Source organism: Paracidovorax cattleyae (assembly GCF_900104515.1).
In the GTDB taxonomy this organism is placed as follows: Bacteria; Pseudomonadota; Gammaproteobacteria; order Burkholderiales; family Burkholderiaceae_C; genus Paracidovorax; species Paracidovorax cattleyae.
The window spans coordinates 1-53,911 of record NZ_FNJL01000028.1; the positions used below are offsets into that span (position 1 = coordinate 1).

At 68.3% G+C, this 53,911-nt stretch carries 59 protein-coding genes and 1 pseudogene (1 of these 60 cut by a window edge); 35 read left to right on the forward strand and 25 right to left on the reverse strand.

Features of this window, described 5'->3' with window-relative positions; genetic code table 11:
* From BLR05_RS19535 to gntR, 3 genes and pseudogenes are all read right to left on the reverse strand, one after another.
* On the reverse strand, positions 1–293 hold a 293-nt coding region (locus BLR05_RS19535; RefSeq protein WP_167361160.1), incomplete at its 3' end, for a transposase.
* 70 nt (positions 294–363) lie between these two features.
* Positions 364–625: pseudogene (locus BLR05_RS19540) on the reverse strand (transposase); the annotation flags it as partial.
* 149 nt (positions 626–774) lie between these two features.
* Entirely contained in the window at positions 775–1,815 is a 1,041-nt protein-coding gene (gene gntR / locus BLR05_RS19545) for an HTH-type transcriptional regulator GntR (protein WP_092837679.1), read from the reverse strand.
* 145 nt (positions 1,816–1,960) lie between these two features.
* Here gntR and BLR05_RS19550 point away from each other — a divergent pair, with 145 nt between their 5' ends.
* The 7 genes from BLR05_RS19550 to BLR05_RS19580 all read left to right on the forward strand — a co-directional run bounded on the left by BLR05_RS19550 (position 1,961) and on the right by BLR05_RS19580 (position 8,412).
* On the forward strand, positions 1,961–2,581 hold the full coding sequence (locus tag BLR05_RS19550) for a gluconokinase (protein ID WP_092837682.1): 621 nt from the start codon (positions 1,961–1,963) through the stop codon (positions 2,579–2,581).
* Positions 2,578–3,099 carry a TRAP transporter small permease gene (locus BLR05_RS19555; protein ID WP_092837685.1) on the forward strand — a complete coding sequence of 174 codons (522 nt, stop codon included), beginning with the start codon at positions 2,578–2,580 and terminating at the stop codon, positions 3,097–3,099. The genes BLR05_RS19550 and BLR05_RS19555 overlap by 4 nt, the downstream gene beginning before the upstream one ends.
* Positions 3,100–3,111: 12 nt before the next feature.
* Entirely contained in the window at positions 3,112–4,392 is a 1,281-nt protein-coding gene (locus tag BLR05_RS19560; protein WP_092837688.1) for a TRAP transporter large permease, read from the forward strand.
* 42 nt (positions 4,393–4,434) lie between these two features.
* A complete protein-coding gene (locus BLR05_RS19565; protein WP_092837691.1) occupies positions 4,435–5,451 on the forward strand; it encodes a TRAP transporter substrate-binding protein in 1,017 nt (338 codons plus the stop codon).
* 200 nt (positions 5,452–5,651) lie between these two features.
* Entirely contained in the window at positions 5,652–7,505 is a 1,854-nt protein-coding gene (gene edd / locus BLR05_RS19570) for a phosphogluconate dehydratase (RefSeq protein ID WP_092837694.1), read from the forward strand.
* Entirely contained in the window at positions 7,496–8,149 is a 654-nt protein-coding gene (eda, locus tag BLR05_RS19575) for a bifunctional 4-hydroxy-2-oxoglutarate aldolase/2-dehydro-3-deoxy-phosphogluconate aldolase (protein ID WP_092837697.1), read from the forward strand. Before edd ends, eda begins: the two co-directional genes overlap by 10 nt.
* Before the next feature lie 50 nt (positions 8,150–8,199).
* On the forward strand, positions 8,200–8,412 hold the full coding sequence (locus BLR05_RS19580; RefSeq protein WP_092837863.1) for a hypothetical protein: 213 nt from the start codon (positions 8,200–8,202) through the stop codon (positions 8,410–8,412).
* 28 nt (positions 8,413–8,440) lie between these two features.
* Here the strand turns inward: BLR05_RS19580 and gloA are convergent, their stop codons facing one another.
* From gloA to BLR05_RS19595, 3 genes are read right to left on the reverse strand one after another with little or no spacing between them, the layout of a single operon-like run.
* Positions 8,441–8,857, reverse strand: a complete 417-nt coding sequence (gene gloA / locus BLR05_RS19585) for a lactoylglutathione lyase (protein ID WP_092837700.1) — start codon at positions 8,855–8,857, stop codon at positions 8,441–8,443.
* 35 nt (positions 8,858–8,892) lie between these two features.
* A complete protein-coding gene (locus BLR05_RS19590) occupies positions 8,893–9,702 on the reverse strand; it encodes an SDR family NAD(P)-dependent oxidoreductase (RefSeq protein ID WP_225978868.1) in 810 nt (269 codons plus the stop codon).
* An 18-nt stretch (positions 9,703–9,720) separates the two neighbouring features.
* Entirely contained in the window at positions 9,721–11,130 is a 1,410-nt protein-coding gene (locus BLR05_RS19595) for a short-chain fatty acyl-CoA regulator family protein (protein WP_092837706.1), read from the reverse strand.
* Positions 11,131–11,239: 109 nt separating this feature from the next.
* Here BLR05_RS19595 and BLR05_RS19600 point away from each other — a divergent pair, with 109 nt between their 5' ends.
* From BLR05_RS19600 to BLR05_RS19620, 5 genes are read left to right on the forward strand one after another with little or no spacing between them, the layout of a single operon-like run.
* Positions 11,240–11,638: an acyl-CoA thioesterase gene (locus BLR05_RS19600; RefSeq protein WP_092837709.1), complete on the forward strand. Its 399-nt coding sequence runs from the start codon at positions 11,240–11,242 to the stop codon at positions 11,636–11,638.
* The gene (gene prpC, locus BLR05_RS19605) at positions 11,635–12,804 is read left to right on the forward strand and encodes a bifunctional 2-methylcitrate synthase/citrate synthase (RefSeq protein ID WP_092837712.1); all 1,170 of its coding nucleotides are present in this window, start codon (positions 11,635–11,637) and stop codon (positions 12,802–12,804) included. The genes BLR05_RS19600 and prpC overlap by 4 nt, the downstream gene beginning before the upstream one ends.
* Positions 12,805–12,850: 46 nt before the next feature.
* Positions 12,851–15,481, forward strand: a complete 2,631-nt coding sequence (acnD, locus tag BLR05_RS19610) for a Fe/S-dependent 2-methylisocitrate dehydratase AcnD (protein WP_092837866.1) — start codon at positions 12,851–12,853, stop codon at positions 15,479–15,481.
* Positions 15,482–16,678, forward strand: a complete 1,197-nt coding sequence (gene prpF, locus BLR05_RS19615) for a 2-methylaconitate cis-trans isomerase PrpF (protein ID WP_092837715.1) — start codon at positions 15,482–15,484, stop codon at positions 16,676–16,678.
* Positions 16,679–16,697: 19 nt separating this feature from the next.
* A complete protein-coding gene (locus tag BLR05_RS19620) occupies positions 16,698–17,558 on the forward strand; it encodes an isocitrate lyase/PEP mutase family protein (RefSeq protein ID WP_092837718.1) in 861 nt (286 codons plus the stop codon).
* Here the strand turns inward: BLR05_RS19620 and BLR05_RS19625 are convergent.
* Complete coding sequence (locus BLR05_RS19625; RefSeq protein WP_092837721.1) at positions 17,549–18,442, reverse strand: LysR family transcriptional regulator; 894 nt, start codon at positions 18,440–18,442, stop codon at positions 17,549–17,551. The two genes, BLR05_RS19620 and BLR05_RS19625, sit on opposite strands and share 10 nt — an antisense overlap.
* 101 nt (positions 18,443–18,543) lie before the next feature.
* On the opposite strand from BLR05_RS19625, the gene msuE reads away from it, so the two are divergent.
* The 3 genes from msuE to BLR05_RS19640 are packed head-to-tail and all read left to right on the forward strand — an operon-like array spanning position 18,544 to position 21,230.
* Entirely contained in the window at positions 18,544–19,125 is a 582-nt protein-coding gene (gene msuE / locus BLR05_RS19630; protein WP_092837724.1) for an FMN reductase, read from the forward strand.
* 46 nt (positions 19,126–19,171) lie between these two features.
* A complete protein-coding gene (locus tag BLR05_RS19635; protein ID WP_092837726.1) occupies positions 19,172–20,155 on the forward strand; it encodes a DUF1852 domain-containing protein in 984 nt (327 codons plus the stop codon).
* A gap of 49 nt (positions 20,156–20,204) precedes the next feature.
* The gene (locus BLR05_RS19640; protein WP_092837729.1) at positions 20,205–21,230 is read left to right on the forward strand and encodes a methionine synthase; all 1,026 of its coding nucleotides are present in this window, start codon (positions 20,205–20,207) and stop codon (positions 21,228–21,230) included.
* Between the two features lie 10 nt (positions 21,231–21,240).
* On the opposite strand, the gene BLR05_RS19645 is transcribed toward BLR05_RS19640, so the two are convergent.
* Positions 21,241–21,927 carry a phosphohydrolase gene (locus tag BLR05_RS19645; RefSeq protein WP_092837732.1) on the reverse strand — a complete coding sequence of 229 codons (687 nt, stop codon included), beginning with the start codon at positions 21,925–21,927 and terminating at the stop codon, positions 21,241–21,243.
* A 22-nt stretch (positions 21,928–21,949) separates the two neighbouring features.
* Positions 21,950–23,032 carry a site-specific integrase gene (locus BLR05_RS19650; RefSeq protein WP_092837735.1) on the reverse strand — a complete coding sequence of 361 codons (1,083 nt, stop codon included), beginning with the start codon at positions 23,030–23,032 and terminating at the stop codon, positions 21,950–21,952.
* Between the two features lie 126 nt (positions 23,033–23,158).
* On the opposite strand from BLR05_RS19650, the gene BLR05_RS19655 reads away from it, so the two are divergent.
* Positions 23,159–24,145, forward strand: coding sequence for a DNA-binding protein (locus tag BLR05_RS19655; protein WP_092837738.1), 987 nt, complete (start codon positions 23,159–23,161; stop codon positions 24,143–24,145).
* Positions 24,146–24,319: 174 nt separating this feature from the next.
* A complete protein-coding gene (locus BLR05_RS19660) occupies positions 24,320–24,700 on the forward strand; it encodes a hypothetical protein (RefSeq protein ID WP_092837741.1) in 381 nt (126 codons plus the stop codon).
* Positions 24,701–24,767: 67 nt separating this feature from the next.
* Here BLR05_RS19660 and BLR05_RS26630 read toward each other — a convergent pair whose 3' ends face one another.
* The 10 genes from BLR05_RS26630 to BLR05_RS19700 form a co-directional block, all read right to left on the reverse strand.
* Positions 24,768–24,923: a hypothetical protein gene (locus BLR05_RS26630; RefSeq protein WP_167361303.1), complete on the reverse strand. Its 156-nt coding sequence runs from the start codon at positions 24,921–24,923 to the stop codon at positions 24,768–24,770.
* Positions 24,920–25,087: a hypothetical protein gene (locus tag BLR05_RS26635; protein WP_167361304.1), complete on the reverse strand. Its 168-nt coding sequence runs from the start codon at positions 25,085–25,087 to the stop codon at positions 24,920–24,922. Before BLR05_RS26635 ends, BLR05_RS26630 begins: the two co-directional genes overlap by 4 nt.
* The gene (locus BLR05_RS19665; protein WP_092837744.1) at positions 25,084–25,275 is read right to left on the reverse strand and encodes a hypothetical protein; all 192 of its coding nucleotides are present in this window, start codon (positions 25,273–25,275) and stop codon (positions 25,084–25,086) included. The genes BLR05_RS26635 and BLR05_RS19665 overlap by 4 nt, the downstream gene beginning before the upstream one ends.
* A gap of 442 nt (positions 25,276–25,717) precedes the next feature.
* Complete coding sequence (locus BLR05_RS19670; RefSeq protein WP_092837747.1) at positions 25,718–26,227, reverse strand: hypothetical protein; 510 nt, start codon at positions 26,225–26,227, stop codon at positions 25,718–25,720.
* A complete protein-coding gene (locus tag BLR05_RS19675) occupies positions 26,227–26,622 on the reverse strand; it encodes a hypothetical protein (RefSeq protein ID WP_107204784.1) in 396 nt (131 codons plus the stop codon). The genes BLR05_RS19670 and BLR05_RS19675 overlap by 1 nt, the downstream gene beginning before the upstream one ends.
* Positions 26,619–27,293 carry a glycoside hydrolase family 24 protein gene (locus tag BLR05_RS27665; RefSeq protein ID WP_353615684.1) on the reverse strand — a complete coding sequence of 225 codons (675 nt, stop codon included), beginning with the start codon at positions 27,291–27,293 and terminating at the stop codon, positions 26,619–26,621. Before BLR05_RS27665 ends, BLR05_RS19675 begins: the two co-directional genes overlap by 4 nt.
* On the reverse strand, positions 27,290–27,571 hold the full coding sequence (locus tag BLR05_RS19685; RefSeq protein ID WP_092837753.1) for a hypothetical protein: 282 nt from the start codon (positions 27,569–27,571) through the stop codon (positions 27,290–27,292). Before BLR05_RS19685 ends, BLR05_RS27665 begins: the two co-directional genes overlap by 4 nt.
* Positions 27,572–27,613: 42 nt before the next feature.
* On the reverse strand, positions 27,614–28,243 hold the full coding sequence (locus tag BLR05_RS19690) for a hypothetical protein (protein WP_092837756.1): 630 nt from the start codon (positions 28,241–28,243) through the stop codon (positions 27,614–27,616).
* Positions 28,240–28,842 carry a hypothetical protein gene (locus BLR05_RS19695; protein ID WP_143015961.1) on the reverse strand — a complete coding sequence of 201 codons (603 nt, stop codon included), beginning with the start codon at positions 28,840–28,842 and terminating at the stop codon, positions 28,240–28,242. The genes BLR05_RS19690 and BLR05_RS19695 overlap by 4 nt, the downstream gene beginning before the upstream one ends.
* Positions 28,832–29,137 (reverse strand): hypothetical protein, encoded by a 306-nt coding sequence (locus BLR05_RS19700; protein WP_092837762.1) that lies wholly within the window; start codon positions 29,135–29,137, stop codon positions 28,832–28,834. The genes BLR05_RS19695 and BLR05_RS19700 overlap by 11 nt, the downstream gene beginning before the upstream one ends.
* Between BLR05_RS19700 and BLR05_RS26065 the strand changes: the two genes are divergently transcribed.
* Complete coding sequence (locus BLR05_RS26065) at positions 29,132–29,425, forward strand: hypothetical protein (protein WP_143015962.1); 294 nt, start codon at positions 29,132–29,134, stop codon at positions 29,423–29,425. The genes BLR05_RS19700 and BLR05_RS26065 overlap by 6 nt on opposite strands.
* Before the next feature lie 105 nt (positions 29,426–29,530).
* Here the strand turns inward: BLR05_RS26065 and BLR05_RS19705 are convergent, their stop codons facing one another.
* Positions 29,531–30,658, reverse strand: coding sequence for a porin (locus BLR05_RS19705; RefSeq protein ID WP_225978869.1), 1,128 nt, complete (start codon positions 30,656–30,658; stop codon positions 29,531–29,533).
* Between the two features lie 226 nt (positions 30,659–30,884).
* On the opposite strand from BLR05_RS19705, the gene BLR05_RS19710 reads away from it, so the two are divergent.
* From BLR05_RS19710 to BLR05_RS19735, 6 genes are read left to right on the forward strand one after another with little or no spacing between them, the layout of a single operon-like run.
* Complete coding sequence (locus BLR05_RS19710) at positions 30,885–31,790, forward strand: proline iminopeptidase-family hydrolase (RefSeq protein WP_092837768.1); 906 nt, start codon at positions 30,885–30,887, stop codon at positions 31,788–31,790.
* Positions 31,791–31,803: 13 nt separating this feature from the next.
* Positions 31,804–32,679: a carbon-nitrogen hydrolase family protein gene (locus BLR05_RS19715; protein ID WP_092837771.1), complete on the forward strand. Its 876-nt coding sequence runs from the start codon at positions 31,804–31,806 to the stop codon at positions 32,677–32,679.
* Positions 32,676–33,599: an ABC transporter permease gene (locus BLR05_RS19720; protein WP_092837774.1), complete on the forward strand. Its 924-nt coding sequence runs from the start codon at positions 32,676–32,678 to the stop codon at positions 33,597–33,599. Before BLR05_RS19715 ends, BLR05_RS19720 begins: the two co-directional genes overlap by 4 nt.
* A complete protein-coding gene (locus tag BLR05_RS19725; RefSeq protein ID WP_092837777.1) occupies positions 33,596–34,468 on the forward strand; it encodes an ABC transporter permease in 873 nt (290 codons plus the stop codon). Before BLR05_RS19720 ends, BLR05_RS19725 begins: the two co-directional genes overlap by 4 nt.
* A 6-nt stretch (positions 34,469–34,474) precedes the next feature.
* Positions 34,475–36,094, forward strand: a complete 1,620-nt coding sequence (locus tag BLR05_RS19730) for an ABC transporter substrate-binding protein (protein WP_092837780.1) — start codon at positions 34,475–34,477, stop codon at positions 36,092–36,094.
* Positions 36,091–37,713, forward strand: coding sequence for a dipeptide ABC transporter ATP-binding protein (locus tag BLR05_RS19735; RefSeq protein ID WP_092837783.1), 1,623 nt, complete (start codon positions 36,091–36,093; stop codon positions 37,711–37,713). Before BLR05_RS19730 ends, BLR05_RS19735 begins: the two co-directional genes overlap by 4 nt.
* A 17-nt stretch (positions 37,714–37,730) precedes the next feature.
* On the opposite strand, the gene BLR05_RS19740 is transcribed toward BLR05_RS19735, so the two are convergent.
* Complete coding sequence (locus BLR05_RS19740; protein WP_092837785.1) at positions 37,731–38,429, reverse strand: RraA family protein; 699 nt, start codon at positions 38,427–38,429, stop codon at positions 37,731–37,733.
* Positions 38,426–39,202, reverse strand: coding sequence for an HpcH/HpaI aldolase family protein (locus tag BLR05_RS19745; protein WP_092837787.1), 777 nt, complete (start codon positions 39,200–39,202; stop codon positions 38,426–38,428). The genes BLR05_RS19740 and BLR05_RS19745 overlap by 4 nt, the downstream gene beginning before the upstream one ends.
* Before the next feature lie 203 nt (positions 39,203–39,405).
* Here BLR05_RS19745 and BLR05_RS19750 point away from each other — a divergent pair, with 203 nt between their 5' ends.
* Positions 39,406–40,188 (forward strand): LuxR family transcriptional regulator, encoded by a 783-nt coding sequence (locus BLR05_RS19750; protein ID WP_225978870.1) that lies wholly within the window; start codon positions 39,406–39,408, stop codon positions 40,186–40,188.
* Positions 40,189–40,338: 150 nt separating this feature from the next.
* A complete protein-coding gene (locus BLR05_RS19755; RefSeq protein ID WP_092837793.1) occupies positions 40,339–41,970 on the forward strand; it encodes an alpha/beta fold hydrolase in 1,632 nt (543 codons plus the stop codon).
* Between the two features lie 111 nt (positions 41,971–42,081).
* Here BLR05_RS19755 and BLR05_RS19760 read toward each other — a convergent pair whose 3' ends face one another.
* Positions 42,082–43,020 carry a LysR family transcriptional regulator gene (locus tag BLR05_RS19760; protein WP_092837796.1) on the reverse strand — a complete coding sequence of 313 codons (939 nt, stop codon included), beginning with the start codon at positions 43,018–43,020 and terminating at the stop codon, positions 42,082–42,084.
* 75 nt (positions 43,021–43,095) lie between these two features.
* Here BLR05_RS19760 and BLR05_RS19765 point away from each other — a divergent pair, with 75 nt between their 5' ends.
* The 9 genes from BLR05_RS19765 to BLR05_RS19805 all read left to right on the forward strand — a co-directional run bounded on the left by BLR05_RS19765 (position 43,096) and on the right by BLR05_RS19805 (position 52,133).
* The gene (locus BLR05_RS19765) at positions 43,096–43,959 is read left to right on the forward strand and encodes an HpcH/HpaI aldolase/citrate lyase family protein (RefSeq protein WP_092837799.1); all 864 of its coding nucleotides are present in this window, start codon (positions 43,096–43,098) and stop codon (positions 43,957–43,959) included.
* Between the two features lie 68 nt (positions 43,960–44,027).
* Positions 44,028–45,026, forward strand: a complete 999-nt coding sequence (locus BLR05_RS19770; protein WP_092837802.1) for a tripartite tricarboxylate transporter substrate binding protein — start codon at positions 44,028–44,030, stop codon at positions 45,024–45,026.
* 26 nt (positions 45,027–45,052) lie between these two features.
* Positions 45,053–46,222: a CoA transferase gene (locus tag BLR05_RS19775; protein WP_092837805.1), complete on the forward strand. Its 1,170-nt coding sequence runs from the start codon at positions 45,053–45,055 to the stop codon at positions 46,220–46,222.
* Positions 46,219–47,082 (forward strand): amidohydrolase family protein, encoded by an 864-nt coding sequence (locus BLR05_RS19780; RefSeq protein ID WP_092837808.1) that lies wholly within the window; start codon positions 46,219–46,221, stop codon positions 47,080–47,082. The genes BLR05_RS19775 and BLR05_RS19780 overlap by 4 nt, the downstream gene beginning before the upstream one ends.
* A gap of 39 nt (positions 47,083–47,121) precedes the next feature.
* A complete protein-coding gene (locus BLR05_RS19785; RefSeq protein WP_092837872.1) occupies positions 47,122–48,081 on the forward strand; it encodes a tripartite tricarboxylate transporter substrate binding protein in 960 nt (319 codons plus the stop codon).
* 65 nt (positions 48,082–48,146) lie between these two features.
* Positions 48,147–49,121 carry a DUF4434 domain-containing protein gene (locus BLR05_RS19790; RefSeq protein ID WP_092837811.1) on the forward strand — a complete coding sequence of 325 codons (975 nt, stop codon included), beginning with the start codon at positions 48,147–48,149 and terminating at the stop codon, positions 49,119–49,121.
* Between the two features lie 93 nt (positions 49,122–49,214).
* A complete protein-coding gene (locus BLR05_RS19795) occupies positions 49,215–50,387 on the forward strand; it encodes an acyl-CoA dehydrogenase family protein (protein ID WP_092837814.1) in 1,173 nt (390 codons plus the stop codon).
* Between the two features lie 55 nt (positions 50,388–50,442).
* Positions 50,443–50,676 carry an acyl carrier protein gene (locus BLR05_RS19800; RefSeq protein WP_092837817.1) on the forward strand — a complete coding sequence of 78 codons (234 nt, stop codon included), beginning with the start codon at positions 50,443–50,445 and terminating at the stop codon, positions 50,674–50,676.
* 17 nt (positions 50,677–50,693) lie between these two features.
* A complete protein-coding gene (locus BLR05_RS19805) occupies positions 50,694–52,133 on the forward strand; it encodes an AMP-binding protein (RefSeq protein WP_092837820.1) in 1,440 nt (479 codons plus the stop codon).
* Here the strand turns inward: BLR05_RS19805 and BLR05_RS19810 are convergent.
* Both BLR05_RS19810 and BLR05_RS19815 read right to left on the reverse strand, forming a co-directional pair.
* Positions 52,123–52,812: an alginate O-acetyltransferase AlgF gene (locus BLR05_RS19810; protein ID WP_092837823.1), complete on the reverse strand. Its 690-nt coding sequence runs from the start codon at positions 52,810–52,812 to the stop codon at positions 52,123–52,125. The two genes, BLR05_RS19805 and BLR05_RS19810, sit on opposite strands and share 11 nt — an antisense overlap.
* Before the next feature lie 14 nt (positions 52,813–52,826).
* Positions 52,827–53,911, reverse strand: partial view of an MBOAT family O-acyltransferase gene (locus BLR05_RS19815; protein ID WP_092837826.1) — the 3' portion only. The gene runs 493 nt beyond the window's last position; only the last 1,085 of its 1,578 coding nucleotides appear in the window; its start codon lies off the right edge, out of view — the gene reads right to left on this strand; the stop codon is at positions 52,827–52,829.

Sequence of the window (53,911 nt, forward strand, 5' to 3'; positions counted from 1 at the left end):
GCCCGCCCCGAGAGCCCCGCGAACTCCCGGTACAGCGGGCGTTCGTGCAGTTCCTCCTCCATGGCCGGGTCGCTCAGGTTCCACCACAGTTGCAGGCAGTGGATGCGCAGCATCGTCTCCACGGCGAACGGCGGGCGTCCACCCAGTGCCTGGTGCGCTCCGCGCGCATGCGGCTGGATCAGTGCCACCAGCGCCGCCCACGGCACCACCCGGTTCATCTCTTCAAGGAAGATCTCCTTGCGGGTCTTCTTGGGCAGGGGATCGAACCCCAGCATCTGCTGCTCTTGCGTCATGCCCGCCATCTTGCCTGCTGCTCACTGCACCCGCCAGTCCGTGATGGGGTTTTGCAGACCTTCCCTAGCGCTTTACCCCGAAGCCGATCTTGAGGGCTTTGAGATCCAGATGGGCCTCGGCCAGCAGCTTCTTGAGCCGGGCATTCTCGACCTCCAGCTCCTTCAGGCGCCGGGCTTCCTCGGCATTCATGCCGCCGTACTTGGCTCGCCACTTGTAGAACGTGGGCTCGCTGAACCCGCCCTGCCGACAGACCTCCTTGACCGCCGGGCCCGCCTCAGCCTGCTTCAGGAAACCGATGATCTGCTGCTGCCGTGAATCGACTCTTCCTCATGTCCGTCATTCTCCAAGTTGACGGACCTCACTTCCATTCAGTTGGTACGGCTAGAGGGGAGCACGTCACTCTGCCCAGCGGGGCAGTTGATTCGACCTGGACTGATATCCTGCCGTCGCCAGCAACATCTTGGCCGCGCCCAAACCTAATCAGGTGCTGCCGCGCACGACAAGTTCGTAGTCAAGAGACACGCAGTGCCGTGCGGGCGGTATCCCGTGCATCAACCCCAGCAGCATGGCGGCGCCGGCGCAGCCTACCTCGCCGCGCGGGGTGCGCACGGTGGTGAGGGGCGGCACCATCTGGTCGCTGCCGGCCAGGTCGTTGAAGCCGGCCACCGCCACCCGGTCCGGCACCGGCACGCCGCAGCGGCTCGCGGCCAGCAGGCCGCCCTGGGCGATATCGTCGTTGCAGAAGAAGATCGCATCCACGTCCGGAACGCGCCGCAGCGTTTCCTCGAAGAGGCGTGCTCCGAGCCCGATGGAAGAGCCCTCGGGGCTCAGCGTTTCCAGCAGCGGGTCGTAGAGCCCGGCCTCGCGCAGCGTGCGGCGGTAGCCCTCGGAGCGCTGCAGCGTGCGCGGGTCGAGCTGGGCGGCGCAGAACGCGATGCGCCGCCGGCCGCGCTCCAGCAGGTGGCGCGTGATGGCGGCGCCCGCTTCCAGCTGGGAGAAGCCCACGCAGTGCACACCCGGCGCATCGCTGGTTTCCATGAGATGCACGCACGGCACGCCGCTGCGCGCGATCAACTGCCGGGACGCCTCGCTGCGGTCGAAGCCGGTCACCAGCAGGCCCGCGGGCCGGTGGGGCAGGTAGGTGCGCAGCAGCACCTCTTCCTCGGCCGCGTCGTAGTGGGTCACGCCGATCAGCGGCAGGAAGCCCTGCGGGAACAGGGTGCGGTGCACGGCTTCCAGCAGGTCCACGAACAGCGTGTTCGACAGCATGGGCACCAGCACGAGTACCTGGGTGGTGCGCTGCGAGGCGAGGGCGCGCGCGGCCGGGTCGGGCACATAGCCCAGTTCCTGCGCGGCGGCCTGCACGCGCTCGGCCAGGGCCGGGTCCACGCTGCGCTCGCGGCGCAGGGCGCGGGACACGGTGATCGGGCTCACGCCGGCCAGCCGGGCCACGTCGTCCAGGGTGACGCGTCCGCTGGCGCGGCGGGCCCGTCGGGGGCGGGGCAGGGCGGAATCGTTCAAGGGTTAATCCGGATCGGTCTGCGTGCCATTGTGTTCTAGGATAGCGCTATCTTGCTCAGGGTTAACGACAGGGCAAGGCGGTTTATCTCATCCATTCGACGGAGACGACGCGGCAGGCTTCCAAAAAGAGGCCTCCGCGATTTTTATGAACTCAACGGATAGCGCTATCCAGAGCAGACACCTGCCCGCCGTGGTGGTGATGGGCGTCTCCGGCTGCGGCAAGTCCAGCGTTGCAGCCGAGGCCGCCGCGCTGCTGGGCTGGACCCTGCACGAAGGCGACGCCTACCATTCCCCCGAGAGCGTCGCCAAGATGCGCTCGGGCCAGCCGCTCACCGACGAGGACCGGGCCGGCTGGCTGGACCGGCTCGCCGGCCTGCTGGCGCATGCCGTCCACCCCAGCGATGGGGCGGAGCAGGGGGGCATCGTGCTGACCTGCTCGGCCCTGCGCCGCCGCTATCGCGACCCCCTGCGCGCCGCCGCGCCAGGGCTGCGCTTCGCCTTCCTGGAGCTGGACTACGACCAGGCGCTCGCGCGGGTCAGCCACCGGCCGGGACACTTCTTCTCGCCCACGCTCGTGGCCGACCAGTTCGCCACGCTGGAATCGCCGCGCGGCGAACCCGGCGTGCTGGCGCTGGACGCCACGCGCCCCATCCACGACCTGGGCAGCGCCATCGCGCACTGGATGGGCGGCGACAGCGCGGCCGCCCCGAATTCCCATACCACCGGCGCTTCGTCCGCGCCGGCCTCTTCCGGAGACACCCCATGAACGACCACCCCGGCGCGGGCGCACCCGCGCGGCGCAAACCGGCGCTCCAGCGCATCGCGGAACATTGCATGGTGGCGGCCCTGGCCGGCATGGTCGTGGCCGTGTTCGTGAACGTGGTGCTGCGCTATGCGTTCGGCACCAGCATCGTCTCGTACGAGGAAATCTCCCGGCTGCTGTTCGTCTGGCTGGTGGCCGTGGGCTCCATCGTGGCCGCCTTCGAAGGCAAGCACCTGGGCTTCGACATGCTCACCGCGCGCCTCGCGGGCGCGCCGCGCAAGGCGCTGTTCCGGGTGAGCCAGGCTCTGGTGGCGCTGTGCATGGTGCTGCTGCTCAAGGGGTCGTGGGAACAGGTGGTGGCAGGCATGGAGAGCTACAGCACCGTGCTGGGCTACCCGCTGGCGCTGGGCGCCGCCGCCACCCTCGTGCTGGCGGCCGGACTGCTGGTGGCCCTGGTGCTCGAACTCGTGCGTGGCCGCCCCGCCGGCGACGATGCGGGCGGCGACGCCACGATCGAGTGAAGGAGCCGTCCCATGGTCGTCACCCTCATCTTCCTGGGCGTGCTCATCGGCGGCATGGCCATCGGCATGCCGATCGCCCAGGCGCTGATACTCACCGGTGTCGCCCTGATGTGGCACCTGGACTTCTTCGATTCCCAGTTGCTGGCGCAGAACCTGCAGGCGGGCTTCGACAACTTTCCGCTGCTGGCGGTGCCGTTCTTCATCCTGGCCGGCGAGCTGATGAACGCGGGCGGGCTCTCGCGCCGCATCATCGATCTGGCGCGCGCCTTCGTCGGCCACATCCGCGGCGGCCTGGGCTTCGTGGCCATCGGCGCGGCAGTGCTGCTCGCGTCGATGAGCGGCTCGGCCATCGCCGACACGGCGGCGCTCGCCACCATCCTGCTGCCCATGATGCGCCAGCAGAACTACCCGGCCAGCTACAGCGCCGGCCTGCTGGCCTCCGGAGGCATCATCGCGCCGATCATCCCGCCCTCGATGCCGTTCGTGATCTACGGCGTGACCACCAACACCTCCATCAGCAAGCTCTTCCTGGCGGGCGTGTTCCCGGGCCTGATGATGGGCGTCTTCCTCATCCTCGCCTGGTGGTGGATCGCCCGCAAGCACCAGCTGCCGGCCATGGAGCGCGTGGCCTGGGGGGCGCGCCTGCGCGCGCTGCTGCACAGCTTCTGGGCCATGATGATGCCGGTCATCATCCTGGGCGGGCTCAAGGGCGGCATCTTCACGCCCACCGAGGCCGCCGTGGTGGCTGCGGTGTATGCGCTCATCGTCTCGATGTTCGTCTATCGCGAAATGAGCTGGGCCCGGCTCTACGAGGTCTTTCTGGCTGCGGGCAAGACCACCGCGGTGGTGATGTTCCTCTGCGGCGCGGCCACCGTCACCGCCTACATGATCACCCTGGCCGACCTGCCCAACCTGCTGGCCGACAGCTTCGCGGGCGTGATGGGCCACCCCGTGCTGTTCATGGCGCTCATGATGCTGTTCCTGCTGGTGGTGGGCACGGCCATGGACCTCACGCCCACCATCCTGATCTTCGGCCCCGTGTGCGTGCCGCTCGCCGTCAAGGCCGGCATCGATCCGGTGTACTTCGGCTTCATGTTCATCTATGTGGGATGCATCGGCCTCATCACGCCGCCCGTGGGCACCGTGCAGAACGTGGTGGCCGGCGTGGGCCGGCTGCGCATGGAGACCGTCATCCGCGGCACCACGCCGTTCCTGCTGGTGTACGTGCTGCTGCTGATCCTCTTCGTGCTTTTCCCGCAGATGGTGACCGGGCCACTGCGCTGGCTCCACTGAGCCGTATTCCGCATCCCTTCCATTCATTCCAGGAGACAAACCATGCGCATCCGTTTCGCCCTCGCCACGCTCGTGGCCGCCATCGCCGCCAGCGGCGCGTCTGTCGCCCAGGCCCAGGATTTCAAGCCGCGTATCGTGCGCTTCGGCTTCGGCCTGGTGGACAACTCCAACCAGGGCCGCGCCGTGCGCTTCTTCGCCCAGGAAGTCGAGAAGGCCACGGGCGGCAAGATGAAAGTGCGCGCCATCGGCAACGCCTCGCTGGGCTCGGACACGCAGATGCAGCAGGCGCTCATCGGCGGCGCGCAGGAGATGATGGTGGGCTCCACCGCCACCCTGGTCGGCATCGTGCCCGAGATGGCCGTCTGGGATACGCCCTTCCTCTTCGCCAACGTGAAGGAGGCCGACGCGGTGCTCGACGGCCCCGTGGGCGAGAAGGTGAAGGCCAGGCTCGAACCCAAGGGCATGGTCGGCCTGGTCTATTGGGAGAACGGTTTCCGCAACCTCACCAACAGCAAGCGTCCCGTCACCAAACTGGAAGACATGGGCGACATCAAGCTGCGCGTGATGCAGAACAACGTATTCCTCGACAGCTTCAAGGCCCTGGGCGCCAACGCCGTGCCGCTGCCGTTCTCCGAGCTGTTCACCGCACTGGAGACGCGCGCCGTCGATGGCCAGGAGAACCCGTTCAACACCGTGGTGTCGAGCAAGTTCTACGAAGTGCAGAAGTACCTCACCGTCACCAACCACGTCTACAGCCCGTGGATCGTCACGGTGAGCAAGAAGTGGTGGGACACCCTCAGCCCCGCCGAGAAGAAGGTGCTGCAGGACGCCGCCGTGAAGAGCCGCGACTTCGAACGCAAGGACACGCGCGAGGAAGCCGCCCAGGCCCTGGCCGACCTGAAGGCCAAGGGCATGCAGGTCAACGAACTGCCCGCAGCCGAAGCCAACCGCATGCGCGATAAGCTCACCTCGGTGAACGCCGGCATCGCCAAGTCCGTGGGCCAGGAAACCTGGGACGCGGTGCAGGCGGCCGTCAAGCAGGCCCGCGGCGGCCAGTAAGGCGCAGCGGCGTGGGCGGGGAAAGGCGCGCACGAGCTGGTCGCACGTTGCGGCCGCATGCGGCCGCGGCCATCGCACCGGCCTACACTCGCGGGTCATACGAAAGGCGTACGATTCCTGGCAGGGGAGCCGCGGCCCCTCGCACGTTTTCCCGTCCCCTTCCCACGTCGATCCTGCAAGGCACCGCCCCACACACCGCCATGCCACTCCACGATACCGTCCACTCCGTCACCGAACGCATCCGCGAGCGCAGCGCGCCCACGCGCGCGGCCTACCTCGCCCAGCTCGATGCCCATGCGCAGCGCGACCGCGGCGCCGACCGCCTGGGTTGCGCCAACGTCGCCCACGCCTTCGCGGGCATGCCGGGCAACGACAAGTTCCGCGTCGTCGCCGAGCGCGCGCGCAACATCGGCATCGTCAATGCCTACAACGACATGCTATCGGCCCACGCGCCGCTGCGCCACTATCCCGACCTCATCAAGGACGTCGCCCGGCAACACGGCGCCACGGCCCAGGTGGCCGGTGGTGTGCCGGCCATGTGCGACGGCGTCACGCAGGGCACGCCCGGCATGGAGCTGTCGCTCTTCAGCCGCGACGTGATCGCGATGGCTACGGCTGTCTCGCTCTCCCACGACGTCTATGACGCCGCGTTGATGCTGGGCGTGTGCGACAAGATCGTTCCCGGCCTGCTGATCGGCGCGCTGCACTTCGGCCACCTGCCCACGGTGTTCGTGCCGGCCGGGCCGATGACCTCGGGCCTGTCCAACAATGCCAAGGCCAAGGTGCGCGAGCAGGCCGCGCAGGGCCTGGTCGGCCGCGATGAGCTGCTGGCCGCCGAATCCGCGGCCTACCACGGCGAGGGCACCTGCACCTTCTACGGCACGGCCAACAGCAACCAGATGCTGATGGAGGCCATGGGCCTGCATGTGCCCGGCACCGCTTTCGTGAACCCCGGCGAGGCGCTGCGCACCGAACTCACCCGAGAGGCCGCCCGCGCCGTGCTCGGCCAGCCCGGCGCGCCGTGCGCGCCCATCGGCCGCATCGTGGACGAGCGCTGCATCGTCAACGCCATGGCGGCGCTGCTGGCCACCGGCGGCTCCACCAACCACCTGATCCACTGGGTGGCTGTGGCCCGCGCCGCGGGCATCGCCATCGGCTGGGACGATTTCGCGGCCCTGTCGGCCGTCGTGCCGCTGCTGGCGCGCGTCTATCCCAACGGCAGCGCCGACGTGAACCAGTTCCAGGCCGCGGGCGGCCCGGGCTATGTGATCCGCGAACTGCTGGACGCCGGCCTGATGCACGAGGATGTGCTCACCGTGCGGCCCGGCGGCCTGCGCGAATACACCCGGCTGCCGGTGGAAGACGCCGCCGCGCCCGGAGCAGGGCGGCTGTCGTGGGCGCCCATCGGTGCCAGCGGCGACGACGGCGTGCTGCGCCCCGCGGACGCACCGTTCAGCCCGACCGGCGGCCTCAAGCTGCTCGAAGGCAACCTGGGCCGCAGCGTGATCAAGGTGTCCGCCGTGCCGGAAGACCGGCACGTGGTCGAGGCGCCCGCGCGCGTCTTCGGATCGCAGGCCGAACTGCAGAAGGCGTTCCAGGCCGGCGAGCTGGACCGGGCCTGCGAATCGCACCCGTCGCACGGGCTGGTCTGCGTGGTGCGCTGGCAGGGCCCGCGCGCCAACGGCATGCCCGAGCTGCACAAGCTGACGCCGCCGCTGGCGGTGCTGCAGGGCAAGGGCTACCGCGTGGCGCTGGTCACCGACGGCCGCATGAGCGGTGCGTCCGGCAAGGTGCCTGCCGCCATCCACGTCTCGCCCGAGGCCCTGGCGGGCGGCCCGCTGGCACGCCTGCGCGATGGCGACCTGGTGCGGCTCGACGCCGTGGCCGGCACGCTGAACGCGCTGGTGGAACCCGCGGAGTGGGCGGCGCGCGAGCCGGCCACCCGGCCCGATGAACTGGCCCGGGCCGACGCCCACGGCTGGGGCCGCGAACTGTTTGCCGGATTCCGGCGCAATGCGCTCAGCGCGGAAGAAGGAGCCTGCACATGGCTGTGAACGAACGCAATGCTTTGACCGCGCAGGACGTGATGCGCGACGCACCGGTGATCCCGGTCATCGTGCTGACCGACGTGGCGCATGCCGTGCCCATGGCCCGCGCGCTGGTGGCCGGCGGCATCCGCATGCTGGAGGTGACGCTGCGCACGCCCCAGGCCCTGGCCTGCATGGAAGCCATCGCCAAAGACGTGCCCGAGGCCGTGGTCGGCGCCGGCACGGTGCGCAGCGCGGCCGATGCCCAGGCGGCCGCCCGGGCGGGCGCGCGCTTCGCCGTGAGCCCTGGCTTCACGCCCGCCGTGGGCCGCGCCTGCCGCGACCTGGGCCTGCCGCTGCTGCCCGGCGTGGCCACCGGCAGCGAGATCATGATGGCGCAGGAAGAGGGTTTCAACGCCCTGAAGTTCTTCCCCGCCGTGCAGGCCGGCGGCCTCGCCATGCTCAAGGCATGGCAGGGCCCCTTCGGCGACGTGGTGTTCTGCCCGACGGGCGGCATCCAGCCGAGCAATGCGGCGGACTTCCTGGCGCTGGGCAATGTGGCGTGCGTGGGCGGCTCGTGGCTGGTGCCCGGCGACGCGCTGGCCGCGGGCGACTGGGCGGGCGTCACCGAACTGGCCCGGGCCGCCGCGGCATTGCGTCCGGCACGCTGACGGCAGGAAAGGAAATGTCGCCGGCCCGCGCGGTTGGCGATACTGTCGCCATGAAAACCATCGACGAGATGCTCAACCTCGAGCTGCTCACCCCCGAGCAGCACCACCAGATCGACGCCTGGATCGCCCAGGCCGATTCGCCGGAGGACATCCTGCGCATGCCGGCGCCGCTCTGGCAGGCGGTCGAGCGCGCCAGCGAGGCGATGGGGGTCAATGCGGATCTGCTGCGTCCGCCGGCACTCGACGCGGGGCGCACCCTGTAAAGCGTGCCCCGAGGCTTCAAGGACCGTTTCAGCGCAAGCCGGTGCCGGCGCCCACGTCGCTCTTGCGTTCGATCAGCTCGATCTTGTAGCCGTCCGGGTCCGTCACGAAGGCGATCACCGTCGAGCCGCCCTTGACCGGCCCGGCCTCGCGCGTGACGTTGCCGCCCGCGGCCTTGATCTTCTCGCAGGCGGCGTAGGCGTCCGGCACGCCCAGGGCGATGTGGCCATAGGCCGAGCCCATGTCGTAGCTCTCGGTGCCCCAGTTGTAGGTGAGTTCGATCTCGGCCTGGCCCGGGTTGCCGCCGTCGAAGCCCAGGAACGCCAGCGAGTACTTGTACTCGGGGTTCTCGGACGTGCGCAGCAGTTGCATGCCGAGCACCTGGGTGTAGAAATCAATCGAGCGCTGGAGGTTGCCAACGCGCAGCATCGTGTGGAGGAATCGCATGCGCCGATTGTGCCGCGAGATCGACAACCCGGCGCTCAGCCCCCCACGGGTACGGTGTAGTTGAGCGTCATGCGACCGCCATCCACCGTGACGATCTCGCCCGTCACATAGCTGGCGGCGTCGCTGGCCAGCCAGGCCACCACGTCGGCGATTTCGCCGGGCTCGCCCAGCCGGCCCATGGGCGTGCGGCTCATGATGCGGGCGCGGGCCTCGTCGCTGGTGAGCACGGCCTGCGCGGCCAGTTCCGTCGCGATGGTGCCCGGCGCCACCGCATTCACCCGCACGCCGCGGCCGGCCAGCGCCAGGGCCATCACGCGCGTGAGCTGGTTGATGCCGCCCTTGCTCACGTTGTAGCTGGCGATCGTGGGGATGGCCAGCACGCCGTTCACCGAGCTCATGTTCACGATGGCACCGCGGCCCGCCGCCGTCATCGCGCGGGCCACCGCCTGGCCCACCAGGAAGGAGCCTTTGAGGTTCACGCGCAGCACCGCGTCGAAGTCCTCCTCGCTCACTTCCAGGAAATCCGCCGCCCGGAAGATGCCGGCGTTGTTCACCAGCACGTCGATGCGGCCGTGGGCCTCCAGCACGCGGGCGACCAGCCCGTCCACCTGGGCCTTGTCGCCCACGTCGCAGCGTAGGTACAACGCCTGCGGAAGCTCCGCGGCCAGGGCGCTGCCGCGCGCGTCGTCCACGTCGGCGACGACCACCCGCGCGCCTTCGCGGGCGAAGCGCCGCGCGCAGGCTTCGCCGATGCCCTGGGCGCCTCCGGTGACGATGCAGACGCGGTCCGCGTGGCCGAAGGAGACCGCGCCGGGAAGGGAAGGGGGCATGGAGGAAAGTTGCATGGCGCGATGGTAGCGGGCTCAGCCCGCGAACCCGTAGGGTGCGAACCGGCTGTGGTGTTCGTCCACCTTCAGCGCGCGGCCCAGGTACGGGAACGCGCGCTGGGGGCAGGCTTCGCGCTCGCATACCTTGCATCCCATGCCGATGGGCGTGGCCGCTTCAGCGGCCTGCAGGTCCAGGCCTTTGGCGTACACGAGGCGGGAAGCATGCCGTATGTCGCAGCCGAGCCCGATGGAAAAAGCCTGGCGCGGCGAGCCGTAGCCGTGCTGCCCGCGCGAGACCGTGCGTGCGATCCAGAGGTAGCGCCGGCCGTCCGGCATGGCCGAGAGCTGGGCCAGGATGCGCCCGGGCTGGCCGAAGGCCTCGTACACGTTCCACAGCGGGCAGGTGCCGCCCGTGCGGCTGAAATGGAAATGCGTGGCCGATTGCCGCTTGGAGATGTTGCCCGCCCGGTCCACCCGGATGAAGAAGAACGGCACGCCGGGCGCGCCCGGCCGCTGGAGCGTGCTGAGGCGGTGGCAGACGGTCTCGAAGCCGACCTGGAAGTGCTGCTGCAGCAGCTCGATGTCGTAGCGCAGCGCTTCTGCGGCTTCCAGGAAGGGGCCATAGGGCAGGAGCAGGGCGCCAGCGAAGTAATTGGCCAGACCGATGCGGGCCAGCTTGCGCGATGCGGCATCGCCATCGAACCCGGGCGCGCCGGCCAGTTCATCGATGGTGCCGGCCTGCTCCAGCAGCGCCAGTTGGGTGCCCAACTGGAAGGCCCGCTGCGAATCGTCCAGTGCCGCCGCGAGCTGCAGGATCCGGCGCTGCGGAGAAAAGCTGCGCCTGGTCTGTTGCGTGTCGTCCGCCCATTCCACGCGCACGCCGTGCCGGCCGAGCCGCTGGACGAGCCAGTCGGTGAGGCGCCCGCCTGCGGCGTGCGCCCCGGCCGCCAGCGATTCGGCTGCCCGGTCCAGCGCATCGAAATGATTCTGGTGCGCGAAGAAAAAGTCCCGGACCCGCTCGAAGGGCATGGCCACAGGTTCCGCGGCGTCCGAACGCCCGTCCCCGATGCGCAGCGACAGCATCTCGAGGCGCTCCATGGCCTCGAGATGGCGGTGGTGCAGGGCCAGCACGGCGCGCCCGAGCGCCGGCATTTGCGCCGCGACCTCCTGCAGTTCGGGCAGCGCGACCGGCTCCGCGGCGCCCGCGAGCGCCTGCCGGAGCCCGGCCACCAGCCGCGCCTCCTCGTCCTCGGAAAACTCCTGCACATCGACGCCGAGCACTCTGTGAATCTTCAGCAGCACCGACACCGTCAGCGGTCGCTGGTTCTGCTCGATCTGGTTCAGGTAGCTGGGAGAGAGCCCGAGCGCCTGCGCCAGGGCAATTTGCGACAGCCCGCGTTCGGCTCGCAGCTTGCGCAGCTTCACACCCATGAATGTCTTCTTCATCGCGCGTCTTTCAGGAGTTCGCAGTATTCGCAATCGTGGCGATTGCATTCGCAAAAATTCGCTTTTTCAGCCCTGTCATTGGGATGGCATTTTGCGTAAATTGCGAACCATGACAACACCCCAAGGAACGGTCGAGCTGCGGGAACTGGTCCTGCCGGCGCTTGCCAACCACCACGGCACGCTGTTCGCGGGCCAGGGCTTGCAGTTGCTGGCGAAGGCTGCGTTTCTGGCGGCACGCAGCCTTGCACAGCGCGAGGTGGTGATGGCGGGAGTGACCGGCGTGGACTTCCTGGCCCCTGTGGCCGTGGGGCAGCAGCTTCTGCTGCGTGCCTGGGTCAGCCGGATCGGCCGCAGTTCCATGACCGTGTGCGTGACGGGCCTGGCCGACCTGCCGGGCATACCCGCGGAAGAAGTCCTCAAAGGGGTGTTCGCAATGGTCGCGGTGGACACCGCCGGCCGTCCCGCGCCCATCGACCGTTCCTACCTGAACCTGGAGACACAACCATGAGCACCACGACCGCAGAGGCCGGCAATGTCGCCACCTTCAAGCCCAAGAAATCCGTCGCCCTTTCCGGCGTCACCGCCGGCAATACAGCGCTTTGCACCGTCGGCAAGACCGGCAACGACCTGCATTACCGCGGCTACGACATCCTGGACATCGCGGAGGTGTGCGAGTTCGAGGAAATCGCCCACCTGCTGGTGCACGGCACGCTGCCCACGCGCGCCGAACTGAAGGCCTACAAGGCGAAGTTGAAGGCCCTGCGCGGCCTGCCCGATGCCGTGGTCGGGGCGCTGGAGTCGCTGCCCGCCGCGGCCCATCCCATGGACGTGATGCGCACCGGCGTTTCCGTGCTGGGCTGCGTCCTGCCCGAGAAGGACGACCACCACCTGCCCGGGGCCCGCGACATCGCGGACCGGCTCATGGCCTCGCTGGGATCGATGCTGCTCTATTGGTACCACTTCACCCACAACGGCCGGCGCATCGACGTGGAGACCGACGACGACTCCATCGGCGGCCATTTCCTGCACCTGCTGCACGGCGAGAAGCCCGGCGAGGCCTGGGTGCGTGCCATGCACACGTCGCTCAACCTGTATGCCGAGCACGAGTTCAACGCGTCCACGTTCACGTCCCGCGTGATCGCGGGGACGGGCAGCGACATGCATTCGGCCATCGCCGGGGCCATCGGCGCGCTGCGCGGCCCGAAGCACGGTGGGGCCAACGAGGTGGCGTTCGAGATCCAGAAGCGCTACGACAACCCCGACGAGGCGGAAGCCGACATCCGCCGCCGTGTCGAGGCCAGGGAGGTGGTGATCGGCTTCGGCCACCCGGTGTACACGGTGAGCGACCCGCGCAACGTGGTCATCAAGGGCGTGGCCCGGCGGCTCTCGCAGGAGGCAGGCTCGACCAAGATGTACGACATCGCCGAGCGGCTGGAGTCGGTCATGTGGGAAGTGAAGAAGATGTTCCCCAACCTGGACTGGTTCAGTGCCGTGAGCTACCACATGATGGGCGTGCCCACGGCGATGTTCACGCCGCTGTTCGTGATCGCGCGCACCAGCGGCTGGGCCGCGCACGTGATCGAGCAGCGCGTGGACAACAAGATCATCCGGCCCAGCGCCAACTACACCGGTCCGGAGGACCAGAAGTTCGTTCCCATCGACTCGCGCAATTGAGCCTGCCTTCAGGCTCGGGCCTTCCTGGCTTCCGATTTTCCCCATGATGAACAGACAACATCGCAAACCTCTGCCGGGCACGGATCTCGATTACTTCGACGCACGAGAGGCCGTCGAGGCCATCCAGCCGGGCGCCTGGGACGGGCTGCCATATACCGCGCGCGTGCACGCCGAGAACCTCGTGCGCCGCGCCGATCCCGCCCGGCTCGGCGGCTACCTGCGCCAACTGGCGGAGCGCCGGCGCGAGACCGACTTCCCCTGGTTCCCGGTGCGCGTGGTATGCCACGACATCCTGGGCCAGACCGCGCTGGTGGACCTGGCCGGCCTGCGCGACGCGATCGCTGAGCAGGGGGGCGACCCGGCAGCCGTGAACCCGGTCGTGCCGGTGCAACTGGTGGTGGACCACTCACTGGCGGTGGAGTGCGGCGGCTTCGACCCCGACGCCTTCCGCAAGAACCGCGAGATCGAGGAGCGCCGCAACGAGGACCGTTTCCACTTCATCGAATGGACGAAGAAGGCCTTCGCCAACGTCGACGTGATCCCGGCGGGCAACGGCATCATGCACCAGATCAATCTGGAGAAGATGTCGCCGGTCGTGTACGTTCAGGATGGCGTGGCCTTCCCCGACACCTGCGTGGGCACCGACAGCCATACACCGCACGTCGATGCGCTGGGCGTAATCGCCGTCGGCGTGGGCGGTCTGGAGGCCGAAAACGTGATGCTGGGACGTGCCTCCTGGATGCGCCTGCCCGACATCGTGGGCGTGCAGCTCACGGGCCGGCGCCAGCCGGGCATCACTGCCACCGACATCGTGCTGGCGCTGACCGAGTTCCTGCGCAGGGAAAAGGTGGTGGGGGCCTACGTCGAATTCCACGGCGAAGGCGCCGAAAGCCTGTCGGTCGGCGACCGCGCGACCATCTCCAACATGTGCCCCGAGTACGGGGCCACCGCCGCGCTGTTCGCCATCGACGAGCAGACGCTGGACTACCTGCGCCTCACGGGCCGCGACGAACGCCAGGTGCAGCTGGTCGAGACCTATGCCCGGACGGCCGGGTTCTGGGCCGGCAGCCTGCGCGGCGCGCAGTACGAGCGCGTATTGCACTTCGATCTCTCGACCGTCGTGCGCAACATGGCCGGGCCCTCGAACCCGCACCGCCGCCTGCCCACCTCGGCGTTGGTGGACCGCGGCGTCGCCGGCGCCAGCCAGCTCGAGAGGGCCCGCGCCGAGGAGGCCGAGGGCCGGATGCCGGACGGTGCCGTCATCATCGCGGCCATCACCAGTTGTACCAACACCAGCAACCCGCGCAATGTGATCGCCGCCGCGCTGCTGGCGCGCAACGCCAACCGCCTGGGCCTGGTGCGCAAGCCCTGGGTCAAGACTTCGCTCGCGCCCGGATCGAAAGCCGTGGAGCTGTACCTGAAGGAAGCCGGGCTGCTGGGCGACCTGGAGGCACTGGGCTTCGGCATCGTCGCCTTCGCCTGCACGACCTGCAACGGCATGAGCGGCGCCCTCGATCCCCGGATCCAGCAGGAGATCGTCGACCGCGACCTGTACGCCACGGCGGTGCTCTCGGGCAATCGCAACTTCGACGGCCGCATCCATCCCTGTGCGAAGCAGGCTTTCCTCGCCTCGCCGCCGCTGGTGGTGGCCTACGCGATCGCGGGCACGGTGCGCTTCGACATCGAGAACGACGTGCTCGCGGTGGTGGACGGCAATGACATCCGCCTGAAGGACCTCTGGCCCGACGACGAGGAAATCGACGCGATCGTTGCCCGGGCCGTCAAGCCCGGGCAGTTCCGTGCCGTCTATGAACCCATGTTCGCGATCCGCGTGGACGATGGCAAAAAGGCTGCGCCGCAGTACGATTGGCGCCCCCAGTCCACCTACATCCGCCGTCCGCCGTACTGGGACACGGAGGGCGTGGGCGCATTGGCGGCCTTCCCGCGCACGCTCAAGGGCATGCGCCCGCTGGCGCTGCTGCCGGACAACGTCACGACGGATCACCTGTCGCCGTCGAACGCCATCCTGCCGGACAGCGCGGCCGGCGAGTACCTGCGCCAGATGGGCCTGCCCGAGGAAGACTTCAACTCCTATGCGACACACCGGGGGGACCACCTCACGGCCCTGCGCGCCACCTTCGCCAATCCGCAGCTCGTCAACGAGATGGCGGTGGTCGGCGGCCAGGTCCGACAGGGTTCGCTGGCCCGCATCGAACCCGACGGCCGGGTGACACGGATGTGGGAGGCCATCGAGACCTATCTGAACCGCCGCCAGCCGCTGATCATCATTGCGGGTGCCGACTACGGCCAGGGGTCGAGCCGCGACTGGGCCGCCAAGGGCGTGCGCCTGGCGGGCGTGGAGACGGTGGTGGCCGAAGGCTTCGAGCGCATCCACCGCACCAACCTGATCGGCATGGGCGTGCTGCCGCTGGAATTCAAGCCGGGCGTGAACCGCCTCACGCTGGGCCTGGACGGCACCGAGACCTACGACGTGGCCGGCAAACGCAGCCCGCGCGCCGAGCTCATGCTGGTCATCCACCGCAGGAATGGCGAGACGGTGCAGGTGTCCGTGACCTGCCGGCTGGATACGGCCGAGGAAGCCTCGGTGTATGAAGCGGGCGGGGTCCTGCAGCGCTTCGCGCAGGACTTTCTCGCGAACCAACCCACAGGAGCGTAGATGGCTTTCGCACCGCAGATCAGGATTCCCGCCACCTATATGCGTGGCGGCACCAGCAAGGGTGTGTTCTTCCGCCTGCAGGACCTGCCCGAGGCCGCCCGGCAACCCGGCGCCGCCCGCGACGCGCTGCTGCTGCGCGTGATCGGCAGCCCCGACCCCTACGGCAAGCAGATCGACGGCATGGGCGGGGCCAGCTCGTCCACCTCCAAGGCAGTGATCCTCGCGCCATCATCGCGGCCCGGCCACGATGTGGACTACCTGTTCGGGCAGGTCTCCATCGACAGTGCCTTCGTGGACTGGAGCGGCAATTGCGGCAACCTGTCGGCTGCCGTCGGCCCTTTCGCGATCGCGAGCGGGCTGATCGCCCAGGCGCGCATCCCGGAAAACGGGGCATGCACCGTGCGGATCTGGCAGGCCAACATCGGCAAGACCATCGTGGCGCATGTGCCCATCGCCCATGGGCAGGTACGGGAGACGGGCGGGTTCGAGCTGGACGGCGTGACCTTCCCGGCGGCCGAAATACCCATCGAATTCCTGGATCCGGCGGACGAGGGGGGAGAAGGAGGGGAGGGCGGCGCCATGTTCCCGACCGGCAATGTGGTGGACGACCTGGATGTGCCGGGCGTGGGCACCTTCCGCGCCACGCTCATCAACGCGGGCATTCCCACCATCTTCCTGAACGCGCAGGACATCGGCTGCACCGGCAGGGAGTTGCAGGGCGCGATCAACGAGGACAAGGCCGCGCTGGCGCGCTTCGAGCGCATCCGCGCCTGGGGCGCCGTGAAGATGGGCCTCATCAAGGACGTGAACGAGGCCGCGACACGCCAGCACACACCGAAGATCGCTTTCGTGGCGCCGCCCGCGGACTACGTGGCGTCCAGCGGCAAGCCCGTGCAGGCGGGAGAGGTGGACCTGCTGGTGCGGGCCCTGTCCATGGGCCGGCTGCACCACGCCATGATGGGCACGGCGGCCGTGGCCATCGGCGCGGCGGCGGCCGTGCCCGGCACGCTGGTCCACCTGGCCGCCGGCGGCGGCACGCGCAATGCGGTCCGTTTCGGCCATCCTTCCGGCACGCTGCGCGTGGGGGCCGAGGCCCGGCAGGATAACGGCCAATGGACGGTCACCAAGGCCCTCATGAGCCGCAGCGCCCGCGTACTGATGGAAGGCTGGGTGCGACTGCCCGGCGACAGCTTCTGAACCTGCCGGAACACACCTTATGTCCACCCGCAAACAACTCAAGCAACTCGTCGAGGCACGCAGCGGCCTGCTCGTGCCCGGCGCCTTCAACGCGCTCTCTGCCCGGGTGATCGCCGACCTGGGCTTCAAGGCGATCTATGTCACCGGCGCCGGCGTGACCAACATGTGGTTCGGCATGCCCGACCAGGGCTTCATGGGCCTGGCCGAGATCGCCGACCACACGGCCCGCATCCGCGATGCGGTGGAGGTACCGCTGCTCGTGGATGCCGACACCGGCTTCGGCAACGCGCTGAACGTGGTGCACACCGTGCGCACGCTGGAGCGCGCGGGAGCCGACTGCATCCAGCTCGAGGACCAGGTCGCGCCCAAGCGCTGCGGCCATTTCTCGGGCAAGGAGGTGATCGGCACCGAAGAGGCCGTCAGCAAGATCAAGGCCGCCGTCGATGCGCGCCGCGACCCCGACCTGCTCATCATGGCGCGCACCGATGCCGCTGCCACGCACGGGTTCGAGGCCGCCGTGGAGCGCGCTCAGAAATTCGCCGAGGCGGGTGCGGACATCCTGTTCGTCGAGGCCGTGACGCAGGCCGAAGAGGTGCGCGCGCTGCCGCGACGCCTGTCCAAACCCCAGCTCATGAACATGGTGATCGGCGGCCGGACGCCCATCTTCGACGCCGGGCAACTGGGCGAGATGGGCTTCGGCATCGTCCTCTACGCCAACGCCGCCCTGCAGGGCGCCGTGGCAGGCATGCAGAAGGCCCTGACAGTGCTGCGCGACGAACGGGAAGTGCAGGAATCGGGCGGACTCGTCACCCCGTTCGCCGAGCGCCAGCGCCTGGTGGGCAAGCCCGAATGGGATGCGCTGGAGAAGCGCTACACCTGAACGGCAGGCTGGCGCGCCAGTTCGATGAAGGCCCGGACATAGTCGATGGCGGTTTCTGCCTCGCGCGCGCCCAGGAAGATCTGCTTGGCGATGCCGCGCGCCCCCAGCCGCACGGGCACCACGTCCATCCTGGCCGCGTATTCCTCGACCAGCCAGCGCGGCAGGGCGGCCACGCCGCGGCCGCTGGCCACCATCTGCAACATGATGTCGGTGGTCTCGATGGCCTTGTGGCGCCGGGGCGTGACGCCCGCCGGCAGCAGGAACTGGTTGTAGATGTCCAGGCGCTCGATATCCACCGGGTAGCTGATGAGCACCTCCCCGGTCAGTTGCTGCGGTTTCACCCAGGCCGCCGAAGCCAGGGGATGGTTCCCGGCCACGACCAGCACCTGCTCGTAGTCGAACACGGGCTCGAACTTCAGGCCGGGCTTGTACAGCGGATCGGGCGTGACCAGCAGGTCGATCTCGTAGCCGAAGAGGGCGCCGATGCCGCCGAACTGGAACTTCTGCTTGACGTCCACATCGACGTCGGGCCACGCGGCCAGGTAGGGCGAAACCACCTTGAGCAGCCACTGGTAGCAAGGATGGCATTCCATGCCGATGCGCAGCGCGCCGCGCTCGCCCTGCGCGAACTGGCCCAGCCGCTCTTCGGCAAGATGGAGTTGCGGCAGCACCCGGTTGGCCACCGCCAGCAGGTACTGGCCCGCCTGCGTCAGGCGCAGGCTGCGGCCTTCGCGCAGCCAGACATCGGTGCCCAGCTGCTGCTCCAGTTTTTTCATGCTGTGGCTCAGGGCCGACTGGGTGAGGTTCAGCACGCCCGCGGCGGCCGTCAAGGACCCCTGTTTCTCGACCTGCTGGACGATGCTGAGGTGGATGCGCTCAAGCATTTCAATGATCCTGATTCATGGATTGTTGAAATAAAACCATTTTACTTCATTGGTTGAGATCCATAGCATCCCCCATCGAAGCATTCACAGGAAGGAAAAACATGACGCGCCCACTTCGCCTGGCCGCAGTCTCCGGCGGGCTGCAATCTCCCTCCAGGACCGCCACGCTGGCAGAGCACCTGCTGGACCTGATCGCGCAGGACGTACCTTGCGAACAGCACCTGGTCGAGCTGGGCCGGCTCGCACCGCAGTTCGCGGGCGCGGTCCGCCGGACCGAGCTGCCCGATGCGGTGGAGCGGGAGCTCGCGACCGTCGAACAGGCCGATGTCCTGGTAGTGGCGACACCGGTGTACCGCGGCTCCTACAGCGGCCTGTTCAAGCACTTCTTCGATTTCATCGACCAGGACGCCCTGATCGACAAGCCCGTCCTGCTGGCGGCCACCGGCGGCAGCGAGCGCCATGCGCTGGTGATCGAGCACCAGCTGCGGCCGCTGTTCAGCTTCTTCCAGGCGCGTACGCTGCCGCTCGGCGTCTATGCGACCGACAAGGACTTCTTGGACTACCGGCTACGGGACGAAGCCCTGGCGGAGCGGGCGAGGCTGGCCGTCGAAAGGGCATTGCCGTTGCTGGGGTTGGCGCGCGCAGCCAGGCCCCTCCCGATGGAAGAGCTGGCCGAAGCCTGAAGCATGAACCCACCCATCACCCAAGAACCTGCCCACTGGAACTGCGATGCACCAGGAACTCCAATTCACGCTCAAGAGCATCTGTTTCGATGAGGACTACCAGCCATCGGACAGCACGCGCATCACCACGAACTTCGCGAACCTGGCCCGGGGACCGAACCGCCGGCAGAACCTGCGCAACACGCTCAGGATGATCGACAACCGCTTCAATGACCTCGCGCACTGGGACAACCCGGCGGGCGATCGCTATGCCGTCGCGCTGGAGATCGTCTCCGTCGAGATGCGCATCGGCGCCGCCGGCGGCAACGGCACGTTCCCGTTGATCGAGATCCTGAAGACCAGCATGCTCGACAGGCAGACGAACCAACGCATCGACGGCATCGCGGGGAACAATTTTTCCTCGTATGTCCGCGATTACGACTTCAGCGTCCTGCTGCCGGACTACAACGCCGATCGTGCGGAGTTCGGCACCCCGGACGACTTCGGGGACCTGCATGGAAAGCTGTTCAAGCAGTTCGCCCGATCGGACGCCTACAGCCAGCACTTCAGCAAGCCACCCGTCATCTGCATCAGCGTGTCCACCAGCAGGACGTACGAGCGGACCGGCAACCGGCATCCCGTGCTGGGCATCGAGTACCGACAGGACGAGCTGTCCTCGACCGACCGGTATTTCGCCAAGATGGGGATGCAGGTCCGTTTCTTCATGCCCCCGAATAGCGTGGCACCGTTGGCGTTCTACTTCCACGGCGACCTGCCGAACGACTACACGCCTCTGGAACTGATCGGCACCATCAGCACCATGGAGACGTTCCAGAAGATCTACCGCCCGGAGATCTACAACGCCAACTCGGCCGCCGGCGCGCTCTATCGACCGAGCCTGAAAAACCAGGACTACTCGCTGACGCAGATCGTGTATGACCGGGTCGAGCGCAGCCAGCTGGCGGTCCAGCAGGGCAGGTTCGCGGAGGAGCACTTCATCAAGCCGTACAGGAACGTGCTGGACCGATGGGCGGCCGCCTGCCCGCTCTGAATGCCGCCCGCCCCGACCATTTCTCTTTATTTGAAAGGATTCCCCCCCGATGTTCGAAACCTCCATTGCCGGCAGCCTCCCGAAGCCCGCCTGGCTGGCCGAAACCCACAAGCTCTGGCCCCAGTGGAGGGCCGAGGGCGAGGCATTGCGCCAGGCCAAGGCCGACGCGACGCTGCTGTGGATCAAGGCCCAGGAAGACGCGGGCCTGGACATCGTGTGCGACGGTGAGCAGTCGCGCCAGCACTTCGTGCACGGCTTCCTCGAGCAGGTCGAAGGCATCGACTTCGAGCACAAGGTGAAGATGGGCATCCGCGACAACCGCTACGACGCGATGGTGCCGCAGGTGGTCTCGAGCCTGCGCCTGAAAGGCCGCGTGCACGCCTTCGAGGCGCAGCTGGCGCGCGCCCACACGAAAAAGAAGCTGAAATTCACCCTGCCGGGCCCGATGACCATCGTCGATACCGTGGCGGACCGCTTCTACGGCGACAAGGTGAAAATGGCTTTCGCGTTCGCGGAACTGCTCAACCAGGAAGCGCTCGCCCTGCAGGCCGATGGCGTGGACATCATCCAGTTCGACGAGCCCGCCTTCAATGTGTACATGAAGGATGCTGCCGACTGGGGCGTGCAGGCGCTCGAGCGCGCGGCGCAGGGACTGACCTGCACGACGGCCGTGCACATCTGCTACGGCTACGGCATCAAAGCCAATACCGACTGGAAGAGCACGCTGGGCGACGAATGGCGCCAGTACGAGACGGTGTTCCCCGCGCTGGCCCGAAGCCGCATCGATCAGGTGAGCCTGGAATGCATCCATTCCCACGTGCCGCCCGACCTGATGCGGCTGCTGGCCGGCAAGGACGTGATGGTCGGTGTGATCGACGTGGCGAGCGACGTGGTCGAGACGCCGGAGGAGGTGGCCGACACCATCGGCCGCGCCCTCGAGTTCGTGCCGAAGGAGCGGCTGTTTCCATGCACCAATTGCGGACTGGCCCCGATGGGGCGCGACGTGGCGTGGCGCAAGCTCCAGGCGCTGGCGGAAGGCTCGAAACTGGCGAAAGAGCGGCTGGCCACGGCGTGAAGCCATCGGGTCATCGCTTCGGCGAGGCGCCAAATAGATGCTCTCGGCAGGCGCCTGCCCTCTGTGCATTGCGCCGGGCCAGTGCATCCTGCAGTGCGGCATGAAAGCGCTCGGCCGCTACGTCGAGCGGCCAGGGCTCCCAGGGTGTGTCGCCGTATCGGGCCGCCAGCGGGTCGATGCCCATCACGGGCGCATCGATGCGCAGAATGTCGCGTACCTCGCCATGCGTCCAGCCTACGCAATGCACGGCCTCGGTGGCTGCGGCGGCCAGATCCGCCGCCTTGTGCAGCCGGTGGCCCTCCGGCGTCCAGTCCGGCAAACCGTAGCGCTGCGCGACCGCCTGCATGAGCCGGTCCGCCACGGCGCGGAAGGGTTCGCCCAGCACGGCCTTCAGCGGCGAGATGCAATCGAACCCCAGGAAACCTTCTTCCGCGTCGTGCAGGATTTCCTGCAGTTCTTCCCCGGCGCTCAGCGGCCCCGGAGCGACGGCTCGCCGGAGCTCCAGCACCAGCAGCGAATGCTGCGCGACCGACAACGGCAGCGGCCACGCCGACTCGCCGCCCCAGCGGGCCGTGCGCGACAGCCGCACCGCCAGGTCCCTGTCGGTCCACGCGCCAGGGTCCGGATCGATCAGGTCGAGGTGCGCGCCGGAGGGCAGTCGCATCCAGGCGCGGGGAAGCAGGGAGCCGGAATTCATGCCTGCATTGTGCGGGGCAAATTCAGGACCGGTCGGGCGGTGCCTTGGGGTCGAGCAGATGGGCCGCCTGGCTCGACCCGGTCGAACGGAAATACCCCATGACGGTCGCAACGCTGCGGTGCCCCGTCATGGCCATCGTGTCGGCCAGGGGCACGTTCTGGGACGCCGCCTCGGTGACGAAGCCCGACCGCAGCGAATGCGCGGAGTAGTCCTCGGACAGCCCGGCGGCCCGCGCGCGTTCCTTGACGATGTCGCGCACCGCGGCAGGGGACAGCGCACCCGCCAGCCTGCCGCCCTTCAATACCCGCCGGAACACCGGCCCCTCCGTGATGCGCGCGGCTTCCACCCAGGCCTGCAGGGCTTCTCCGGCCATGCCGGCGATGGGTTTGTAGTTTTCCGGCCGGTCCGCCGCGTGCTGGTTGGTCTTGGAGTGGGCCAGCACGAACGTGAACGACGACACCCCGTGCCGCCGCAGGTGCTTCATGTCGGCGCCGGCAACTTCCGAACGGCGCCGCCCGCCGCTGGCGAACGCGAAAAGAAGCAGGGCGCGGTCCCGCAGGCCCTTGAGCGTTGACAGGTCGCAGGTTTCCAGCATGGCCATCAGCGGGTCCTTCGTCAGCGCGTCCTTCTTCCGGGGCAGGTCGCCACGCTTGCCGTAGGCCCGGCGAGTCTTGGCCAGCAGGTCGCGGATCTTCGCGTCCTGGCAGGGATTCTCGACCTCCTTGAGTTGGTGGGTTTTCGAGAGCACCGCGATCCGGTGCACCAGCGTGTTGAGGGCCATGGGGCCCGGCTTGCCCTTGAACCCGGCCTGCACCAGGACCGCATCGATCGCGGGCGGCAATTCGTGGAGCAGCCCGTCGGCCGAGCTACGCTGGGCGTGGTCCACGATGAACTGCAGCACCGCGGCCGGCGGCACGGGGAGCGTGATCGGCTGCCCATAGCGCAGGTTGAACCAGGCCGCCCAGTACCGCAGGGCAGAGCGGTAACTCGCCAGGGTGTTGGCCGACTCGCCTTCGCGCATCAGCTCCTCCACGGCCTGCGCAGTCGCGTCGGACAGCATTTCCGGCTGCAGCGCGGGCAGGTTTCCCGGTTTGGGCAGGGGCATGGGCACGCGAGAACCAGGCGATTTGCGTGTTTTCATACATACAATGTATTGTTTTATACATTACATGTCACGTCACTCACGATAAGAACCTCTTATCGTGGGTAATTGCAGGAAGGGGAGAGGACGATGCCAGCCAAAATGCTGAGAGGACCGCGCGGTGTGCAGATGGAAGAGGTCTGGGCGGCGGCCGATGCGGTGCTCGCGCTGGGCGAGCGCCCCACCGTCGAAAGGGTGCGGCACCAACTGGGCAGGGGGTCGCCGAACACGGTGGGGCCCATGCTCGACAGCTGGTACGCGACGCTGGCCAGGCGGCTCCAGGCGCCGGCAGACACCCCGGACCCCGCGGAAGGTGTCGAGCAAGCCTTGCCCGCACCCGTTGTCCGGGCGGCGAAAGCGCTGTGGGCCCGGGCGCTGCAGCAGGCGGACGAATCGGCGGCCGCCCGTCTCGCCCAGTCCCGCGCCGGACTGGATGCACAGGCCGAAGCCCTGCGCCTGATCCAGGACGAGCTGGCGCGGGAAAAGCAACGCCTGGACGACCGTGGAGAGGCCTACGTGGTCGCCCTGCAGGCCCGCGACGCCCAGATCGCCGAAGCGGCGCGGCAGGCCCGGGAACTGCAGCAGCAATTCCTGGCCTGCCGGCAGCAGCTGGACACGGCCCGTTCCGACAACGCCCAACTGCGCAAGACCGCGGACGCGGACCGGAAACGCCAGGAAGCCCGGGAAGCAGACCACCAGGCCGAACGTGCCCGCCTCGAAGAACGGGCCCAGGCCCAGGAACGCCGGCTCCACGCCGAAGTGGACCGGGCCCGCCAGGAATCCCGGCGGCTGGCGCTCCAGCTGGAAAGCGAACAGAAGAAATCCGCCAAGGCGCTCTCCGATGCCCGGGACCGGGCGCGGGCACTCGAAGGCCAGGTCGGCACGCTGCACGCCGACAATGCCAACCTCGCGCAGGACCTGCAGGCGGTCCGGGATGAGGCCCGGCAACTGCAGCGCAAGCTCGACGATCGCAGCGGCGAGATGCTGGCCATGCTGAGTGAGTTGAGGGACAGGTTGCCGGTCAGCTCGCCTAAAAGGACGGCGGCCTCGACGAGGGTCAGGAAGGCAAAAGGGTGAAGACACTGGGGGTGGCTTGCTGCACGATGGTGAGGACTCCCGAGTCTGCATCGGTTTTATAGTTTGACATAATATACATCGTATCTACCTGATTATCGCCATCGCCAGCGTCGCCGGAATCTTGATCCGCAGATCCCCCCGTATCTACGCCAGGACGCCTGCCGTACTGGCGGCATGAAGCAACTGGCACCCCGCGCGCTGCCCGCTCTGTCGCAGCTCCTGCCCGACCTGGGCAACCCATCACCCGCCGAGCTGGCCCGTTACCTGGGGGTCAGCGTGCGCACCGCGTACGGCTGGAAGGCCCTCGACAGGGCTCCGCGGGCCGTACTGCTGGCCCTTTTTTGGGAATCGAGTTACGGCCTGTCCACGCTGGACTGCGAGCTCCACAACACCGCGATGGTGTGGAAAAACCTGAGTGAATCACAGGGTCTTGAAATGGCGAATTTGCGGGCACGCATCGCCCGACTGGAGCGCATCGGGGACTTCGGCTGCGCCAACGACCCCCATGAAAAAGGGCCGCACGCGGCGGCCCTTTTCGTCAGCGGCGCTTCTTGAAGCGGCCGTTCTTCCCCCGCGGCGGGGTGCGCTTGCGCGTGCGTTTGCGTGCCATGGCTTTCTCCTTTCAGTGGGTGCCTGGTTCGCCCCAGGCGTTGCGGATGAAGGTCCGGCCCTGGGGCCAGTTGGACATGATCACGGCCGCCAGCAGCGCGCCGCAGATCAGGATGATGGTTTCGCGCCCGATTTCCGCAGGCGACGGCAGGAAGGCCGGCAGCTTCACTTCGACCCCCCGCGCCCATCGATGCGCCGGTGGGCCTCCGTGGCCGAATCCCGGGCCGCGGTGGCGATTTCCAGGGCACGGGCAAGGTCAGCCCGGATCGCCCCGTACACGCCCGCTCCGGTGGCGATCATGCCCAAAATCTGGACAAGCAGTTCATGGTTCACGGTGCCACCTTCGGCGCCGTGGCGCCCTTGTCCGGCAGCAGCACGCCGAGGATGCCCGTGGCGGCCACGCCGACCTGCACGGCCAAATCCACCGTGCCCGGCGGCAGGCCGAACACGACGCCGAGCGCCGAGATTGCGGCCCAGGTGGACGGCTCGCGCATGCGGCCGAGGATGTATTGCAGCTTCATCTTTTCCCCTCATCAACCCCATACGCCCGCGCCCGAGTAGTCGGGCACGATGGTTTCGGGCGGCGTGTAGGCGCTGGGGTTGTTGTAGCGCCCGCCCCCCCGTGCTCCACCCAGGCACGGCCGGTGCCGGCGTCCCCGTGTAGTAGCTGCTGTTGTGATCGTCCTGTTCCGGGTGCAGCCATCGGTAGATGGCGGTACCGAACGTGTCTTGCTCATACCCCGGGACGGACTGAACGGCCCGATTGACCGTTTGGTAGGCCACGTTGTCCGGGCTCCATGGCGTGATGGCCGTCGCTGCCTGGCTTCCCCAGGCTGCCAGTTGGTCCACGTAGCCCCCGGTCCCTGCCACGGCCTGCGATATACGCCGCCCGGCCCACACGACGAGGCCCACGCCGGCGGCCACCAGCACCACGCGCACCGCGAGGCCCTGCGCGTCCATCGGTCAGTACCCCATCGCCGCTGCGGCGTTGATGCCGCCGCGCTGCAGGTTGAACATGTAGAGCTCGCTGTCGCTCATCTGGTGCGTGCTGCCGTCCGCATAGGTGCGTAGGCCCGCGGCGCTGACGGTGGACGAGAAGTCACGCGCCGGAGCCGGCGCCGCCGACATCCCGCCCCAGGCCGCGCCGGACGACGATGCCACCGGAGCCGGCGCAGCGGCCACGAATACCGACTCGACGCGCTGCGGCTTGACCTGGTTCACCGGGGCCGGCGACGCCGCCACCTTGTCCGCGACGTGCGCGTTTTTCAGGGCATCTGCGAGCGATGGCATCGTGCCACCCCAGGCCGCCGCCGTGGTGCTGGAGGCATTGCCCAGGGCCGCATTCAGCGCCCCCGCATTGCTGGTCAGCACGCCCGTGCCCGCGGCCTCGCTGGCGGCCTGCCGCTTGCGCATGTAGAGCAGTGCCACGATGGCCGCCGCAGCGGCCACGCCGATGACGATTCGCCTCTCCATCACATGGTCCCGTAAGGTAGTTGCATCGAGTCCCAGGGCGCGTAGTTGCTCGGGTTGTACGCCAGCCCATCATCGGCCACATATGCCGATGGGTTGTTGTAGCGCGGCCCGTCCGAGCCCTGCGGCGTCACGTCCCATGGGGTCTGCGAGCGGCCGTCCCAGGTGCCCAACAGGGGCGTGCTGGAGCCGCTCGACCCGCCGCCACCAAACAGCTTTCCGAGCGCGCCCACGCCAGCGGCCAGTAGCGCTGCGGCGTTGTTGTTGCGCTGCTGCTGCTGGCCGGCATAGACCGGCTGCGCGTAAGCGCGCCGACTCATCATGTAGTAGGCCCCGATGCCGATCACCGCGAGCAGAAGCAGGTTCGTCGGATTGGGGGATGGTGCTGCTGCGCTCATGCGAGATTTCCTCCTGCCTGCTGATACACGCCCATGAGCGCCATCAGGCTGCGCTCCGGTTGGCTGTAGCCCGCGCCTGGCAGGCTGGCCCACACCTTCGCCACCTTCGCGATGGCGGCCGACACTCGGCCCGCGTCCACGTCATTGAGCGCGCCACGCTCCCGGATCAGTTCCAGTGCCGCGGCATCCTGGCTGTCCGGCCCGAAGTCGGGCAGGCCCAGCTTCGCGCGCAGCCCGTCCCAGGTGCGCGCCAGTATCTGATATCGCCCCGCCGCGCTGCTGGAGGTGTTCCGGAATGGCACGTAGATGCGCGGGTGGTCGGCGAACGAATCGAACTTGCCGCCGCCGAAGAGCGTGCGATATCCATCGTCGCCGGTCGTGCCTTCGGCCCACGCGATCATGTCCAAGAAGGCGCGCCGGTTGATCTGCGCCACGTCGGGCGGCACGGCCGCCGGCGCGTAGGTTGTCGGGTTGATTGCCACCATCACATCCTCAAAAAAATTGGTCTGCTGGTCCGGCTCATCGGGCATCGCTGCACCGCTGCCCGGCACCTCCGACCAGGGGGCGAACACGAGCCCGCCCATGTCGCCCGCGCTGGCCACCGCGGGGCGCCGCGCAGCGAATGCCGCCACTCCCAGCACGCCCACCAGGGCCAGCAGCCAGCGGATCATTCGTACACCTCAAAATAGGCCGCCGCATCGAACTGCCCGCCATCGGACGTGCGAACGAAATTCAGCTGCGCCGCGGATGCGGTGCTCGGGACGATGAGGCCCTGCACCGACGTGACTGAGCTCTGCACGAGGATGCGCGCCACGTAGGCCGTCGTCGCCATGGCCGCCGTGAAATTGATCGTGTACTGTCCCGCCCCGGTCCTCGACACGGATGTGACGTTGAAGCCGCGGACCAACGTCCCGTCACCGCGGAAGTAGCCCCACGCCTTGAGCGTCATGTTTGGCACTCCCCCGCCTTGCCCTGCAGTCACTGGCATGCTTCAGCCCTCCACCGTGACCACGTTGGCATTGCTTGCCACGTCGCCGATGGCGAATATGGCTTGCTCTGTCATCGTGCCTACGAGCTCGAACGCTCCGCCTGGCACCACGCGCACGCCGGCCGCCACTGTGGCCGCCTTGCCGAAGGCCAGATAGAGCGAGGCCGCCGCGTCCCGGTTCTGGACCAGCATGTATTGCCGCCCCACCTTCGCCGCGAGCAGTTGCGCACTTGCGTTGGTGACGGTCTTCTGCAGGTTGTCCATCACGGCCACCGGCTGCACGGCACTTGTCGTCGCGACGCTGCCTGACACCACGATGTTCCCGCTCGACACGGTGACCGTGCCGCCCTGCACCTGCACGGAGCCCTGCAGCCCGTCGATGAACTTCTGGTCCCCGATGAAGATGCGCACCGCGTTCGTCGCGCCGCTCATGTCCGTGATGTACAGGCGCTGAAACGGGCTGTCCTCCAGGCCCTGGCCGGCAATGAGGCCGCGCAGTTCGCCCCAATCAGCCTTAATCGCGATCTGCCCCGAAGACGCCATGATCTTCCAGTAATCGCCCGCGACCGTGAGCAGATAGGCGCCGTTCGCGGGCACCGTGAAATCGTAGAACTGAGAGGGTTTGAAACTCATTTTTTGATCGCCGCAAAGGCCACCACGGCCATGGCCGCGATGGCTCCCATGATCATCTTGTCCGTGAGCGCCCCGCGGCCCTTGGCGTCCGCGTAGGCGTCCTTCACGAGGTTCTGCGAATCGGCCAACGTGCCGTAGGCCCGATCCATCGCCGTGTTTCCGAACGACAGCGCACGGCTCAGCGCGTTCTCGCTGGAGCCCACTGCTGCGTCCAGCGCGTTGGCACCGAACGTGAGGGCGCGCGACATGGCCGCATCGCTGCTGCCCAAGGCATCTCCCACGACGTTGTAGGCCATCTGGCTGTTTCGCGTGGCGTTGCTGTCGGCGAAGGCCAGGGCGTCCGCGTTGGCGTCCGAGGCCATTCGCATGGCGTGCTCACCGAAGCCCAGCGCTCCGGCCAACGAATCGTTGGCGAAGTCCAGCGCACCATTTCCGAAGCCGAACGCCCGGTTCACCACGTCCGCGTCCAACGTGGTGTTGTTGGTGGTCGTCGAGTAGCTCACGTTGGAGCCCTCCGCGCTGATTCCGCCCTGCCCGATCACGCGCCGGTTGTCGGTCTGCGACGTGCTCTGATTAGTGCCGCTGCGGCTACCCGGCATCGACGGTGCCCGGCTGCGGCGCGGGCTCCGGCTTGCGCTCGCGCGCCGCCAGTTCCTGGCCCACGGCCTTGGACAGGCGCATGCCGATGGTGATGGTGGTCATGACGGCCGCGATTTCCGGCCCCCAGTCGCCCATTAGCTGCTGCAGGTTCCAGCCGCGCTTGTCGGCCACCGCGCCCCACACCTCGCCCAGTTGCTGCAGGGTTCCGTCATCGAGCACGGCGCGCGGACTCTGCACCTCCAGCACCACGCAGGACACCTCGCGGGCACCCCCGGAGAAATCAGCATCTTGCAAGCTGCGGAAATGAAAGGTTTGCAGTTGGAATGGAAACCTGACACCGGAGGCCGGTCCATAGAAGATGCAGCCCGTTTGATGGCGACTGCAGGGCGCGGCGTTCTGGTCATGGAATCAGGATCTCAAGCGCATGCGATCGCTTTTGCCGATGTCGGGCATGGGCGCATGATTACCTTCGATCCTGCACTGGGAGAATTTGAAGTCGCCCATGGTGAACTGGCACCCATGGTGGATGAAATGGCAAACCACAGGCCGCTGACGAAAGTCGAGGTGCTGGCGCTGGGGTAGGCGCGTGCGGCTACGCGTCGATGATCACGAACGCGCAGTAACTTGGCACGAGCAGGACATAGCAAATCACCGTCCTGCCGAGCCCGGCATATGTCGGCCTGCGCCTCAGAAGGAGTGGGTAAGGCCGACGGTGAACGCGGTCGAGCGTCCCCCCGGCGTCGGCACCGGCGACGACAGCCCGCCGATGCCCGCGAAGGTCATGGTATTGCCCCCCTTGTTGTCGATGCGGCCGACTTCGCCATAGAGGAACGTGCGTTTCGACAGGTGGTACATATAGCCCGCCGAAATCTTGCTGGCCTCGCGGCTGGCGTTCTTCACCTCGTAGTACGAAGCCTGGACCCGCACCGTATGGGGGCCGAACGGCGCGGTCGCCCCGATATTGAAGGTGTCGAAACGGAAACCCGGGATCGCGCCGCGCCCGGCCATCTGCTCGCGCTGGAAGAATGCCAGAGGCCTGATGAAACCGAGGTCATAGGCTGCACCGATATTGGCGGTCTTGTAATCGGCCGCATAGAAGGAAGTGCCGACGGTACGGATGGCGTCCATCTGCTGGCCGTAAGAAACCGAGACGTTCAGGGGACCGCCGGCATACCCGCCGCGCAGGCCCAGGTAATTGCCGCTCTTGCTGGTCGCCGCATTGGCCGCGCTGTTGCTGATGCCGCTGGCGTTGGCTGTCGGCACGGTGCTCGACGGGCGTTCGCCGAAAGCATATTGCACATGGCCGTAGAAACCGCCCAGGGTGCCCGGCAGGAAATACGCCACCGCGTTGTTGACGCGGAAAGCATTCTGGTTGGCACCGGCGGTGGAGACGCCGGGGGTTTCCATCTGGCCGACACCACGCGAGCCGGTGACGTCGAAGGTGTACTGGTTGACGAAGTGCGCGGCGAAGTCGCGGCCCATGCGCAATTCACCGAACGGGCTGCTCAGGCTGATGGTCGAGCGGCGCTGGAAATCGAACCCGGTGGTCGCACTGGCGCCGCCGCCGGTATCGTTCTGCACCGCGCCTTCCAACCGGAAACTTGCCGCCCATCCGCCCCCCAGGTCTTCGGAGCCTCGAAAACCAAGGCGGCTGGTAGTATTGCCGCCGGTCACCAGGCCGACCACATGGCCGGCGCCGCTGGACTTGATATAGCCTGCGCCGGCATCGATAGTGCCGTAGATCGAAACCGACGACTGCGCTGCGGCGCCGCCCGATGCCGAAATGACCGCCAGGACCATGAAAGACTTTTTCACATCGATTCTCCAGAAAGTGGATTCGTTGCAGTCGGGCCGGGGCGGTAGCGAAATCCAGTCATCGCAGTCACCCTATTCCCATTCGGATACGGCTCGAACCAAGGGTCACCGAATTTGAAACCATACGGGTGCCATAAAAAACTGTCAGTTCTTATAGTTGTGGCCCGCCGCCGAACCAACCAGAATTCCGCAATCATTGGAAGCATCGTACATCAGGAGAAAATGAATGTCGGCGAGCCACAGCAGTCGGGAGGGTTATGCGCCCTACAGGGAACATCGCACCTGGTATCGAATTACTGGAAATTCCGCTTCTGATAAAACCCCGTTGGTGATCGCACACGGCGGCCCCGGTTGCACCCACGATTACCTGCTGGCATTCCAGGACCTGGCGGACGACGGGCGCCTCGTCGTCCATTACGACCAGCTGGGCAACGGCCGGTCCAGCCACCTTCCCGAGGCGCCCGCCGGTTTCTGGACGATCGAGCTGTTTCTCGAAGAGCTCGACAACCTGTTGTCGCACCTCGACATATCCGATGCCTACCACCTGCTCGGTCACTCGTGGGGAGGCATGCTGGCGGCAGAACACGCAGTGCGGCAGCCGGCCGGCCTGCGGGCGCTGGTCATCGTGTCTTCGCCCTCCTCCTTCCCGGTCTGGGTGGCCGAGGCGCTGCGGCTGCGCGCACACCTGCCGGCGCCGGAGCGCATCGCCCTGGAACAACACGAGATGTCCGGCAGATTCGACCACCCCGATTATCTGAAGGCCACCGAGGCTTTTTATCGGCGCCATGTCTGCCGCTTGCCCGAGTGGCCCGACGAGGTAAAACATACCTTTGCCGCCATCGAATCCGACCCGACCGTCTATCACACCATGAACGGCCCCACCGAATTCCATGTCATCGGCAGCCTGAAAGACTGGCAGATCGACGCCCGGCTGCATGACGTCGTGGCACCCACCCTGATTATCTCGGGCCATTACGACGAAGCCACTCCGGCTTGTGTAGCGCCTTATGCGGCGCTGATTCCCGGCGCACGTGCCATTGTCATGCCCGACTCATCCCATATGTGCCACCTGGAAGAACGCGGTCCCACCATGCACGCGGTGGCGGACTTTCTGGCGCAGCATGAATCTTGAACGGGAGACCGCGATGATTTCTTCCACGTGTTTCGCCGTGGTGCAGCTTTGCAGCACCGCCGATGTTTCCGCGAACAATGCCGCCATCGCCGAGGCGATCGCCGAAGGCGCCGCGAACGGCGCGCGGCTCGTGTGTTTTCCGGAGGCCGCCAACCTGCTGCTGCGCGATAACCTGCAATATCCGGCGATCTGCGTGCCGGAAGCGGACGACACCACACTGGCGCTGTGCCGCTCGGCCGCACGCCGGGCGAAGGTCTGGGTGCACACCGGCTCTTTGCTGGTGCGCACCGAGGACGGCCAGCGCGTGTGGAACCGCAGCCACCTCGTCTCGCCCGAAGGAGAGGTCGTCGCGCGTTACGACAAACTGCACACCTTCGATGTCGAACTGGGCGGCGCCGGTACCTTCCAGGAGTCGGCCGCGGTGCGTCCGGGCGAAAACGGCCCGACACTCGTGAGCATCGACGCACTCGGGCTGACACTGGGCATGAGCATCTGCTACGACCTGCGGTTTCCCCATCTCTACCGCGCCCTCGCGCAGGCGGGCGCCACCGTGCTGATGGCGCCCTCCTCCTTCTCGGTGGTCACCGGCCCGCTGCACTGGGAAACCCTGCTCAAGGCGCGCGCCATCGAGACCGGCAGCTACGTGGTAGCGGCGGCACAGTGCGGTGAACGCGACGGCGTGCGGGTGTACGGCCACAGCCGCGTCATTTCGCCCTTCGGCGAGGTCATCGCCGCGGCCGGCGACACACCGGCCATCATCTACGCCGACATCGACCCCGAGCGGGTGCGGCAGACCCGCGTGCGCCTGCCCAGCCTGGCGCGCGGCCGCACCCTGGGCGAAATCCGCCATATCCAGGTGCCTGCCGTGGCACCGGGAGGACTGCCGTGAGCCGCCGACAATGGATGGTGCGCCTTGCCCGTGCGCTGCTGACCTTCTGGTGCGTGGTCACGCTGACCTTCGTTGTGCTGCGCCTGTCAGGCGACCCGGCGGTGGCCATGCTCAGCCCGGATGCGCGGGCCGACGAGATCGCACAGTTCCGCAAGACCTGGCATCTCGACGACCCGCTCGGCGCCCAGTACCTGAGTTACCTCTCGCACCTGGCGCAGGGTGATTTCGGCATTTCCTACCAGGACGGCCGCCCCGCCTGGGCCAGCGTCCGCGAAAAACTGCCCAACAGCGTGACGCTCGCGGGCGCCTCCTACCTCATCGCCATCCTGGTCGGCATTCCGGCCGGCATCGTGGCCGCGGTGAACCGCAACGGCTGGATCGACCGCGCCGTGATGTCGCTGTCGGTCTTCGGTTTCGCCATGCCGAGCTTCTTCCTCGGCGTGCTGCTGATCCTGCTGTTTTCCTTCACCCTGCGCTGGCTGCCCAGTTCGGGCGCCGGTGGCTGGCAGCATCTGCTGATGCCGGCCGCCACCCTCGGCCTGTACATCGCCGGCACGCTGGCGCGCTTCACCCGATCCGCGATGCTCGAAGTACTGGGGAGGCCGTACGTGCGCACGGCGCGCGCCAAAGGCGCCAGCCCGCTGCGCTGCATCTTCGTGCACGCCCTGCCCAACGCGGCGATTCCCATCGTCACCGTCATCGGCCTGAACGTCGGCGCCATCGTCGGCGGTGCGGTGGTCGTCGAGACGGTCTTCGGCTGGCCCGGCATCGGCCGGCTGCTGGTGACCGCCGTGTCGGCCCGCGACCTGTCGCTGGTGCAACTGCTGGTGCTGATGCTGGCCTGCATCATGGTCGGCGCCAACCTGCTGGTCGACCTGCTGTATGCGGTGCTCGACCCCCGCGTGCGGGTGCAGCGATGAAACGGCCGAGCGCGTTTCCCCTGCCGGTGGCGGCGGCCGTGGCCCTGCTTGCCGCCCTGCTGCTGTTCGCGCTGTCCGGCGCCGCCCTGGCGCCCGCGGGCGGAGGGCATTTCAACCTGGCGGCCCGCCTGCTGCCACCGGTCGGGTTCGGTGGCGAAACCGGGCATTTCCTCGGCACCGACGTGCTGGGGCGCGACCTGGTCGCCCGCCTGGCATCGGGCTTGAGGGTGTCCCTGCTGGTCGCGCTGGCCGGAACGCTGGTCGGCGCCATCGCCGGCATCCTGATCGGCCTGGCGGCGGCACACCTGCGCGGATGGGTCGACCAACTGCTGATGATGCTGGTCGATATCCAGTCGTCCCTGCCTTTCATCCTGATCGCGCTGACGCTGCTGGCCTTCTTCGGCAATTCGCTGCTGCTCGCCGTCGGCCTGATGTCGCTCTATGGCTGGGAACACTATGCGCGGATCACCCGCGGCATCGTGCTGTCGGCGCGTGCTCAGCCCTATGCCGAGGCGGTGGTCACGTTGGGCGCCTCGCCCTGGCGGCTGTACCGTCGCCATGTGTTCGCGAATATCGCCAGTGCGCTCATCGTCCAGCTGACGCTCACCTTCCCGCAGATCATCCTGCTCGAATCCGCCCTGAGTTTCCTGGGGCTGGGCATCCAGCCACCGCTGGTGAGCCTCGGCCAGATCATGGGCGACGGCCGCGATTCCCTGTCGACCGCCTGGTGGATCTGCGTGGTGCCCGGCATCCTGATTCTGGCGATGACCCTGGCCATCAGCATCGTCGGCGACTGGCTGCGCGACCGGCTCGACCCGACGCTGCGTTCTTCCCAGGCCGCCACACTGGGACCCGCGCAAGGCGGCTGAACCGACATGAACCTGACACGACGCACACTGATCGCCGCGACCGCCGGTACCCTGGGCGGGCTCTCGGCGGGCTGCCGACCCGGCAAGGCCGGTACGGCCACGGCCACGACAGGCGGCACGGCGCCGCAGGCCCGCGGCGCCCGCCCCGACATCACCATCGCGGTCGAGGCGCTGTGGCGCAACATCGCGCCGGTCAGCGGCATCTCGAATCCGAGCATCCGCATCTTTCCGAACGTGTACGACCGGCTGATCGAGGTCGACTACCTCCGCGATCCGAGCGGCCGCACCCTGGCTCCGCGGCTGGCGACCACCTGGACACGCCAGGACCGCACCTGGACCCTGACGCTGCGCGAAGACGTGCTCTTCCATGACGGCAGCCCCATGACCGCCGAGGATGTCGCCTTCACCCTGTCCGCCGAACGGCTCTGGGGCGCGCATGCCTACGAGCCGCGCGGCCGCACCTATGCCGCCGGTTTCGTTGACGTGCGGGCGGTGGGCAGGTACACGGTGCAGGTCACCACGCGCGAACCCGACATCCACCTGCCCGGCAAGCTGGCCGGTTATATCGGTTATGTGGTGCCCAGGGCCGACTACTTGCGGCGCGGCGTGGACGCGTTCGGCCAGGCCCCCATCGGCACCGGCAGTTACCGCGTCCGCGCCTACAAGAGCAGCGAGGGCGCGGTGCTGGAGGCTTTCGACCGGCACTGGAGCGGGCCGCCACCGGCGCAAAGCCTGCACTTTCGCCTCGTGCCCGAATATGCCGGGCGGCTGGCCGGACTGGCGACCGGTGAGTTCGATTTCATCACCTCGATCCCGACCGACGCCGAGAACCAGGTGCGGGCCCTGGCCGACACCACGCTGCTGGCGCGGCAGATCAACAACTATCCCGCGGTGGCCTTCAACTGCCGGCCCGACCCGGCGGACAACCCGCTGGTGGACGTGCGCCTGCGCCGCGCACTGGCGTGTTCGGTGGACATGCCGGCCATCGCCCGGTCATTGTTCCACGGCGAAACGTTTTTCCCCGATCCCCCTTTCAACTTCCCCGAGTACGGCGACTTCTACGACCCGAAGGCGCGGGGCATGAACCCGTACGATCCACAGGCCGCGCGCCGCCTGATTGCGCAGACGGCCTACCGCGGCGAGCCGCTGATCTGGCACGTGACGCGCAATTTCTGGCCCAACTATGACGCCGCGGCCGAAATCATGGCCGCCATGTGGCAGGACGCCGGGCTGAATGTCCAGGTGCAGTTCCTCGACAACTTCCAGCTGAGCTACAAGCGCCCTTTCCATCTGCTGTCGATTTCCGGCGGCACCAGCTTCATTCCCGGCGATCCCTACCAGCCGCTCTGGCTCGACTGGGGCCCCGACGGCCTGCATTCGACCGCGGCCTGGCGGCTCTGGGAGCCGCCGCGCGACTTCGTCGAACGAGGTCGGGCCTATGCCGCGGCCGTGGCCCTTGCGGACCGGCAGCGCGAAGCCCGGGCGCTGGCACGGCGCTGGGAACAGGAAATGCCGGGCCTCTATCTGTGGCGCTCTGTCGCCAGTTGGGCCCACGCGGGGCGTTTCCGGTGGACCCCGGTGCCCGAGTTCGAAATGCGGTTGTACGGCGGATACCTGCACACATGACAAAAACCCAGATCCCCGAAATCACCCCGGTGCAGACCTGCGGCGAAGCAGTGCTGTCAGTGCGCGGCCTGGGCATCGCCCTGCCAGGTGCCGCCGACCGTTCGCATGCGGTGCGCGACCTGTCCTTCGAGTTGCGGCGCGGCCAGACCCTGTGCCTGGTGGGCGAGTCCGGCTCCGGCAAGTCGATGACGGCGCTGGCCCTGATGGGCCTGCTGGACCCGGCCCTGCGGATCGAGACCGGCCAGGCCCTGTTCGAACAGCAAGATCTGCTGGTCCTGCCCGAGCGGGCGCGGCGCAGCCTGTCGGGCCGGCGCATCGCCATGATCTTCCAGGAGCCGATGGCGTCGCTCAATCCGGCGCAGCGGATCGAAACGCAAGTGGCCGAGGTGTTCCGGCTGCACACCGATCTGCCGCGGGCCGAGGTGCGGGTGCGGGTGCTGCGGCTGCTCGACGATGTCGGCCTGCCCGACCCCGAGCGGCTGGCGCGCGCGTATCCGCACCAGTTGTCGGGCGGCCAGTGCCAGAGGGTGGCCATCGCCATGGCGATCGCGCTGGAACCGGCAGTGCTGATCGCGGACGAACCGACCACCGCGCTGGATGTCGGCAACCAGCGCCAGGTGCTCGAGCTGATCGCCGGGCTGCAGCGGCGGCTGGGCACCGCCGTGCTGTTCATCACCCACGACTTGGGCGTGGTCGGTCAGATCGCCGACGAGGTGATGGTGATGCAGCACGGCCTCGCGGTCGAGAGCGGACCGGTCGCCGAACTGCTCGACCGTCCTCGCCACGACTACACGCGCCGGCTGATCGGTGCCATGCCCACGCTGACGCCGCGCCCCGCGCGCCCCAATACCCGGGCATTGGTGCTGGAGGCCCGCGGACTGGGCAAACGTTATGCGAGCGGTGCCCGCACCGTCGTCGCCCTGGGCGATGTCGAACTGTTGCTGCGGCGCGGGGAGACGGTGGCGGTGGTTGGCGAGTCGGGGTCGGGCAAGTCGAGCCTGGCCCGCGCCGTCGTCGGGCTGATGCCGCTGGACACGGGCACGGTGCGGGTGTCGGGCGAGGCCTTCAGCGGCGTCGATGCACGCAGGCTGCGCGGCTTGCGCAAGCGGGTGCAGATCGTCTTCCAGGACCCCTACAGCGCGCTCGATCCGCGCCAGACCGTCGGCGACGCCATCGCCGAGGGCGCGATCATCCACGGCATGCCGCCGGCCGAAGCACGGCAGCGCGCCGCCGGCTGGCTGGAGGCGGTCGGCCTGAGTGCCCGGGCGGCGCAGCGTTATCCGCACGAATTCTCAGGCGGCCAGCGGCAGCGTATCTGCATCGCCCGGGCGCTGGCGGTCGAGCCGGAACTGCTGATCGCCGACGAGTCGGTGGCCGCCCTGGACGTGTCGATCCAGCAGCAGGTGCTGGCGTTGCTGGCCGAACTGCAGGCCAGGCTGTCCTTCGGCCTGCTGTTCATTACCCACGACCTGCGGGTGGCCAGCGGCATCGCCGACCGCATCGCCGTGATGCACCAGGGGCGCATCGTCGAGACGGCGCCGCCGGACCTGCTGTTCTCGTCGCCCCGCCATGCCTACACGCGCCAGTTGCTGACGGCGCTGCCGAAGCGCCGGGACTGATCCAGGCGAGGGTGAACTCAGGCCCCGTTCGCGTCGAGAGAACGGCGCACCAGTGCGCTGGCGCCGCTGAGCTCGCCCAGCGCCTGCCCGCCGAGCACCTGCCGGCGCAGCGTGCCTGCTAAATCCTGTATGCCTTCGGCCCATGCGGCCAGCGCTTCGGCCTCGGCACGTGGCAGCACGATGACGCCGTCGGCGTCCGCCACCACCGCGTCGCCGGCCTGCACCACCAATCCGCCGCAGGCCACCGGGCGGTTGAGGCTGCCACCCCAGTCGAGCAGTCGGGTGGTGACCGGCGAAGTGCCGGTGCACCACAGCGGAAAACCGCTGGCGGTGATCTCGTCGAGATCGGTGCACGGACCGTCGATCACTGCGCCGGCCGCGCCGGCACGCTGCGCCGCGGCAGTCACGATGCCGCCCCAGCAGCCGTGGCGGGTGTCGCCGAGCCGGTCGACGATCAGCAGGTCGCCCGGCCGCAGCTGTCCCAGCGCATGGTGCAGCAGGGTCGAGTCGGCGCCGGGAATGCACAGGGTGACGGCGGTGCCGACCACGCGGCGCCCCCGCTGCAGCGCCTTCAACCGCTGCGACATGAGGTACCAGGGAACGGCATGCCCGAGGGTCGAGGTATCGATGGTGGCCAGCCGGCGGACCAGCGCCTCGTCCAGCGGCTGCGGTGCGGGGTCGATGCGGTAGCGGGAGAACAATCGGGCGTCGCTCATGCGCCGGCTCCTCCGAGTTGCTGCAGCGCGCCCTGGCGCAGCAGGGTGACGTCCGAACCCACGGTGACGAAGCCGTAGCCGCGCTCAGCCAGCGCCGACAGTCCGTGGCCCGGCAGCAACGTGCCGCCGAGGGCGATCTTCGACTCGCGGCAGCGCCGCTCGGCCTCGGTCCACAGCTCGATGAACTCGGGGCTGTCGTACTCGCCGGGCCTGCCTATGCTGGCGCTCAGGTCGAGCGGGCCGATGAAGAACAGGTCCAGGCCCTGCACCGCGGCCATCGCGGGAATGGCCTCGACGCCGCGGGCCGATTCGATCATGGCAGCCACCAGGGTATGGCGGTCGGCGTGCGCGGCGTAGGTGCCGGCATGTGCGCCCCAGGCAGCCGCCCGCGAAACCGTGTAATGCAGCCCCCGGCGACCGCGCGGCGGGTAGCGGCAGGCATCGACCAGGCGCTCGACCTGCTCGGCGGACTCCACGTTGGGCGCCAGAATTCCCTCGACGCCGGCATCGAGCAGCGGCTTGATGCGGTCCGAATCGACGCCCGGCACCCGCGCCAGCATGGTCGGCGCGAAGGGCGCGGCAGCACGCAGTTGCTCGATCGCCGTCTCCAGGCCGGAAGGCGAATGCTCCAGGTCGATGATGAGCGCTTCGAGCGGCATGTCGGCCAGCACTTCGGTGACCACGGGCGAACCCATGAACAGCCAGCAGCCGGTGCAGATGCGGCCTTCCGCCAGGGACTGCAAGACACGGTTGGATTTCAGCGGAGGTGGCATAAACGTATTCCTGATGGAAGTGGGGGAACGGAAAACACGGCGGACGAGGTCGCCTGCGGCCGTGGCACGCAGATTGCTTCGATGGATGGCGAAAGAAAAAGCGTGGAGCCCTTCCTAGGGATTGCCAGCTTGTGCCCCCGGTTCGCGGGATTTACCCTGCGCACCAACGTGGTGAAAAGGCGGACAACTTGATGCACGCTGGGATGAAAGTCATCGAAAAACCCCTGGTCCACGACGATTCGGCGGTCAGCCTCTGCATCGACCAGACGTTTTCCGCGGCCCGCGAACTCGGATTCGATTCGGCCATCTATGATTTTTCGCCGGTCTCGATGACGCCGGAGGGTGTCTTGATGACGCCCAGCGTTCTCGAATACCGGAATATGCCGGGGCCGATGCGCAAACTCTGGGTCGAACAAGGCATGTACCAGGTCGATCCGGTGCAGGCGCTGGCCTTGCGGGGTTCGGGCGCATTTTTCTGGTCGTATCGTCAGGACGAGGAATCGGTGCTCCAGCCATTGCTCGGCGGTGGTGCGCGCAGCGTTTCCAGCGTTCTGACCGAATGGCGCATGACGCGTGGCGTCACAGTGCCGCTGCATATGCCGGGCAATCGTTTCGCCACCCTGACGGCCATGTGGCAGGACGATCATTTTGCGCAACAGCAGATGTCTCTGGTGGATTCGGTGATGCGGTTGGCGTATATGGCCCATATCCTGAACGATCATTTGCTGAAAGTCTTCACGAAAAACCAGTTGACTCCCCGTGATGTCGCGCTGTCCGACAGGGAGCATGAATGTGTATTGCTGGCGGCCGAGGGCATGCCCAGCAAGCAGATTGCGGCACGTCTGAATCGCGCAGAATCGACGATTGTTTTCCATTTGCAGTCGGCGGCACGCAAACTCGGCGGACGCAACCGTGCGCAGATGATTGCGCGGGCCGCCCATTTTGGATATTTGTCCCGAAATACCGAAATCCGGGCATTGCAGTGAATCACGCCACCTTCCTGGATTCTTCCACGGCGGCCGCTGGAAAAAACTATCAGTTCTGATAGTTGCTGCGGCGCTGGCCTGCGCGCAGCATCGGTGTTCCGAACACCCTCCACAGTCCGTACTGCCGGGAATTAGAAATCAGGAGTCGCCGTGAAACCGTTTTTCGCCGCCCCGGCCGTCGTTACCGCCGCCGTGACCCTGCTGCTGAGCGCCTGCGCGCTGACGCCCCGCGCTGAACGGCAGGCGCGCATCACGCCTTCCACCGACTGCAAAGCCTGGGTGGGCGCCGACCGCAATGCAGAACTGCCCGGCTATCGCATCACCCAGGCGAACGGCCGGGTCGCCTGCGTTCCCCTGCTGCTGACGGCCCACAAGCCGCCGCCGGATTATCGCGGCGATTATGCAGTGGACGAGTTCACCGACGAGAAGCTCAAGGCCGGCTGGTTGTCGTGCAAGGCCGATGCTGCCTGCCGAGCCCGCATCGAAAGGGACATGCAGCGCTGGCTGCCGCCCAACAAGGCCCGCGCCACGCGGGTGACCGGATGGGTCGATCCGGCCGGCAGGATCGACCCGGAAGGCCCGGTGGATCTGCGGGATATCCGCCGGCCAGCTTTCTTCGCCCGCGCGCCTTATCTCGAGAGCATCGCGCAAGCAGATGCGCGAACCAGCGTGGTCGAATTCACCGTGCCGCACGATCCGCTGGAAATCAACAGACTCGGCATGACAGGTGATATCAAGCTGCGCGGCTGGTATATCGAGGGGCTGGGCGTGCCGGATGCGAATGGCGTGAGAAAACGCGCGCTGGTGATTGCCAGTGCCGGCGGTGGTGACCAGATCACCGCCATCCAGGATCCGGCGGATGTCGCCGTCATCGTCGATCCGGCGACGCGGCGTGCGCGCTTCCAGCGTTTTCCCAATGCCACGACTGAAGGTTTCGGCATGAGGACCTGGCGCGAGCATCTCGATGCGCTGAACCGCGCCGGTTTCGACGTGCTGGCTTACGACCGGCGCGGTGAAGGGCTATCGGGCGGCTTCAGCGACACCAACACGCTGGAGCAGAGCGAGGATATCTTCAGAGTGCTGGAGCAGATGGAAAACGGGGCCGGCATGCGCCTGCTGACCGCCAGCGGGGAAGAACTGGAAGGTGCCGTGGCGCGTGGTCGGCTGATGGCAGGCATGAAAGCCCGTGAGATTCCGCTGCTGCTGCTTGGATATTCCCGTGGCTCGATGACCACCGGATGGGCCATGACCAGGAATTATGCCGGCGGCTGCAGCTATGACATGCCGAACGTCGTTTGCAGCCCGGCCAGGCATTTCGACAATATCAAAGGCGCCTTGCTCTATTCACCCTTTACCGCTGGCGCTGCGTATCTGCCCGATGCGCCAGACCTGGCCGACCGCAACCTGTTCCTGGGCGGAATGGCAGCGGAAAACCATGTGCAGTTCTATCCGAACTCGGCCGTACTGGCGCACATGGACCGGTGGCCGGCGGCGTTTTTTGCCAAGGGCCTCTGGGACCGGGCGGAATCGCTGGAAGGCACCGTGGCAGCCTACGACCGGATCCGCGGACTGAAGGAAATCGAGGTGGTCCGCGGGCCGCACCAGCTGTCGATCTGGCCCAAGGCGGAAAGCGATCGCATCCGCGATCGGATGGTCGCCTTCGCGGTCGCGGCGGTCAATGGCCAGAAAAAGCTCCCTGCGCCGGCCGCTGCCTGGAGCGACCTGCGCGGGCTGGTGGCCACCACGCCCGACATCTGGGAAACGTCTTCGCAGCCGCGCTAAGAGCGGCTCACACGACCCAGCGAAGCGGTTCTGGCTAGGCGCTGCATCGCAGACAGTACGAGCAGTACGACAAGATGCAGCAACGACGCCAGAAGGGTCGTGTTAGCCGCGCTAAAAACCATCGCCTGCAGGTGATGTTCTGGTGGGCGGCACCCGCACAGCCGCCTGCGTGCCCCCGCGCCGCTCCACCACCCGCCGTGCGCAGTCCACCAGTTCCTGCACGAACGCCAGCCGCGCCGAGGAGCGCAGCCACAGCATGCCGAAGCGGCGCGATTGGCTGGCGTTGGGCAGGGAGAGGCGCACCACACCCCGGCCGTCGGGCCAGTCCAGGGCCGTGTCGGGCACGACGGCCAAGCCGAGGCCGCGGTCCACCATCATGGCGATGGCCACGAGCGAGCTGAGCTCGAAGCGCTCCTGCGGCACGATGCCGGCCTCGCGCAGATAGCGCTCCACCATCTGGCCGCCGCCCAGACTGCGGTCGTAGCGGATCAGCGGCTGGGTGCGCAGCAGTTCGTGCGCGTCCTGCGCGGCCAGGTGGCGCGGTGCCAGGAGCACCAGCGGCTCCTCGCGCAGCAATGCCCAGCCGAAGGTCTTGGCCAGCGCGAAGCTGGGGTGCAGGCACACGGCGGCATCCAGACCGCCCTGCTGCACTGACTGATAAAGCTGCTGGGTGGTGCCTGACTGCAGGAAAACCCGTACGTGGGGCAGCCGCCCCGAGAAATCCGCCAGGATATCCGGCAGCAGGCTGTGCAGGGCCGTGTTGATGGTGCCGATCGCCAGTTCGCCGGAGGCGCCGGTGTCGTTCACATGGGCTCTGGCCTGGTCCAGTTCGCGCAGCAGGACCGGCGCGCTGCGTGCGAGGCGGTGGCCCGCGGGCGTCGGGGCCACGGTGCGGCCCGCGCGCGCGAGCAGCGGCACCTGGAATTCGCGCTCCAGGCTGTGCATCTGCTGGGCCACGGCGGCGGCGGTGAGGTTCAGCCGCCGCGCGGCTTCCGCCATGGAGCCGGTTTCGACCACCAGCATGAAACTCTGCAGGTAGCTGGTTTCCATAAAGCAATATTTTCTATCTTCTGAAGAAATATTGCATGTGTTTATCTATGCTTTCCGCGGCCCAACAATAGCTGCATGAGAAGCAAGCTGTTCGTTCCGGCATCGCGGCCGGAGCTGTTCCCGAAGGCGCTGCGCAGCGCGGCCGACGGTGTGTCGTTCGACCTGGAAGATGCCGTGGCCGAGGCGCGCAAGGACGAGGCGCGCGCGCTGCTGGGCGACTTCCTGCAGTCGCTGGCGCCGGATGCCGGCGGCAAGACACTGATCGTGCGCGTCAATGCGATGGATACCCCGCATTTCGAGGCCGACATCGCCGCTTCGGTACACCCGGGCGTGCACCTGATCAACCTGCCCAAGCCGGCGAGCGCCGCCGCGGTGCAGCAGGCGGCCCAGGCCATCGCCGAGGCCGCCCGCGGCCGCGGCATGGCGCACACGCCGGGCCTGCTGCTCAACATCGAGACGCCGCGGGCGCTGCGCACCGCCGCGGAACTGGCCGGCGCACACCCGAGCGTGCGGGCGCTGCAACTGGGGCTGGGCGACCTGTTCGAGCCTTTCGGCGTGTCCCGCCGCGGCCGCGAAGCGATCGCCCAGGCCATGTTCGCCGTGCGCATGGCGGCGGCGGAGGCCAACATCGATGCCTACGACGGCGCCTTCGCAGACATCCAGGACGCCGCGGGCTTCCAGGCCGAGGCGGAGTTGTCCCGCGGCCTGGGATTCGCGGGCAAGACCTGCATCCATCCCAGCCAGATCGCGATGGCGAATGCGGTGTACGTGCCCTCGGCCGCCGAACTGGAAGCCGCACGGCAGGTGCTGGAGGCCGCGCAGTCCGCCGATGCCCGGGGTGTCGGCGCCTACGTGGTCGGCGGGAAGATGGTGGACAGGCCCTTTGTGCTGCGGGCGCAGCGCACGGTGGAAGCCGCACGCGCCGCAGGGCTCTGCTGACCTGCCGCACCCGGCCCGGCCGGGCCCCGAATTGCAGGCAACCCATAACGACACAGGAGACACACGACATGGCCCAACCGATTTCCCGCCGCGGCGCGCTGCGGCGCACCTGCGCGATGGCGGCAGCCGCCGCACTGGCGTCCACCGCCCTGCCCGCATGGGCGCAAGGCAGCTACCCCAGCCGCCCCGTCACCATGGTCGTGCCCTACCCGCCCGGCGGCTCCAACGACCTGTTCGCCCGGCAGGTGGCCAGGGAAATGGGCGACCTGCTGCGGCAGCCGGTGATCGTGGACAATCGGGCCGGGGCCAGCGGCACCACCGGCACCGCCTTCGTGGCCAAGGCCGCGCCCGACGGCTACACGCTGGTGGCGGTGTCATCGAGCCTGACCACCAACGCCGCGATGCAGGCCAGCCTGCCGTTCGATCCCGCCCGGGACCTGCAGCCGGTGGCGATGCTCGCCAAGGGGCCGCTGGTGGTGGCCGTCAACAACCAGTTCCCCGCCAGCAACCCCGCCGAGCTGTTGCGGACCATCGCGGCCCACCCCGGCAAGTTCAACTACGCGACCTCGGGCACGGGCAGCGTGAACCATTTTGCGGGCGAGTTGATGCGCTCGATGGTGCCCGGCATGGACATCGTGCACGTGCCCTACAAGGGCCAGGGGCCCGCCGTGACGGACGTGATCGGCAACCAGGCGCAGATGCTGGTGTCCAGCGGGCCGTCGATCCTGCCGATGGTGCGCAGCGGCAAGCTCAAGGCCGTGGGCATCACCAGCCTGGCGCCCAGCCCGATCGCCCCGGATCTGGTGCCGATGTCCACCGCGATTCCCGGCTACCAGTTCGAGCTGTGGTGGGGCCTGCTGGCGCCGGCCGGGGTGCCGGTCGCCACCGTGGCGCTGCTGAACCAGGCCGTGAACCAGGTGCTGGCCAAGCCCGGCATCCAGGCCGCTTTCCTGCGCGAGGGTGCCATCGCCACCCCGCTGTCGCCTCAGCAGTTCGGTGAAGTGATCCGGCAGGACCTGGCGCGCTGGAAGCAATTGGCCAAGGCCCGCAATATCGTCGCCGACTGACCGGCTGAACCAGGAGGATGGATTCCATGAGTTTCGTACCAGGCGGCCGCCAGGGCCCCCCGGGCCCGTTGAGCGGCGTGCGCGTGCTCGACCTGAGCGCCTATATCGCCGGCCCCTACGGCTGTTCGCTGCTGGCGGACCAGGGCGCGGAGGTCGTCAAGATCGAACCGCCGGACGGCGACAACCTGCGCAAGTACCCCTCCACGCTGGAGGCGGAGAGCCGGGCCTTCCTGGGCGTGAACCGCAGCAAGTGGGGCATGGTGCTGGACCTGAAGCAGGAGGCCGACCACGCCGTGTTCCTGCGCATGGCCCGCGAGGCCGACGTGCTGGTGCACAACTTCCGTCCGGGCGTGCCCGAGCGCCTGGGCATCGGGTTCGAGCGGCTGGCGCAGCTCAATCCGCGGCTGGTGTATTGCAGCGTGACCGGCTATGGCAGCCGCGGGCCGCTCAGGGCCAAGGCAGGCTACGACCAGGTGCTGCAGACCATGACGGGCATGTGCGCCATGCAGGGCAAGGCCGGCGAGCCGCCGGAGATCCTCTACGGTTCGGTCGTGGACTACTACGCGTCGGCGCTGGTGGCCGGCGGCGTGGCCTCGGCGCTGTACGAGCGCGAGCGCAGCGGCCTCGGCCAGCACGTGGGCGTGTCGCTGCTGCGGGCAGCGCTCACCATGCAGTCGGCGCGCCTGGTGTGGGCGGACGGCGAGCCGCGTGAGGTAGGCCGCGACATGCGCTCGGGCGGCATCACCGGCCTGCACCCCACGCGCGAGGGGTACCTGTACCTCTCGGCCAATACGCAGCATTTCTGGGCCGCGCTGTGCCGCAAGACGGGCCTGGACGCGCTGGCGGCCGATGCTCGCTACGACACGGTGCGCAAGCGTGCGCAGCACCGGGACGAACTGGTGCCCCTGCTGCGCCAGGCCCTGGCAAAGCGCAGCGCACTCGAATGGGAAGAGTTGTTCGGCGAGGAGGTGCCGTGCGCGGCCGCCCGCGCGGTGGAGGACATGTTCGCCCATCCGCAGGTGGAGGCCGAGGGCATGATCACCCGCTTCGACCACCCGGTGCTGGGAGGCTATCGGGGATTCGCCGGTGCGGTGGAGTTCGGCCGCACGGCCGGCCCGCAGGCCTTCGCCGCGCCGACCCTCGGCCAGCACACCGATGCGATCCGCCAGGGCCTGCACCCGGGCGAGGCTCCATGAACACGGGAGCGGCCCTGCAGGATCTGCCGGAGTTGCCGGAACTGCCGGCCGGGGCCTGCGATGCCCACCTGCACGTGTTCGACGGCCGCTTTCCCGTGGCGGCGCCCCGGGCGATGCAGGCTGCGGCCACGGCCCGCGACTACCTGCGCCTGCGCACGCGCCTGGGGCTGACCCGCGCGGTGGTGGTGCAGCCACGGGCGCACGGCGTGGACAACCAGGCCACCCTGGACGCGATCCGCGAACTCGGTCCGGAGCGGACCCGGGGTGTGGCCGTCGTGCGCCCGGAGATCACCGACGGGCAACTGGAGGCGCTGCATGCCGGTGGCATCCGCGGGCTGCGCTTTTCCCTGCATTCCGACCGCGACGCCGCGGTGGCGCTGGACATGCTGCACCCGCTGGCATCGCGCATCCATGCTCTGGGTTGGCACCTGCAACTGCACTGGCGCGCCGACCAGATCGTGGCGCAGCGCGACCTGCTGTGCGGCCTGCCCTGCCCGCTGGTGTTTGACCACATGGCGCGCGCGGGCGGTCCGGGGCGCGAGGAGCGGACGGCGTTTTCGCTGGTGCGGGACCTGGTGCAGGCCGGCCGGGCCTGGGTCAAGCTGTCGGGCCCCTACCTGAACAGCGCGCAGGGCCTGGACACAGGCTATGCGGATTGCGAGGCACTGGCGCAGGCATGGGTGCGCGAGGCGCCAGACCGATTGGTCTGGGGCAGCGACTGGCCTCACGTCACCGAGGGCGAACGGCGTCCCGGCCCCGAGCTGCTGCTGCGTCTGCTGGCACGCTGGCTGCCCGATCCGGCCATGCGCCGGCAGGTGCTGGTCGCCAATGCCTGCGCGCTGTACGGATTCGGCGACTGAGATTTTTTCCATCAAGAAAGGACCGAGGAGATGAAGAAGATGAAGAAAACAATCTGGCTGGCGGCCGCTTTCGCCGCCCTGGCCCATGGCGCAGTCCGGGCCGCGCCCTATCCGGAGCAGCCCATCACGCTGGTGGTGCCGTTTTCCGCGGGCGGGGGCGCCGACAACGCCGCGCGCATCCTGGCCAAGGGCCTGGGCGAGGTCTCGGGGCAGAGCGTGATCGTGGACAACAAGCCCGGCGCCAGCGGCTCCATCGGCGGCGCGGCCGTGGCGCGGGCCCGGCCCGACGGCTATACGGTGCTGTTCGATGCCTCGTCGTTCGCGATCAACCCGGCGCTGCGCAAGCTGCCGTTCGATCCCGCCAGGGATTTGGTGGCGGTGTCGCAGATCATCAGCGTGCCCAACATCCTCGTGGTGGCGCCCTCCTCTCCCTACAACACGCTGCCGGACTTCCTGGCCGCGGCGCGCGCGAAGCCCGGCAAGCTGACCTATGCCTCCTACGGGCCGGGCAGCCTCGCGCAGATGGCCGTCGAACTGCTGCGGATCGACGCGAAGTTCGATGCCGTGCACGTGCCCTACAAGGGCGGCGCGCCGGCCATCATGGACGTGATGGGCGGGCAGGTCGATGTGTACTTCGCGAACGCGGCCTCCAGCCTGAGCTACGTGAAGAGCGGCAAGCTCAAGGCCCTGGCCGTCTCCTCCGCCGCCCGCATGAAGGAACTGCCCTCGGTGCCCACCGTGCAGGGAGCGGGCATCAAGGGCTACCAGGTGATGGAGTGGAACGGCCTGTTCGTGCCCGCGGGCACGCCGCCGGCGGTGATCGCGCGCCTGCAGGAGCTGTCGCAGAAGGCCCTGGCGCTGCCGGACGTGCGCAGCAGCCTGGACGCACTGGGGCTGGCACCGGTGGGCAGCTCCGCCGCGGAATTCCAGAACTTCGTGAATGCGGAGCGCAAGCGCTGGGACACGGTGGTGAAGACCAACGGCATCACGGCGAACTGAGGCCGGCAGCGCGCCGCACCGGCGCGCGGATATGCTGTCCGGATCTCCCTTCTCCGGAGTCCTGGATGCCCTCTTCCACCCCCATGCCGCCGCTCGGGCGGCGCGCGTGGCTGCTGCTCGCGGCCTCGGCCCTGGCCACCGCCTGCACCACGTCCCCGGACCGCTTCCAGGGCACGTTCCTGCAGCCCTGGAAAAGCTACGAATCCCTGTCGCCCGAGGAATGGCGCCGCCGCCTGCGGGCCACCCGGGCACTGGGCTGCGACGAGATCGTGCTGCAGTGGAGCGCCACGGAGGGCGGTGCGCACCCCTGGGCGCTGCCGGACGCGCTCATCGCGATGCTGTTCGACGAGGCCGGGCGCGAGGGCATGGGGATCCGCGTGGGCCTGCCCTGCGACGAGCGGTGGTGGACGGTGCTCGCGTCGCGCGAGCCCGGCGCGCTGCCAGCCTTCCTCGCGGCCACGCAGGCGCGCTGCCTGCAGTACCTGGCGGCGGCGCCCTGGCCCCGCCAGCAGGGCTTCCGCGGCTGGTACCTGCCCTATGAACTGGACCAGTACAACTGGGCCACCGCAGAGCGCAGGGCACTCCTCGTGCCCTGGCTCCAGGCCATTGCCGCGGAGGCCGGCGGCCACGCACCGCTGGCGGTGTCCACGTTCTTCAGCAAGCTGCAGACGCCGGGCACCCTGACCGCGCTGTGGACGGACATCCTCGACAAGGTGGCGCTGCGGCCCATGCTGCAGGACGGGGTGGGCGTGGCCGGCATGGGCAACTATGCGGGGCTCGAACCGCTGCGCGCGCTGCTGCGCCAGCGCGGCGTGCCGTTCGACCTGATCATCGAGCTGTTCGAGCAACTGCCTCCCGAGCCGGGTACGGGTGATGCCTTCCGCGCGCGCGCCGCCACGGCCGCGCGGGTGCGGGCGCAGATGGAGGTTGCGCGGACGTATGGCGCGGAGCGGGTCATCGCCTTCGCGATCGATCCCTGGATGCTCGGGGACACCCCGGAAGCCCGCCAGCTGTGGCAGGAATGGCAACAGGGCCGTTGAGCTGGCGCAAACAGGGGGGCCGTAGGCCGACGGGCTATTGTCTTATCAATAAAAACTATCGAAAATCGATAGAACACAGAAATTGACAAAGCCATGGGCCCCGCAGACACCACCGCCGATGCCGCACCGGGCGCGCAGGACACCCGCTCTCCGTGCGCCATCGCCGCCCGCCATGCGGACGCCGTGGACCGGGAGGGCCGCCTGCCTGCCGAGGCGCTGGACAGCCTGCGCTCCCGGGAGTGCCTGGGCCTGCTGGTGCCGCGCCGGTACGGCGGGCCGGAATGGACCCTGCGCGCGGTGGCGAATCTCTGCCGCGCACTGTCGCAGTCGTGTGCGTCCACCGGACTGATCTTCGCGATGCACCATTCGCAGGCGGCGGTGGCGATACGGCAGGCCGGCGAAAGTGCCTGGCACCAGGGCCTGCTGGCGCGGATGGCGCGCGAGCAGTACGTGGTGGCCTCCGCCACCACGGAAGGCGCCACGGGAGGCTCCATCCGCACGAGCGCCTGCTTCCTGGACCGCCGGGGCGACGCCCTCCACCTGGACAAGCAGGGCTCGGTCATTTCCTATGCCCGTGCCGCCGACGTGATCCTGGTGTCCGCACGGCGCGCGGAAGACGCCGCCCCTTCCGACCAGCAACTGGTCGCGGTCATGCGCGGGCAGTTCCGCCTGGCGCCCCAGGGCCGCTGGAACCCCATGGGCATGCGCGGCGCCTGCACCGACCGGTTCGATCTCCATGCCCAATGCGGCGCGGAGCAGGTCTTCGACGGCTCCTTCGCGCGGGCGATGTCCGAGTCGATGCTGCCGACCTCCCATATCCTGCTGGGCTCCGTCTGGCTGGGCATCGCGGTGTCGGCGCTGTCGCGCGCCCAGGCCTTCCTGCGCATGCGCAACCGCAGCGGCCAGCCGCCCAACCCCGTCGCCAGCCTGCGGCTGGCCGAGGGCGAGAGCCTCGTGCAGCAGTTCCGTGCCCTGCTGGCGGCCAACGTGGCGCTGTACGAGGATGCGGCGGACCGGGCCACGGCCCACGAGCGGCTGGTGAGCTACAACGCATTGAAGGTGGGTGCGTCCGAGCTGGTCGTGCGCATCACCGACATCGCGCTGCGCATCTGCGGCATCCAGGGCTACATGGACGATGCCGGCGAGTTTTATCTCAGCCGGCACATCCGCGACGCCCACTCCGCGATGGTGATGGTCAACGACGACCGCATTCTCGGCAACATCGCCCCGATCGCGCTGGGCGTGCCGCTCGGGCGCGATGTATGAGTCCGCTGTCGCCTTTCCCTCCCCGCCTCGTCCACCGATACCGCCCTTTTTCACCATGACCCCTTCCGAAATCGAAGCCCAGCTGGCCGACATGATCCAGGCCGCCGTGCTCAAGAAAGTCGCTCCAGATACGCTGCTGCTGGAGTCCGGCCTGCTCGACTCGGTCGCGGCCGTCGATCTCATGCTGGCCATCGAGGGACGCTTCGGCTGCACGGTGCCGATCACCGAGGTGGAGGAGCACCTGCGCTCGCTGCGCACGCTCTCCGCCTACGTTGCCGCCCACTGCTGAACGGGCTGCGAGCCGCCATGCATTTCGATTTCGATTCCGGAGAGTTCCGGGATACCTCCGTGCGGCCCGATGCGCTGGCCGTGATCGCCCACGACCGCAGCCTGAGCTGGCAGGCACTGGCCGCCGAGGCCGCCGCCTGGTGCGGCCAGGCCAGGGCCCTGGGCCTGGCGGCCGGCGCGCCCATCGTGGTCCGAGGCCACAAGGAGGCAGCGTTCATGGTGGCGCTGGCCGGCGCGCCGATGCTGAAGGCCCCGTTCGTGCCGGTCGATGCCGTCTATCCGGCCGAGCGGCTGCGCAGCATCATCGCCACGCTCGACGCCCACCTGATGTTCGACGCCGCCACCGGCCGCTTCGAGGTGCTGCGCCCCGGCCCGGCCCCGGAGCTGGCGGAGAAGGATCTCGGCTACATCATGTTCACCTCGGGCACGACCGGGCAGCCCAAGGGCGTGCAGATCGGGCGCGAGGGGGTGCGGGGCCTGATCGACTGGATGCGGCTGGATTTCGATCTCGGTCCGGCGCCGGTCTTCCTCAACCACACGGTGTTCAGCTTCGACGTGTCGCTCTACGACGTGTTCGGCATGCTGGCGCTGGGGGGCAGCATCCTGATGCTGGACCGCGCGCGCGCGGCCGCGTCGCAGGAGGTGTCGGCGCTCATCGCGCGCCACCGGGCGACGACCTGGGTGTCAACGCCGTCGTTCGCGCAGCAGCAGTTGATCAATCCCGCGTTCTCCCAGACCGCCCTGCCCTCGCTGCGCACTTTCCTGTTCTGCGGGGAGCCCCTGCCGGTGCCGCTGGCGCGCCAGTTGCGCAAGCGCTTTCCCGGCGTGCCGATCCTCAACACCTACGGGCCGACCGAGGCCACCGTGGCCACCACGCTGCTGCGCGTGGACGACGCGCTGCTGGCCACCGATGCGGTGATGCCGATCGGACACGCCAAGCGCGATTCGCTGGTGTTCAGCGACGGCGGCGAGCTCTGCATCGTGGGCCCGCACGTGATGCGGGGCTACATCAACCGGCCGGACCTCAACGCCACCCGCATGTTCGTGCGCGACGGCCAGCGCGGCTTCCGCACGGGCGACCTGGGCACGGAGGCGGACGGCGGCATGCTGTTCTGCCAGGGCCGCATCGACGACCAGATCAAGCTCAACGGATACCGGCTGGAATTGCTGGAGGTGGATGCCGCGCTGGCCACGCTGCCGGGCGTGCGCGCCGGGGCCGCCGTGGCCCTGCGCCGGCCGAACGGCACGGTGGCGCGCCTCGTCGCCTTCGTGGAGACGGGCGACGAGGGGCCCGGCCTGCCGGCGGAGCTGGAAGGCTGGAAGGACCTGCTGGCCGCCCGGCTGCCGCACTACATGCTGCCCACCGAGCTGCTGCCCTGCGCGCGCCTGCCGGTGTCGGTCAACTACAAGATCGACCGCGCGAAGCTCGCGGAGATCTACCAGGCCCTCAACGCCTGACGCTGTCCGTGCGGCTGGGCTGCATGGCGAGCACCGGCCGGGCCGAGGGCCCGGTCAGGAACAGGCTGAGGTGGTCGCCGGCCTGCAGCGGCGGCAGCGCCCGGGCGGCCGTGGCCGCCGCATCGCCGCAGCGGGCCGATAGCTGGGCCTGCACCGGGTTCACCTGCCGCGCGGCCGAGGCGCCCGCGGCCACGTCGCGGAAGACCGGCGTGCCCGCGGGCGACAGCAGCAATTGCGCCGTGCCGCAGCCCTCCACGAGGTTGTAGAAGCGCAGTTCGGCCTTCAGGGCATCCTGCGTGTCCGTGGTGTCGTCGATGGGGGTGACGGCGTATTTGCCGCCCTCGCGGCGCAGCACGAGCGTGCTGAAGCTGCCGGGCCGCACTTCCAGGCTGGCCGCGGGCCGGCCGTCCACCACCACGGAAAACGCCTTGCCGCCGCCCACGATGGCGTAGCTGGTGGCAGGCGTCTCTCCGCCGATGCGCTGCGCCTCTCCCTCGGCCACGCGCACCAGCCGCATGCCGGGCAAGGGGTTGGCCACCCGCACGAAGGCGGCACCGGCCGGCGGGCGCGCGGCATAGAGCTGCGACAGCACGCCTTCCTGGGCGCCGGCACCCGCCGCGGCGAGGCCGAGGGAGCACGCTGCCGCCAGGCGGCGAAGAGAGGGACGGGAAACAGGCATGTACGTATCCGTGGTCAGAACTGGAAGTAGAGGAAGCGCGTTTCCCGGTGCAGGTTGGCCAGGCACAGGAACAGCACGGCCAGGGTGGCTGCGAGCCACGCGGCGTTCGGCCGCCAGCGCATCCATGCCGGCCGGGCCTCCTGCGGTCGCGCGAGCGCGGGCGAGAACTGCCCGAGGATCTGGTGCGAATTGGGCGCCAGCCAGACGATGGCCAGCAGCAGCGCCAGGTACACGACCAGCAGGTGCCTGCCGGCAAGCACGCGCCACGGCAGTGCGCCATCCAGGGTCAGCCCCAGGGCCCCGCCCAGCGGCTCCACGCCCCGCAGGCCGGCCATGCCGCGCAGCAGGTCCAGAGCATCCTGCACATGGGCCGCGCGGAAGAACGCATGCGCCACCATCACGGCCACGAAGGTCAGCAGCACGCAGAAGGCGCGCCACAGCCAGCGGCTCCACGCCCGGGAGGGCACGATGCGCCCGCCCGCCACGATGCGCCAGGCGTGGTTCACGCACAGGTAGCTGCCGTGCAGCAGGCCGTAGATGAAGAACTGCAGGCCCGCACCGTGCCAGACACCGGCCAGGCCCATGGTGTAGAGCGTGGGCACGGCGATCATCATGGCGAAACCACCCGGCGTGCGGCTGCCCGCAGAGCCCACGGCCAGGCCCCGCCGGTTGCGCCACCGCGACAGCTGCATGGCCATGGGGTAGTACAGGTAGGCGGTCAGATAGCGCGTGAGCGTCATGTGCCAGCGCGACCAGTATTCGATGATGCAGGGTGCCTTGAACGGCGAGTTGAAGTTCAGCGGAAAGCGGATGCCGAACATCTTCGCCAGGCCCAGGGCCATGTCCGAATAGCCCGAGAAGTCGAAGTACAGCTGCATGGCATAGGCCAGGCTGGTACCCCAGGCGCCCCAGAACCCCAGTTGCGCAGGCGCGGCGAACCCCGCATCGGCAAAGGGCGCGATAGTGTCGGCCAGCAGCACCTTCTTGGCCAGGCCGATCACGAACAGCGTGCCGCCGATCGACAGGCTCTCCGCCCGGAAGCGATAGCTCTGCGCATCGGCGAACTGCGGCATCATTTCCTTGTGGTGCAGCACCGGCC

What these genes read in the sequence shown, in the direction of transcription:
- BLR05_RS19560 (WP_092837688.1), top strand. Translation starts at nt 3,112, where the DNA reads ATGGTCGTCACCCTCATCTTCCTGGGCGTGCTCATCGGCGGCATGGCC.
- BLR05_RS19650 (WP_092837735.1), bottom strand. Translation starts at nt 23,032, where the DNA reads ATGCCCCTGCCCAAACCGGGAAACCTGCCCGCGCTGCAGCCGGAAATG.
- prpC (WP_092837712.1), top strand. Translation starts at nt 11,635, where the DNA reads ATGAGCACCACGACCGCAGAGGCCGGCAATGTCGCCACCTTCAAGCCC.
- BLR05_RS19580 (WP_092837863.1), top strand. Translation starts at nt 8,200, where the DNA reads ATGAAAACCATCGACGAGATGCTCAACCTCGAGCTGCTCACCCCCGAG.
- BLR05_RS19595 (WP_092837706.1), bottom strand. Translation starts at nt 11,130, where the DNA reads ATGAAGAAGACATTCATGGGTGTGAAGCTGCGCAAGCTGCGAGCCGAA.
- BLR05_RS19785 (WP_092837872.1), top strand. Translation starts at nt 47,122, where the DNA reads ATGAAGAAAACAATCTGGCTGGCGGCCGCTTTCGCCGCCCTGGCCCAT.
- BLR05_RS19810 (WP_092837823.1), bottom strand. Translation starts at nt 52,812, where the DNA reads ATGCCTGTTTCCCGTCCCTCTCTTCGCCGCCTGGCGGCAGCGTGCTCC.
- BLR05_RS19670 (WP_092837747.1), bottom strand. Translation starts at nt 26,227, where the DNA reads ATGGAGAGGCGAATCGTCATCGGCGTGGCCGCTGCGGCGGCCATCGTG.
- BLR05_RS19565 (WP_092837691.1), top strand. Translation starts at nt 4,435, where the DNA reads ATGCGCATCCGTTTCGCCCTCGCCACGCTCGTGGCCGCCATCGCCGCC.
- BLR05_RS19660 (WP_092837741.1), top strand. Translation starts at nt 24,320, where the DNA reads ATGAAGCAACTGGCACCCCGCGCGCTGCCCGCTCTGTCGCAGCTCCTG.
- BLR05_RS19690 (WP_092837756.1), bottom strand. Translation starts at nt 28,243, where the DNA reads ATGAGTTTCAAACCCTCTCAGTTCTACGATTTCACGGTGCCCGCGAAC.
- msuE (WP_092837724.1), top strand. Translation starts at nt 18,544, where the DNA reads ATGACGCGCCCACTTCGCCTGGCCGCAGTCTCCGGCGGGCTGCAATCT.
- BLR05_RS19620 (WP_092837718.1), top strand. Translation starts at nt 16,698, where the DNA reads ATGTCCACCCGCAAACAACTCAAGCAACTCGTCGAGGCACGCAGCGGC.
- BLR05_RS19750 (WP_225978870.1), top strand. Translation starts at nt 39,406, where the DNA reads ATGAAAGTCATCGAAAAACCCCTGGTCCACGACGATTCGGCGGTCAGC.
- BLR05_RS19590 (WP_225978868.1), bottom strand. Translation starts at nt 9,702, where the DNA reads ATGCAACTTTCCTCCATGCCCCCTTCCCTTCCCGGCGCGGTCTCCTTC.
- BLR05_RS19760 (WP_092837796.1), bottom strand. Translation starts at nt 43,020, where the DNA reads ATGGAAACCAGCTACCTGCAGAGTTTCATGCTGGTGGTCGAAACCGGC.
- BLR05_RS19600 (WP_092837709.1), top strand. Translation starts at nt 11,240, where the DNA reads ATGACAACACCCCAAGGAACGGTCGAGCTGCGGGAACTGGTCCTGCCG.
- BLR05_RS19790 (WP_092837811.1), top strand. Translation starts at nt 48,147, where the DNA reads ATGCCCTCTTCCACCCCCATGCCGCCGCTCGGGCGGCGCGCGTGGCTG.
- BLR05_RS19665 (WP_092837744.1), bottom strand. Translation starts at nt 25,275, where the DNA reads ATGAAGCTGCAATACATCCTCGGCCGCATGCGCGAGCCGTCCACCTGG.
- BLR05_RS27665 (WP_353615684.1), bottom strand. Translation starts at nt 27,293, where the DNA reads ATGATCCGCTGGCTGCTGGCCCTGGTGGGCGTGCTGGGAGTGGCGGCA.
- BLR05_RS19550 (WP_092837682.1), top strand. Translation starts at nt 1,961, where the DNA reads ATGAACTCAACGGATAGCGCTATCCAGAGCAGACACCTGCCCGCCGTG.
- BLR05_RS19745 (WP_092837787.1), bottom strand. Translation starts at nt 39,202, where the DNA reads ATGCCACCTCCGCTGAAATCCAACCGTGTCTTGCAGTCCCTGGCGGAA.
- eda (WP_092837697.1), top strand. Translation starts at nt 7,496, where the DNA reads ATGGCTGTGAACGAACGCAATGCTTTGACCGCGCAGGACGTGATGCGC.
- BLR05_RS19800 (WP_092837817.1), top strand. Translation starts at nt 50,443, where the DNA reads ATGACCCCTTCCGAAATCGAAGCCCAGCTGGCCGACATGATCCAGGCC.
- BLR05_RS19715 (WP_092837771.1), top strand. Translation starts at nt 31,804, where the DNA reads ATGATTTCTTCCACGTGTTTCGCCGTGGTGCAGCTTTGCAGCACCGCC.
- BLR05_RS19795 (WP_092837814.1), top strand. Translation starts at nt 49,215, where the DNA reads ATGGGCCCCGCAGACACCACCGCCGATGCCGCACCGGGCGCGCAGGAC.
- BLR05_RS19640 (WP_092837729.1), top strand. Translation starts at nt 20,205, where the DNA reads ATGTTCGAAACCTCCATTGCCGGCAGCCTCCCGAAGCCCGCCTGGCTG.
- BLR05_RS19625 (WP_092837721.1), bottom strand. Translation starts at nt 18,442, where the DNA reads ATGCTTGAGCGCATCCACCTCAGCATCGTCCAGCAGGTCGAGAAACAG.
- BLR05_RS19675 (WP_107204784.1), bottom strand. Translation starts at nt 26,622, where the DNA reads ATGAGCGCAGCAGCACCATCCCCCAATCCGACGAACCTGCTTCTGCTC.
- prpF (WP_092837715.1), top strand. Translation starts at nt 15,482, where the DNA reads ATGGCTTTCGCACCGCAGATCAGGATTCCCGCCACCTATATGCGTGGC.
- acnD (WP_092837866.1), top strand. Translation starts at nt 12,851, where the DNA reads ATGAACAGACAACATCGCAAACCTCTGCCGGGCACGGATCTCGATTAC.
- BLR05_RS19655 (WP_092837738.1), top strand. Translation starts at nt 23,159, where the DNA reads ATGCCAGCCAAAATGCTGAGAGGACCGCGCGGTGTGCAGATGGAAGAG.
- BLR05_RS19710 (WP_092837768.1), top strand. Translation starts at nt 30,885, where the DNA reads ATGTCGGCGAGCCACAGCAGTCGGGAGGGTTATGCGCCCTACAGGGAA.
- edd (WP_092837694.1), top strand. Translation starts at nt 5,652, where the DNA reads ATGCCACTCCACGATACCGTCCACTCCGTCACCGAACGCATCCGCGAG.
- BLR05_RS19635 (WP_092837726.1), top strand. Translation starts at nt 19,172, where the DNA reads ATGCACCAGGAACTCCAATTCACGCTCAAGAGCATCTGTTTCGATGAG.
- BLR05_RS19695 (WP_143015961.1), bottom strand. Translation starts at nt 28,842, where the DNA reads ATGCCGGGTAGCCGCAGCGGCACTAATCAGAGCACGTCGCAGACCGAC.
- BLR05_RS19555 (WP_092837685.1), top strand. Translation starts at nt 2,578, where the DNA reads ATGAACGACCACCCCGGCGCGGGCGCACCCGCGCGGCGCAAACCGGCG.
- BLR05_RS19740 (WP_092837785.1), bottom strand. Translation starts at nt 38,429, where the DNA reads ATGAGCGACGCCCGATTGTTCTCCCGCTACCGCATCGACCCCGCACCG.
- BLR05_RS19765 (WP_092837799.1), top strand. Translation starts at nt 43,096, where the DNA reads ATGAGAAGCAAGCTGTTCGTTCCGGCATCGCGGCCGGAGCTGTTCCCG.
- gloA (WP_092837700.1), bottom strand. Translation starts at nt 8,857, where the DNA reads ATGCGATTCCTCCACACGATGCTGCGCGTTGGCAACCTCCAGCGCTCG.
- BLR05_RS19725 (WP_092837777.1), top strand. Translation starts at nt 33,596, where the DNA reads ATGAAACGGCCGAGCGCGTTTCCCCTGCCGGTGGCGGCGGCCGTGGCC.
- BLR05_RS19770 (WP_092837802.1), top strand. Translation starts at nt 44,028, where the DNA reads ATGGCCCAACCGATTTCCCGCCGCGGCGCGCTGCGGCGCACCTGCGCG.
- BLR05_RS19685 (WP_092837753.1), bottom strand. Translation starts at nt 27,571, where the DNA reads ATGACGCTCAAGGCGTGGGGCTACTTCCGCGGTGACGGGACGTTGGTC.
- BLR05_RS19805 (WP_092837820.1), top strand. Translation starts at nt 50,694, where the DNA reads ATGCATTTCGATTTCGATTCCGGAGAGTTCCGGGATACCTCCGTGCGG.
- BLR05_RS19735 (WP_092837783.1), top strand. Translation starts at nt 36,091, where the DNA reads ATGACAAAAACCCAGATCCCCGAAATCACCCCGGTGCAGACCTGCGGC.
- BLR05_RS19775 (WP_092837805.1), top strand. Translation starts at nt 45,053, where the DNA reads ATGAGTTTCGTACCAGGCGGCCGCCAGGGCCCCCCGGGCCCGTTGAGC.
- BLR05_RS19645 (WP_092837732.1), bottom strand. Translation starts at nt 21,927, where the DNA reads ATGAATTCCGGCTCCCTGCTTCCCCGCGCCTGGATGCGACTGCCCTCC.
- BLR05_RS19730 (WP_092837780.1), top strand. Translation starts at nt 34,475, where the DNA reads ATGAACCTGACACGACGCACACTGATCGCCGCGACCGCCGGTACCCTG.
- BLR05_RS19780 (WP_092837808.1), top strand. Translation starts at nt 46,219, where the DNA reads ATGAACACGGGAGCGGCCCTGCAGGATCTGCCGGAGTTGCCGGAACTG.